The sequence below is a fragment of the Pyrococcus yayanosii CH1 genome, from assembly GCF_000215995.1.
GTDB lineage: Archaea > Methanobacteriota_B > Thermococci > Thermococcales > Thermococcaceae > Pyrococcus > Pyrococcus yayanosii.
This window is the reverse complement of record NC_015680.1, coordinates 57,672-111,019: the sequence shown is the minus strand read 5'-3', so window position 1 is coordinate 111,019 and position 53,348 is coordinate 57,672. Positions and strand designations below refer to the sequence as shown.

Below are 53,348 nucleotides of genomic sequence, written 5' to 3'. Positions count from 1 at the left end.
CTTTAGCTTCCTCTCAACTATCCCCCTCGGCACAACGGCCTCCGCTATGACCGTCTTTCCGCGCCCGAGGATGAAGTTGACGGCGTTAGGCTTCTTATCGACACAGAGGTTTCCGGAGAGGGCGAGATACCTAACGTCTGGGAAGTGTTCCTCGATGACCTTCATTATCTCCTCGCTCGCTATCGTGACCATGTTCATGCCCATGGCATCGCCCGTTTCGAACTCGAAGCGCATGTAGAGGTTCTTGCCCACTATGAAGGGTTTAACATCGCGGAGCTTGCCATGCCGTGTGACCTTCGAAACGGCCTTCTCTTGGAGGTACTCTATGTTAGCCTTAACCCACTCCGCGACCTCCCTAGCCTTCCTGGCATTAGGACACTTGATGAGCGGTGCCCTAGTCATCTTGTCGTCGAGGAGCGTCGTCACAACGCCCCCTGCCTCCGTCAGGGCGGAACAACCCCTGTTAACCGAAGCCACGAGTGCTCCCTCGGTTGTTGCAAGTGGTATGTAGAAGTCGCCCCTCGCATATTCCCCGTTTATCCTGAGAGGCCCAGCTACGCCCATCGGAATCTGGACGACGCCTATCATGTTCTCTATGTTCCTGCCGATGAGCTCATTGGGGTCTATGGAGTAGTGACCTATATGCTCCAGCTTAACGCCAAGCTTCCTCTCAAGGGCCTTCCTCCTTATCTCAGTCGCGAGCCTCCTGTCACCCTCCGTGTATTTCTCCACCTGATGGAGCTTTATCTCCCCCCGGGCGACCTTCTCTATAAGCTCTTCGATGTCCATAGAATCACCCCTTCGAGCCGAAAATCCACTCCTCTGTAATCTGACCTGCCTCCTTGAAGGCCAGAGAAGCATCGCTATGGGGCTTGTAAACGAGAACAGGGATACCGGCGTTTATGGATTCGGGAACGCTGTCATCGAAGGGTATAACACCAAGGACGGGAACACCTATCTCCTCCTCTATGACCTCGACTATCTTGTCTATAACGTCAGCGGCCTCCCTGACCTTGTTTATCACGACACCCACCTTAAGCCCGTAGCGGTCTCCGAGGGCCTTTAGCTTGAGAACCTCGTTCTCAACCATCGTCTCAAACGAATAAATAGGGGATCGCTCTATTTCGACAACGATTATCTGGTAGTTGGCAGCCTCGAAAGTAGGTAGGGTGTCAAATGGGACGCCGGTAGGTGAATCAACGAATATTAGGGGATACTTGTATCGGAGGTTATCGACAAGATCCCTGAGCCTCTGTCCCGAGATGCCAAGTACGTCTTCCAGTCTCGAACTGCCGGGCATAACGTAGACGCCCGTCTCCTTGTGCCTGTAGATGGCCCACTCAGGATCCATGTTCGGGTCCTTGAGGACGCTGTGAACGGTGTATTTGACATTGTCAAGGGCGAAGTGAAGGCCAAGGTTAGGAAGGTATAGGTCTCCATCTATGGCAAGGACCCTGTAATCTTCTTGAGCAAAGTACGTGCTTATGTTTGCTGTTGTCGTTGTCTTTCCAGCACCCCCCCTTCCTGTAACCACAACAACTGCCATATTTGCACGCCCCTGCCCTTTGCCCGTCCTTAAACGGCCATTTTTCACTTTTGTTCAGTTAGGGATATAAGGTTTTTGTCATACCTAAAGGTTTTTAAATTAACATTGGTCTTTCACCGTTTAGACAGCCATCTAACGTGGAGGTTATGACCGACATAAGGAAGAAGCTATGGCAGCTGGCATGGCCGGCGATAATGGGGAACATAAGTCAGACGCTCCTCAACCTAGTTGATACAATGATTGTGGGCCACGTCAGCGCCGTGGCTGTTGGTGCTGTCGGACTAGGGGGGCAGGTCAGCTGGTTCATGTTCCCAGTCATGATAGCCGTTTCAACGGGAACGCTTGCACTCGTGGCTAGGAGAGTCGGAGAGGGCAACATGGGTGAGGCATCTCATGTCGCCGAGCAGAGCATGTGCCTTGCATTCCTACTCGGCATACCCATCATGCTCTTCGGCTGGTTCCTAGGAGACGACGTCCTCAGGATTATGGGGGCCAAGGGAGAGGTTCTTGAGCTCGGATACGCCTATCTGAAGGTTCTCTTCGCTTTCTATCCGATAAGGTTCATGGGGTTCGCCTTCTTCTCCGCCTTGAGGGGGGCCGGAGACACAAAGACTCCTATGAAGCTGAACATCCTGATGAACCTCGTAAACGCAGTCCTCGACTACCTTCTCGTATTCGGCAAGCTTGGATTTCCTAGGCTAGGACCGGTTGGAGCTGCGTGGGCGTCGGGTGTTGGGATAACGAGCGCCTTCATCGTTGGGATGTTCCTGTTCCTCAGGAAGAAGCTAATCCTCAAGCCAGTCCTTGACCTAAGGCTGAGGTTGGATATAATCGGGAAGGTGCTCCACATTGGCATCCCCACGATGGTCGAGAGGGGCCTCTTCAGCTTCTACAACTTTCTCTACATGAGCATAGTTACTCGCTTCGGAAACATAGCTCTCGCAGCCCACCAGATTGGTCTCCGCGTCGAGAGCATAGCTTACATGCCAGCTTTCGGCTTTAGCATAGCCACTTCCTCGCTGGTCGGTCAGAGCCTTGGAGCCAAGAAGCCCGAACAGGCAGAGGCAGTTGTGAGGGAGGCCCTCAAGATGGTGACGCTCTTCATGAGCGTTATGGCTATCGTGCTCATAGCCTTCCCCCATTACCTCGTCCGTCCCTTCCTCAACCCCTCTGACCCCCACTACTCCGATGTGCTCAGGCTGGCCAGCATATACCTTATAATCGTCGGAATCAGTGAAATCCCTCTCGGCTGGACCTTTGTCTTCAGCGGCGCCCTGAGGGGTGCGGGCGACACCAAGAGCCCCATGTACGTAACGGCGGTGAGCAAGCTCCTCTTCAGAATAGTACCCTCCTACCTCCTTGGCTTTGGGTTCGCCTTTATGGGATTCACTTTCGAGGGGCTCGGCGTCATAGCGGCCTGGCTCGCCATGACCCTTGAGACCTTCACAACGGCCCTACTCTTCTGGTGGGTATTCAGGAAGGGCAGATGGAAGACAATCAAAATTTAAGCCGGCTCCTTCTCAGCTCTTCAATAACTTCTATGAGCTCATCTACGTCCCTTACCTCTTCGAGTACCCTCTTCGGAAGGAGAGGAACCTCGCTCACGACCTCGGCCTTGACGTCCTTCAGAATGAAGAGACCCTCGCTTCCAACTACCTTCGTTATCTCGCCGACGAGCCTTGCCCTCCTAACCGTCGAGCCCGTTTTCCTCTCGTCTATCCCCGTGAGGAGCCTTATGTCCTCTTCCTCCTCTTTAGAAACGGCGTTGAAGGGAGCCCTCTTTATTTTCACGACACCCATTCCTATCCTTCTCAACCTCTCGAAGATCTCTTGCTCAAGCTTCGTCTCGGGCCGCGCCTCCAGCTCTACGTCCTCCAGCCTAGCGGCCAAGATATCTATGGGCTTCGCTATGGGCTCGTCGAATACCTCCTCGAGCCTAATAGCCACCTCAAGACTGACGGAGCCCTCTCCCCTCTCATACTTCTGAAGGCTCTTCCTCGATATCCCGACGAGGTTGGCTAACTCCCCAAGGGTGTATCCATGCTCCTCCCTGAGGCGCCTCAGTCTCTCGCCGTCAATCCTCACGTAGAACCCGCCTCTCTCAGCCATTATCAGCGGAGGCTCGTTCTCCACGAAGAGTGAGTATAAGGTCTCGGGGCTCACGGCGTATACTCCAAACCTCTCGTAGACGACGCCCTCCTCCAGTTCAACGTTCTTCGTTCTGAGGCCCACTAGAAGGGGAGAAGCCTTGAAGAGCTTAGCCAGCTTCTTGAGATCCTCGGCCTGCTCTTCAGTGAAGGCATCTATGTTGACGAGGGTTTTTATGAATAAGAGCAGGAGGTATCTACTGGCCACTAAGTCGAAGCATCCGCCCCGGAAGTTGAACCTCGCGGTCCTGAAACCTGTCCTCCTCAGCACGCCCTCCACAATGTTTATTAGCTTCTCTTTCTCCATCATTTCAAATTCCGACATTCCAGCTTATAAAAACTTCCGAAAGGGATGACTATGATAAGGCAGATAGTGCTTCGTGGAAAGAAGGTTTCCCTAGGCATCCTTCTCAAAGAGGACATTCCCAAGGTATGGCTCTGGTACAATGATAGGGACATTAGAAGATTTCTCTCGTCCCCAGACGCCCTCTTCTACTTCGAGGATGAGATGGAGTGGTATGAAAGGGTCAGGCGAGAAAAGGAGCGACATAGAGTGTTCGGAATATTAGAAAACCGGAGCGACGGCCTTGTTGGAATACTGGGACTCCATGGAATCGACTTCAAGAACGGTTACGCCGAGCTGGGATACTTTCTAGCGAAGGAATTCTGGGGAAAAGGATACGCTACGGAGGCCGTTTCCCTAGCCCTTACGTACGCCTTCGAGTGGATAAACCTCAGGAAAGTCATCGCTCGTGTTTACGCTCCAAACAAGGCATCCATCCGAGTGCTCGAAAAGAATGGCTTCATTCTAGTTGGCAGGCTGAGGGAGCACGTCTACGTCCCCGGCCACGGCTTCGTTGACGTACTCTTCTACGAGAGATTCAGAAACATTTAATACAGCCGATGAAGACATCTTAAACATGGACGTCAAGATAGACCTCGGTGGCATGGGGGTCCTTGTCACGGCATCCTCCCAGGGAATAGGACTAAATGTAGCTCGGGAACTTCTAAAGCGGAACGCAAGGGTCGTGATTAGTTCCAGGAGTGAGGAAAACCTTAAGAGAGCCGCCGAGGAGCTGTCCTCATACGGCGAGGTCCACTATGTAAGGGCAGACCTTAAAGAGAAAGGAGACCTAGAGAAGCTCGTCAAGGAGGCCTGGGAGCTCCTTGATGGCGTGGACGCCCTCGTATGGAACGCGGGAAACGTCCGGTGCGAGCCCTGCCTTCCCCACGAGGCGACATACATGGACTGGTTAGAGGCGGCCCTCCTCCATCTCGTCGCCCCCGGCTACCTAACGACGCTCCTCGTCCAGACGTGGCTTGAACGGAAGAGGAAGGGAGTTCTCGTGTACCTGAGCTCATCCTCTGTCCTAGAACCAATGCCTCCTCTTCTCCTTGCCGACGCAACGAGGGCCGGCCTCGTCCAGCTCGCCAAGGGAGTTTCGAGGGTTTATGGCAGGAAGGGTATAAGGGCCTACACGGTTCTGCTGGGGAGCTTCGACACGCCGGGTGCCCGGGAGAACTTGAGGGCGATAGCCGAGGAAAGAGAAGAACCCTTTGAAGCCGTCTGGGAAAGAGAAGTCCTTGGTAGAACGCCCCTTCACAGAACCGGAAGGTGGGAGGAGCTCGGTTCCCTTGTGGCCTTCCTCTTGAGCGGCGAGGCTGAGTACCTCCTCGGTTCGACAATCCTCATTGACGGCGCCATGACTAGAGCTGTGAACCTTTAGGGGGTCTGAAAGTGATTGAGAGGCTAATCAAACCAGCTTTCGTGCTCATCGAGGCTGAAACAGAAATGGAGAGGAGAGAAATTGAGAAAGAGCTCAGGCGGAAGGGCTTTCACATTGCCGAGCTCTTCGGAGAAGGCTACGAGCTTGAGTCCCTTGTCGAGTCCTTCATAGAGATGACGAGCGGAAAGTTCGTCTACCTGATAAAGGCCAGAGATGGAAAAGTTCTTGCCAGAGGTAGCGAGGCCGGCGTTAGGAGTCTTAAGATAGAAAAGGAGTATATAGTAAGGAGCGAGAAGGCCCTCGTGAACCTCATCTTGATGAAGGAGTCGAGGAACAAAAAAGCCCTTAGAACCGCCGTGCTCATAGGCCTGGCAGCCGTGGTAGGACTTCTCCTGAACAGTGGAGAGGACTTTTCCTGGATTTGGATAGGGGGGACAGCCATAGCTGGAAGCGAGCTGATGAAGGCTCTCGAATACCTCCTGCTAGGTTATCGCGAAAAGGAAAAATCAGAGAAGCCCAAGAAGCGCCGGCGCAAGAACAAGAAAGAGGACAAAAAGGAGAACCGCCACCGCAGAGCCTTTAGAGGATTTCGTAAGCCTTCCAAGCCTCCAGAGGAAGAGAAAGGCGAGCAGCCCTCCGGTGGTCATCCCAGCGAGGAACTTAGCTACTGAGCCCACGCTCCTCACGGCGATGAACCCGAAGACGTATGCTCCAAAAGCTACAACAGTCCCTGCAACGCCCCACCCAAGACTCCTAGCCCTGAAGAGCACGGAGAGAGCATAAACATAAACCGCTCCGACGAGAAAACCGCAAAGGGCGTCAAGCATTCTCACTCACCCTTCATCTTCTCCACCACCCTGATATTTTCTATTCTCGTGAACGGGTACTGGCCGTGCTCATCCTTCTCTACAGCCTTCACCATGTCCCAAATCGTGAGCAGGGCTACAGTTACGCCCGTTAAGGCCTCCATCTCGACGCCCGTCTTGTAATGAGCGCGGACCTCGCACGTGACCTCGATGTAGTCCTCACCGAATTCAAATGTCACGTCGATACCAGTCAGCGGTATTGGGTGACAGAGTGGAATCAGCTCGGGCGTCTTCTTTACAGCTAGGATGGCCGCTATCTGGGCCGCAGCGAGGACGTTGCCCTTCTCCACCTTCCCCTCCCTTATTAGCCTTACAGTCTCGGCCCTCAGCCTTATCCGGCCCTTGGCGATAGCCTTCCTTATGACATCGGGCTTGTGACCGACCTCGACCATCTTGACGCCCCGCTCATCGACATGGGTCAGCTTCATAGTATCACCCAGATATTATCTAAGCTACAAGCTTAAAGCTTAATAAGCTGCCATAACGGCCTTAGGTATAGGAAACATAACCCAGTCCAACTCGTTTTTGTGCATATGCACAAAAAGTGGTGATGCCGGGGAGGAAATATATAGGCCGATATGGGTCAGCATAGCAGGGAACGTGGGACTCATATATTCGAGCATAGCCCTCATCTCGGACGGAGTCCACTCCCTGAGCGATGTCATCACAAGCGTCATAGGCTACGCTGGGATAAAGATATCCTCCAGACCCCCCCGACAGGAGCCACCCTTTTGGCCACTCTCGCTTCGAATCCCTGGTGGCGTTCTTAATCGGTGAGGCGCTCCTCATAGCGGCCTATGAGATAGGTCGCGATGCCGTTTACAGGATTATTGAGGGTGGAACAATAGAGGTCAACTCCATAATGCTCGGCGTCACGGTTCTGTCCATCCTCTCCAAGGAGGCCATGTTCCGCTATTCGGTTTACGTTGGCAGGAAACTCAACAGCCAGATACTTATAGCCGATGCCTACCACCACAGGAGCGACGCGCTGAGCAGCGTGGCCGTTCTCGTTGGTCTCGGTGCTCAGAAATTGGGTTTCCAGTACGGGGATGCCATTGCGGGCCTCGTAGTCGCGGTATTCCTTGTTAAGGTCTCTCTGGAGATAATCCGTGAAAACGTTCGCTATCTTCCAGGCCAGGCGCCACCCTTCGAGGTCTGTGAGAGAATAAAGAAGATAGCCTTAAACGTTCCCAACGTCCTCGGCGTCCACGACCTGAGGGCCCACTACGTGGGTAACAAGCTCCATGTCGAGCTCCACGTTGAGGTGCCCCCGGAGCTGAGCCTTAAAGAGGCCCACGATATCAGTGAGGAGGTTAAGAAGAGAATAGGGCAAATCCCCGAGGTGGAGGTCGCCTTTGTCCACGTGGACATAAAGGGGGTTACGAAGTAGCTGACAAATAAGAAAGAGAAAAGGATTAGTGGATTATTGTCCCCTCAAATCGTCTGAAGTGGGGCATATCCCCGTTCTTGGATCGCATGGTGGAAGGCTTCCACTGCTATAGACATAAATATCTCCGTACATACCAGCCAGACTGTACTGGCTGTCCTTATATTGGAACTTGACTTTACTTGAATAGAAAGTTCCGTCCACGTAGTGGTTTTTGTACTCCTCTTTTAGCTGCAGGTTAAGATGAATCAGCGAGAACTCCGCGCTGTCCGTGTTGAACCCAACTCCTATTGCCATCACAAAAGGTGCGATTTCAAGGTTGTTGTAGTTGAGAGTCCCAAGTGCAACCATTGATGCTGAAAAGAGGGGAATCGTGTCGGTAGATGATAAGAAATCCACGTCGAGTTTTGTCAATCCCCCCTGTTGGCTTTCATAGCTTGTTGGCTCCCAGTAGCTGTGGACGAACCACATTGTCCTCCTTCCAATACCTCCATATTGGCTTGGCCACCCGTGCTCCACGAACTTCTGCAGGCTCATGTCCTCTTCATCGGGCTTCCCAAGGATTATGTAGGCAACGTCGTCGAGTTTTTGATAAACGAGACCGTCCCACCAGTAAAGCCTGTATTTTGCCAGCACGACGGTACCCTTGATGCCGGCCCCTATTACAGAAGGATTGGAGAGTTCAGAGCCCCAAATTGTAATGTGAGATTCCGGAATCGTAAGGTCTTCTGTGTTGATACTATAAGAAGTTCCTATTATCTCAGCTTCAGTGGAAGAGCTGCTACCTCCTCTTTGTACGGCCGCGGCTGCAGAGAAGATTAGTTCCAGACTCTGGGTGGTCCTCTGCCGGTACATTGTAGTTATGGTAATCCCGTTTATCTTGCCTGTGTCGCCGGTAACTTGGAACGTGGCGAGGGGTATAATGGTGTTAGATTTTGAGGCTATGACCTGCTCCAGTTTCCATACAAGGCAAACTTGGTAGCATGACCCAGTCCACGGATCGCATTTCGGGTAGCACTGATCATAGTCAAAGCCTGGCGGCCAGTTTTCTGTAGTCGCTGAAATACTGTTGCCCTTAATCTTTTGGGGTTCTATTGATTTGAGCATCTTCTCTATCTGCTTTTTGGTGTAGAGAATTTTAGAGCCCCCTCTGGGTAGCTTCACCCCAATGCTCCTCTTGTCGAGCACTTCTCCTACATTAATCGGCACGGCTTTTATGAAGTACTGCACGTTGTTGTTTTCATCTCGGAGGGTTCCCAAGAGCAGAAGTGATGCCGACACCGCTCTGGAATCGAGCTTGGCACTTTTCAAGTAAGAGCCCCAGAGTTTCATTACTTTAATGAGCTGGCTATAGCTTATTTTTATTTTATCCCGTCCCGAGAAGGTTCCAAGTTCCATCAGAGAACCGTTTGGAAGAAGGATTGATGCCGTAACTATTCCGTATCCCTTCTCCGGAAGCTCAATCTCAAGGCTGGGATGCAGGAGGCTCCTCTTGTATTCAACCTTTGCTCCAAGGTACTCCCTGGAGTCTATTGGGATGTTATACACTGCAGCTCCTGAAGCTATGCTCCCCAAGAATAAAACTACTATCAGTACTATAATAGTTTTTTTCATGGCATCACCTCGATATTACGATTCGGAATCTTTCTTAAAAACTCTTTGATAATATAAAAAGAGGCAGGCCTAATCCGAAAACAATAACTTCCGATTTTAGTACTTCCACTACAACATCAACCCTCTTGTGGTCTACTTGTATCTTTGTGTCCAAGATTAATGTTTCCACTAATCATGACCTGATAGAATGAACCGTTACCTCCCGCAAATCCTCCAAAAACTCCTCCAGATGCTCTTTCTTAACGTGGGGCATCATGACGATTCTGATGTAGCCGCGGTGAGCGCTTATGCCCCAGCCCCGTTTCTTTAGTTCTTCCTCGACCTCCTCAAGGTTCTCCGTTCCAAACGACACAATGTTGAGGAGAGGCTCGCGGATGAGGTAAACTCCGGGGATTTTTTTCAGTTCCCCCGCGAACCACCTGCTCAGCTCCATCGCCTTCCTCACGACCTTCTTGTAGCCTTCGAAGCCGAGGTGCTTTATCATCGCCCAGACGGCTAAAGAGCTCGCTCCAGGCCGGGTTCCGGCCTGCCAGACTTTGCCCCCAGCCAAATATGGTGCGGGGACGCTTATCGCCTCAAGGAATCTCTTTTCCCTGAAGATTATTCCCCCGGCAGGAATGGGGGCCATGCCCATCTTGTGGGGGTCTATGGTTATACTTTTGACACCCTTCAGCCGGAAGTCGAAGAAGGGAGGAGGTAGCCGAGCTCCTTTGCGAAGGGTATCACGAAGCCGCCGAAGGCCGCATCAACGTGGAGAGGAAGGCCATAGTCAAGGGCAAGGTCGCTTAAAGCTGGAATGTCGTCCACCACACCCAGCCCGGTGGTTCCGGCGATGCCGACTATTCCTATGGTGTTGTCCGTGATTTTAGCCTCGACGTCCTTAACGTCGACCGAGTAATCCTTCTTCAGCTTTGCCCAGACGAGTTTAACCTTCAGCATCTCGCTCGCCTTCAGGAAGGAGAAGTGGGCGCTTTCAGGGAGGATGAGCTCTGGCCTTTCGACCTCTGCGATGTTCCGGAAGGTCCTCACCGCCAGAATATAGGCCCCGGTTCCACCCGAAACGATGTGTCCGTAGCCCTTTTGATGCACGTCTTAAAGAACGGCGGTGTTGTCAGAGCCGTCAGCATTGAAACCGTTATGACGCTGGCAAAGAGGGCCTGGTCTAACCACCGGGATCTCTTGAAGGCGAACTCCGAGACGAGGAGCGGAGAGGCAGATGAAGGCGAATATCTTGAGGGTAATAAAGCATCATCATTATGAGCCCGAACTCAGCCAGAACACCAGGCTGTTCCGGCGGCTCATGCTCTTTGCGGTCACGAGGGGAATCCATCCCCTCCTGCTTACCAGCACCGTGGCGATTCCTGCGGCCCTAGCACTGGTTCCGAAAATTATGGGGACGGAGCCTTATCATAGCCTCCCCTCCAAATCTCTGGAAGTGAAGATTATGCCTATTAAAGCACTCATGGGAATCCACGAGTTTCGAGGCATAAAACGCCCGCCGGCCCGATATCCTTCGGGAAGCTGAATTGATGTCGTAAGGCTTGAGAACATTAAGAAGGCTTTTAAACCCCTGATGTAGGAAATAAAGCTCCTAGAGGGAGAGAAATGAAGCTCCACATAGGCATCGATGATACGGACTCGCCAAAGGGGATGTGCACCACCTACATCGGCGCGCTACTCTACCGGGAGCTGTCCCGGTTAGGGGAGCCCCTAGACCTGCCCCGCCTAATCCGGCTAAACCCAAACGTTCCCTACAAGACGCGCGGCAACGGCGCGGTTGCTATGACCTTCGAGGTCGAAGAGGAATTAATCCCAGAGATCAAGGACATCGTGCTCTTCTACGTGAATCAACTCGCGGATTTAGAAGATGAGAACACGAACCCCGGCGTGGTCTTCCTCGAGGGTGAAATTCCAGAGGAGCTGAGGGAGTTCTCCCTTAGGGCCCTTAGGGAGCACGTGACGGTTGAGGAAGCGGAGGAAGCCGCGAGAAGGGCAGGAGCTGAATACTTCAAGTTCAAGCTCGGCCGCGGCATCGTAGGGGCCCTCGCCGCCATCGCATACCCCTTCAAGCACTTTACCTACGAGCTTCTCGCGTACAGGAAGCCTGAGAACTGGGGGACGCCGAGGAAGGTTGACAGAGAGAGCGTCTTCGAGATGGATCGTCTCTTCTACCCCTTCACCTACGACAACGTTGATCCCTACAAGCGGAGTGTCCTCATAGCGCCGCACGGCAAGGATCCCGTTCTAGTCGGCATCAGGGGCATCGATGCTGGCAAGGTCCTTCAGGCCTTTGAGATAGTCCGCTTCGAGGAGCCCGTAGCGCTTTACCAGCTCTACAGGACAAATCAGGGTACGGACGACCACCTAACCTTCAAAAAAATCGGCGAGCTGAAACCCTACGACAGCGCCGTCGTCAGAGGGATAGTTGTCAAGCCCTACTGGGAGAAGGGCCGCCACGTATTCTTCGAGCTGGAGGACGAGACCGGCAGGATAAGGGTGGCGGCCTTCGAGCCCACGAAGAAGTTCAGGAACTTCGTGCGGAAGCTTCTACCGGGGGACGAGATAATCGCCGCCGGTGGAGTGAAAGAGCACGACGGCGTTCTGACGCTCAACCTCGAGAAGTTTTATCCTGTTAAGCTCGCACCCAAAATCGAGTACAGGAAGCCAAAATGCCCCAGTTGCGGAGGCACAATGAAGAGCAAGGGAGATTACCTAAAGTGCAAGAAGTGTGGCCATAGGATGCCCAAGAAGCTCATACCAGTTGAGATGCCACGTGATTTGGAAAAGAAAATCTACGAAGTTCCGCCCGACGCAAGGAAGCATATATCAAGGCCCCTCGTCCTGCCCGGAGGGGAGGATAAGATTCTTGAGGCACTGATAGGGATGCATAAAACGGTCCCTTCCTCTCGCTAAGGGAAAAACCTTTTTATTGGGGGCCAGAATATAACGGCCGGGAGCCATGGCCAAGCTCAGACTCGGCCGCTTTATAAACGTCTCCGATGACATCTTCGTCATAAGGAACCTGATAGGGGCCCTTCTGCAGGGCATTGGGGTAGCCTACCTCGTCCCTGTGCTCATATTATGGTTCTATCCGGAGGAGATAGACTTCGCCCCCTATTATATCGGGCCCGGCGTTGGTAGCATACTTCTTGGAAGCCTCCTTTCCTGGCACATCGAGAAGGTCGAGGACGTGAACCTGAGGCAGGCCATGATTGCATCAGCTTTCGTCTGGCTCTTCGCTTCCTTCGTCAGCGTCCTACCCTTCATGAAGATAGCTAAGATGAGCTTCGTGGACTCCTACTTCGAGACGATGAGCGCATGGACGGGCACGGGCCTTACCATGATGAGCAACCTTGAGAGCAAACCTCACATTCTCCTCTTCTGGAGGGCCTGGATGCAGTGGCTCGGCGGCATAGGCATAATACTCGTGGCCCTCACGATACTCATCCGGCCGGGTGTGGCCGCCGCCCGCCTCTACAGGGCCGAGGCTAGGAGCGAGCGCATACTTCCCAACCTTGCCAATACCGCGAAGATAATCGTTAAGATATACGCCGTCCTGACGCTCGTCGGCGCTTACCTCTACTACCTGAACGGAATGTCCCCCTTTGACGCGCTCCTGCACTCCATGACGGGCCTTGGAACGGGTGGTATGAGCACCCACGATCTCAGCATAGGCTACTTCAATTCTCTCGCCATAGAGACGATCACAATATTCCTGATGATACTTGGCGCAACTAACTTCACCGTCCACTATAGGGTTTTCAAGAACCGCTCCCTCAAGGAGTTCTTCAAGGACATCCAGGTCAAGTACATGTTCTACTTCCTCGGCATGATAATACCGGCCATGGTTTACTCCCTTTATCGGTTTGGAAATCTAAATCCCATAACCGCCCTGAGGGAAGCCATATTTCACGCCGTCTCAGCTATCACGTGCACAGGCTTTAGCATAGATGACCTTTCCTCCTATCCTGAGGTTGCAAAGGTTCTCATCGGCCTGCTGATGGTGATAGGCGGAGGTGCAGGAAGCACGGCGGGTGGGATAAAGCTTATCAGGATCGTCATAACTTTTCAGAGCCTCAAATGGACGATACAGCAGGCAATACTGCCAAAGGGGGCCGTAATAAAGAGGAGAGTTGCCGACTACGAATTCTCGGAGGAGGAAGTTCAGGAGGTGCTCAGCTTCACCATGACATACTTCGCTTTCCTCGTCCTCGGAACCCTTTATATAATGCTCAGGTTGGGAGAAGGATTTGCCAACTCCTTCTTTGAAACTGCCTCGGCTATAGGCAACGTCGGTCTCAGCGTGGGAATAACCTCCCCCGCACTTCCCGTGGATGTCAAGATCCTCCTTATAGTTCTCATGTGGATTGGTAGACTTGAGATATTCTCGACGCTCGTGTTCGTGGTGGGCCTAGCCATGATCCTGCCAAGGGTGTTCAAGAGATGATAATCGAGGTCGAAAACGTGAGCTTCCGCTATGCCCACAGCCCCGAGCCCTCCCTTCGGGGCATCAGTATGGCCGTGAGAAAGGGGGAGTTCGTCGGGATAGTGGGACCGAGTGGGAGCGGAAAGTCAACCTTCTGCCTGACTCTCAACGGGATAATCCCCCACTCGATTAAGGGAGAGTTCAGGGGGAACGTCTACGTGGACGGCCTCAATACTCGAGAGCACAGCGTCGCCACCTTATCGACGAGAGTCGGCCTCGTTCTCCAGAACCCCGACGCCCAGCTTTTCAACATGACGGTGGAGGATGAGGTTGCTTTTGCCCTCGAGAATCTCGGGATTGAAAGGGAGGAAATGGAGAGGAGGATAAGATGGACTCTCAAGCTCGTGGGACTCTGGGCCAAAAGGCACGAATTTCCACCGAACCTCAGTGGGGGGGAGAAGCAGAGGCTCGCCATCGCCAGCGTGCTTGTTATGAAGCCGAAGGTTCTCGTCCTCGATGAGCCAACGGCCCAGCTTGACCCTCTTGGGAGGAAGGAAGTCCTCAGTCTTATTGCCTTACTCAATAGGGAGGAGAAGATTACGGTCATCCTCGTGGAACACAACACGGAATACCTTCTCGAGTACGCCGACAGAATAATTGTCTTCGATAATGGGAGGATTCTTATGGAGGGTAAGCCAGAAGAGGTCTTCGAAAATGTTGAAGTACTGGAAAATATTGGAGTGAGGATACCGGCAAGGATTAAAATTAGTTATGAGCTTAAGAGGATGGGGCTAACAGATAAAATTATCTTCGATAGAGAGAGAATTGTGGAGGTGTTGAGATGGGCATATCAGCGGAGAAAATCCTAAAGATAAGTGGGATATACCTCACGCTATTCCTCCTAATGATAATAATCGCCGGAGCTGTGGGAATGAAAATCAGTAGAATATACGCAAATGAGGCTGTTGATTATATAAAAGTCACGAATCAAAATTTCTATCGGGAATTAGTTGAGAACGCAAGCAAAGAGAACATATCTCCAGAAGAGTATTACTATAGGCTCCTGCTATCAAGGGTTAGCAAAAGCAATAACATAATCTTAGTTGGCCTCGGAATGCTAAGGAGATCCAAGTTGTACCTTAAGAACACACCAAATTTAGATCTAAGTAGGGCTATTCTAGTAAGCTTGGGCATAATGGCAGGATCTTTTTGCATTGCATTGCTAATAGGAACTTTCCTAGGTCTTAAATTCCTTAGGAGCAAAGCTATAGGTGTCATGGCTAGATTCTTTACCGGAGTACCCTCATGGTGGGTGGGGGTTGTACTAATACTCATTTTTGTGACAAAACTTAAGATCCTCTCAATCTCTGATATTGCGATAAGTGCACCTTCATTAACAAGATATGTTCTGCCTGTGACAACGCTAGTCCTCATTTACGTATGGGAGATAGCCAACTTCGTTTCATACGAAGCTCCAAAGGAATTGACTATGCCTTACACGCTAGCGGATAGAGCCAAAGGATTACCAGAAAGAATAGTGCGGAAGCACGTATTGAGAAACATTGCAATAACACTTAGTTCCTTCAGCTTCCAAAAGTTTGGAGAGCTGTTTACAGATTTTGTGGCAATTGACGTGCTTTTTGGACTTGGAGGACTTGGATCGCTTCTAAAGCAGAGTTTTGTTAGGGAAATAGTGCCCCCCTATGGAGTAATAGTTCGGTTTAATTATCACTTGTTTTTCGTCGTTACGTTAACTATAATGACAATTCTATTCTTAATTTCCATACTGCTGGAGACGATAAGAGGCATCCTAGATCCCAGGGTGAGTTAAAATGGGCAGTAGAAGGTTAGGCCTTGGTATCTTAGCACTCTTCACGATATTCGTCGTGTTTTCTAATCTATCAGTCAAGAGTGAAGACATCAGAAACTGGAATAACGGAAATTACTGAGTTGACAATCCAAAATCCGCGTATCCCAACTGGCTATGTTACCTTTATGACAAAACAAGAGACCTAAAGTTGGAAGGAATTAGAGAAGTTAGATACGTGCATAAATACACCGACTGGCCTAACGACGTTGTTTTTTATGACGTTCCAAAGGGCAGCTTGATAACCATAATAAGGCCAGATGGGAAAAAAGTAACTTTCAAAGTTCCATCTAAGAAAGAAAGACTCTCATTGAACATTTATGCAAAGCATGCAATAGTTTCCCAGCTTGATATTCCACCTGAAAAAGCAGTTCTAAAAACGGCAACTTTCTTGCTCTTCTCTACCGAAGATTTTGATGTCTTGAAGGGCGAATACATATTCAGAATTGAGGTCGACCAACATATAAGGTTAGAGATTAAAGGGAATTGTTACGGGCTCCTTGGCACTGACAGATATGGGAGGGATATGTGGGTAGGCTTCGTTGCTGGGATGAACAACACGATAATTCTCTCCCTCCTTATAAGCGGACTAACGTTAATTTTCGGAATAACACTAGGCATTATATCAGCTTACATTAGGGGGATGGACTTAATTCTTGAAGTTCTAGCCGCGATTCCAATGCCACCCTTCTTTGTAGTCCTTGTTTGGCTAGTCTCGACACAGGGGATCGGATACAACGTCAACGTTTCAACTTTGGATTTTGTCTTAATTTTCACAATACTAACGTTTGGAAGGTTTGCAAAGTCAATAAAAATGATCACCCTTAAGGAAAAGGCGATGGAGTACACAAGGGCTGGCTTAGCTTTAGGGGCAAGTGAAGCCTGGATCATTAGAAAGTACATCATCAAACCTGTTCTTGAATTTTCGGCGAGGCATGTAACTTTTATTATAGCAAGAACTATATCCCAGATTTCAATTTTGGGATTCTTTGGTCTTTCACCCGGAGTGAACTGGGGTAGCTATTTGATAGAAGTTATGAGGGAAGGCGTGCTGTACGGAAGTAACTGGTGGTGGATACTCGCCCCCGTCATCGCGATGGGACTACTAAGCCTAGGACTCGCGCTTCTTTCGGAGAATTTGCCGGAATCATAAAGAAGTTAAAGCTTCTCCACACTGAATTAGTCGGTGAAAGAACTATGAATGTGTTTTCAAACACCCTAGAATTATTCGAAAAGTATAAACCAACGCCCCTCGTTAAGCTGAGAGCTCTGAGGGGGGATGTATTTTGCGAAGCTTGAGTTCTTCAATCCCTTCAGCAGGAGCATAAAAGACAGGCCAGTTTTCAACATGATGAAGGATATCAGAAAGAGAACGAGGCTCTATGAGGCCAGCTCTGGCAATGTTGGAATCGCGATGGCAGCCCTTTCGGCGGTTCTTGGCCACAGGTTTAAAGCCTACCTACCGAAGCCGACACCGAAGGCCACGGAGGTCCTCATAAGGATCTTTGGCGCCGAAATAGTCAGGACGGACTTCGAGACCATAGACAGGGCCTTCGTCGAGTTCGTAAAGGAGGAGGCGGCGAGGGAAGGTGCAGTAAATCTAAACCAATTTGAGAACGACGCGAACTTCGAGGCTCACTATTACGGAACTGCAAAGGAGCTCGAGGAGCAGTTGAAAAGCATAGGGAAAGAGGCCGACGCCATAGTAGCTGGCATAGGGACGTCCGGACATATAGCGGCCCTCTCCAAGTACTTCAGGGAGCGCTACGGGACGAGGATTATCGGCGTTGTCCCGGCAGAGGGAGAGAGTATACCGGGAATAAAGAGGCTCGAAACGGGCCCCAAGTGGATATCGGAGGTTGAGATTGACGAGGTCGTCGAGGTTACTGCCAAGGAGGCCTTTGAGGGCGTCGTAAAAGTGGCTAGGGGAGACGGCCTGCTCATAGGGATGAGCTCTGGGGCAGTTGTGAAGGCCTACGAGATGACGAGGCCGGAGGGAACGGTGGTCCTGATATTCCCGGACGACGGCTTCAAGTACGTGGAACTTTTTGAGAAGTTTCTAGGAGGAGCTCAAGGTAGGAGCGTCTCTCCAGTTTTGTGACGCCGAGCTCCTCCAATATTTTCCTCAACTTCTTCACGGCATCCCCTATTTCCTCCTGGCTCTTAACGAGTGTCTCTATCTCCACGAACTTCCCAAGGCCCTCGACCTCGTCGAGTGTTATCGTTATCCCCTTCTCCACGTAGTACTTTTCTCTCGTCTTCACGACCGTCAGCACCTCGCGGAAGCCCAGGGCTTCAAGGAGTTGCGAATACTTGTCCACATCGTCTATCTGAACCTCAATTTCAAGCCTGGTCTTGGAGGTGAGTTCTATCTTTGGACCCTTGTAGGTTAGAAAGGCCTCAAAGTGTCCATTGAACCGCTTTATCCTTATCCTCAGGGCCTCGTCAGTCTTGGAGAAGTCCTTGCAGGGGTGCTGATAGTAGATGTCCTCGTGGACTTCTCGACGCATAAATTCGAACCTCTCCCTCACCCGCTCGAATATTTCATCGTCGGCGTAACCCTTAAGCTCGACCTCAAACATGGCCCATCGAGAGCCTTTTCTTCAGAAGGCTTAAACACCTTTCGCAGTAGAGCCAGCCCTTGGCGTCCGTGTCCAGTATGGAGTTCGAGAAGTGCATGACGCATCTCGGATTCGGACAATGGCCGAGGTCGAAGACGTGACCCAGCTCATGCATTGCCTCCTTAACGGCCCTCTCGATGAAGAGCTTTTCGTCGGGAGCAAGGCCGTAGAATTCGGGCCGAAGGCGTGGAAGGGCAATGACGGCGGCCCTTAAAGATGAATTGGCGAGACCGAAGATGAAGTTGAGCCCTGGCTCATAGAGGTCGAGGTCGACCACGCCAAGGATGGCCGAGCAGTAGGAGCAGAGCCGAGACAGCTCGGGCAGGAAGCCCCTCCCGAGGAACTGACCCCGGAAGGGGTCGTAGAAGCGGAGGAATGTGTCCACAGGAATTCCCGGGTGAACCTCGACCTTGATGCCAAAAGGGGAGTAGAAGGAGGAGACACGGGCCGCGATCTCTTTGGCGACGGCCCGCGTCCCTCCAATTGGGACGACGAGTATCATAACCATCACGGCGTCAGGTCCATGGGCCTGAGCTCCTCGAGGAGAGCCTTCGCGAGCTTTATCGTGTTATCGACGTCCCTCGCGTCGGCCAGCTCGACCTGGGAGTGCATGTAGCGGATGGGTATGCTGAGCACGGCGATGGCAACACCCTCCCTGTTTATCTGCATGACGTTGGCATCCGTGCCGGTGGGCCTTGGGCTAGGCTCCACCTGAAGAGGTATGTCGTGCTTCTTGGCAACTTCATCAGCGAAGGCCCTAAGCTTCGGGTTTATGTTCGGGCCCACGTCCATGACGGGTCCCTTACCCAGCTCCGGTACTATCTTCCCCTTATCGCCCGGCTGCTTCGCGAAGGTGACGTCCATAGCTATGCCTATCTCCGGGTTGATAGCATAGGAGGCCACGCGGGCTCCCCTCAGCCCAACCTCCTCCTGAACGCTCGCCACAAAATATATGTCAGCCTCGTGCTCCCCGAGGCTCCTAGCGGTCTCAATCATGGCGTAGAGGCAGATGCGGTCGTCGAGATAGGGCGTAGCAAAGCGGTGCTCGCTCAGCCGTGTGAAAGCGGGGGCAAACTCACCAACGGTTCCAATGCGGAAGCCCATCTCTTCAGCCTCTTCCTTGCTCCCAGCGCCAATATCCACCACTATCGCGTCCCAGTCAACAGACTTGTTCCTCTCCTCGGGCTTTCTGAGGTGAGGTGGCACAACACCAACGACTCCGTAGCGCTCTCCCTTTTCTGTGAAGAAGCGTATGCGCTGGGCGACTAGCGTCTGAGGGAGGACGCCGCCTACCGGGACGATGTGGAGGTAGCCGTCTTTGTCTATGTGGTTCACCATGACGCCTATCTTGTCCATATGCGCGGAAACCATGACCTTTGGAGAAGATCCCTTGAACCTTGCGATTACGTTACCTAGCTTGTCCACCTTGACCTCGTCCGCAACCTCCTTGAGGATGTCAACCACCAGGTCCCTTATGCCGAGGTGCTCGTAGCCTGAAACTCCAGGAGCCTCTATAACCCGTTGCATAAGGGCCCAGTCCACCATGGGAACCACCTCCGCCGCACATCTTTCGGCACGCTCCCTTTAAATCTATCTCAGGGACAAAAGTATAAAAACCGGCGGACCCTAAAACTCGGGGGGATTGACTATGGATTACCACAGGAGGCATCCCTATCACGCCAGCATCAAGAAGAAGAGGAACTTAGAATATGAGGAATACGCCTACGTCCTCGATTACCTTCCTAACGGCTACCCCGACCTGACCACGGGACAGTACCTCGGAAAGCCCGTGGCTCAGGTTATAGGAGAGAAGGCTTTCACTCTCCTCGAGGTAACTCCTAAGACGGACCTGATGCTCTATGAGAGGGTGTTCGTCGGCAGGGGGAACAGGGACAAGATCCTCGTGATAAACAAGAAGCTGGGCTACGATGAGCTGACGGACACCGCAAAAGCCGAGCTCCCCTACGTGCTTGAGGAAATCGTGAAGAACAACGAGGAGAGATTCGTGAAGTTCTTCAACGTGGCCCCTCCCATCACCAACAGGCTCCACAGCCTGGAGCTACTTCCCGGGATAGGGAAGAAGCACATGTGGGAGATCATCGAGGAGAGGGAGAAGAAGCCCTTCGAGAGCTTCGAGGATCTGAAGCACAGAATTAAGGGGCTCCCGGATCCTGTGAAGATGATAGCAAAGAGGATACTCGATGAGCTCCAAGGAAAGGATCGCTACCGCCTCTTCGTCGGCCACAACAGGATATTCCGTGGATAGACATGAAGGAGCGGCTTTTCTATCTTCTTTCCAAATACGGCCTCAGGCCCAACGAGGATCTAGGCCAGAACTTCCTCATAGTTGAGGACGTCATAGAGAGAAGCGTCGAGAGGGCGGCCATAGGAGAAAGAGATACAGTCCTCGAAGTCGGCCCTGGCCTTGGGTTTCTCACAGAGAAGTTGGCGGAGAAGGCCGGCAAGGTCTACGCCATCGAGAGGGATGCCCGGCTAGTGGAGATACTGAGGAAGGAGTATGACTGGAAGAACGTTGAGGTAATAAAGGGTGATGCCCTCAAGGTGGAGTGGCCTCCCTTCAACAAGGTTGTCTCGAACCTTCCCTACCAGATATCTTCCCCCTTCACCTTCCGGCTCCTAAGGCATGAGTTCGAAGTGGCCGTCCTCATGTATCAGCTGGAGTTCGCCCTAAGGATGGTGGCAAAGCCCGGTGATAAGAACTACTCCCGCCTCTCCCTGATGGTCCAAGCCCTTGCAGAGGCCGAGATAGCAGAGAGGGTTGGGAGGGGAGCCTTCTATCCGAGGCCCAAGGTTGACTCGGCCGTGGTTGTAATCAGACCAAAGCCCCCGAGTGAGCGAGTCGAGCTCGACGAGAACCTCGTGAAGGCCCTTTTCCAGCACAGGAGAAAGGTAGTAGCAAAAGCCCTTAGGGAGTCTATTCACATGCTGGGCCTGACGAAGGGAGATGCGAAGGAGTTGAAAGCGACTTTGAGGACAATTCCCCACGCCGAGAAGAGAGTCTTCCAACTAACGCCCGAGAACGTGAAGGAAATAGAAGAGTATTTGAAGGCAGAGGGAATTCTCAGAAGACGGTGAGCTTGTCCTCGAGTATCATCTTCTGGATCTTGGTTATGTTGGCGAGCCACTCGTCCGCTATGGCATAGGCGTCTCTCTCCATCTCTCTGACGCTGTGACCCTCCTTCGGGATTATCTGGATGCTGGCCACCAGAGGCTGGTCAATGGGCTTGCCTATCTGGCTGAGAATCCTGACGTAGACCTCCTCGACGGGCAGAGCCTCCGCGACGTCCCTGGCTATGAGCATGGCGAGGAGGTTGTATATCTTTCCGACGTGGCTGACAGGGTTCTTACCTGCGGCGGCCTCCATGCTCATGTGCCTGTTGGGCGTGATTAGGCCGTTCACGCGGTTCCCCCTGCCCACGCTTCCATCATCGCCAGCCTCGGCACTGGTTCCGGTAACGGTTATGTAGTAAATGTCCTTCTCAGGATCGTCAGCCGTGTTCACGTAGATGTTCACCTTCCTGCTCGTTATCTCCTTCGCGAGCTCCTTAACGGCCTCGTAGATGCCCTCCTTGACTTCCATGTACTCGTTCGGATTGGCAACCTCGCTGTCAACTATCGCGGCGGCTATCGTTAAGTCTATCTCATCCCCCCTTCTAAGGCCCATCACCTTTATGTCCTCACCAACGGCGGGCCATTCCTTCTTGAACTTCTCGCCGTTGAGCAACCTTTCCGCTTCCAGCACGAGCCTCTCAGTCTCGCTGAGCGGGGCATAGCCTACGCCGAAAGATGTATCGTTCGCTAGCGGAATTGGATTTTCTTTGGCCTTGTTGAAGACGCTCACGAGGTCAACACTTCCCTGGCCTATGCGCGAATCGATGACAACGTGGTTCTCAACATCAAGGTGCCTTATGGTCTTTCTAAGGTAATCCTTGGCGGCCTTTATCGCTACTTCGTGGACTGGGAACATCTCCTTGTCAACGAGCTCGACGGCCCTACCGGAGAGGAGGATGTACATGGGCTTTATGACCTCACCGCCACCGAACCTCGGGTATGCCCTTCCTCCAACGACCTCGACCTGGTCGGTGTTGTGGTGGAGTATTATCCCGTAGCGCTTGATGTACTCCCTGCACAGTGCCCTGCTTACGGCTTCAGCTATGCCATCCGCTATGCTGTCGGGGTGGCCAATGCCCTTTCTCTCGACGAGCTCCACCTTCTGCTTCTCGACCGGGGTTCTTACAAGCTCCTCAACGATTATATTCCTAGCCATGAGCATCACCTCCTTATGATTTGCACGGTGCACTTAGGTGCCCATCTTATATATTTTTCGGCATATAAACGGGGACACTCTTATAACTTGTGGTTATCTCCCACAACCATTATTAAGCCGAGCGAGGAGATAATCCGAGGGGATAGAAATGACGATAGTGGACGTCCGGATACTCGTGGAGGGGGCAAGCGACGTTGAGGTCATCAGTAAGGCCCTCCAAGGATTGGCCTTGGGTAGCGAGTACAACATAACGATATCCTCCATAATTCCAACGACCAACGTCGATATAGCAAAGAGCGCGGCCGCAGGGGCTGACCTGCTGATAATAGCAACTGATGCCGACAGGGTTGGGAGGGAGCTCGCCGAGAGGCTCTTCCAAGAGCTCAGCGATATGGTCGGCCACATAGAGAGGATGAAGCTCCCCCTCGGCCACGACCTTGAACATGTGGACGTCGAGCTCGTCAGAAAGGAGCTCAAGAATGCCCTCGTCAGGGCCGGCCTGAAGGCGCTCCAGCTCCTTCCTGACTACATGGCCCTTAGGAGGGACTTCCTCGACCTTAAGGGCAAGTACGAGGAGCTCCAGAAGGAGAAGGAAAACTTGGAGAAGGAGCTCGAGGACCTGAAGAAGAAGTACGAGGAGCTTCAGGCTGAATACGCGAGGCTGAGGGAGGAGAATGAGAACCTAAACCAGATAATAAAGAGGAAGGTGAACATATTCAAGCTCGAAGAGAAATGGAAGGAGCTCTTCCCCGAGGCTGAGCTACCTGATGAATCAATCATAGCGGAGGCCGTCAAGAAGCTTGGATTTGCTGGGAAAGTGATAGCGGGCCAAGGATACATTTACTCAGAGGATGAGGGTCTCGTTGAGGAGCTCCTCAGGACGGTTTACCTAAGTATGATTATAGCGAAGACCAAGGCCAAGGAGGAGCAAGAGGAAGAGGAGAGGCCCGAGGTTGAAGAGGAGGTTGTCGAGTGAGCCTCGAGGAGTTCTCTACCTTCCTCGAGCTGGAGGGCAAGAGTGAACACACTGTCCGCATGTACACCTACTACGTGGCAAGGTTCCTCGAGGAGGAGGGTGAGCTGAGCTCCCGCTCGGCATTGCGATTTCTCGCCAAGCTCAGGAAGAAGGGCTACTCCATGAGGAGTATAAACTTAGTCGTTCAAGCCCTGAAGGCCTACTTTCGGTTCGAGGGGCTGGAGGAGGAGGCTGAGAAACTGAAGAGTCCCAAGGTTCCAAGGACCCTGCCGAAGAGCCTTACCGTCGAGGAGGTCAGGCGCCTTCTTTCCGTAATTCCTCCCACAAAGCGAAGAGACAGGCTGATAGTTCTCCTCCTGTACGGTGCAGGTCTGCGAGTAAGTGAGCTCTGCAACCTGAAGAAATCCGACATCGACTTCGAGCGCTCCCTCATCATCGTCCGAGGCGGCAAGGGCGGAAAGGACAGGGTGGTTCCAATATCAAAGGTCCTCCTAGAGGGGATAAGGGCCTACCTCGAATCGAGGAACGATGACAGCGAATATCTGCTCGTGGAGGAGAGGAGGAAGAGAAAGGACAGGCTGTCGCCGAAGACAGTCTGGTACCTGCTGAAGAAGTACGGGGAGAGGGCCGGCGTTGAGGTCACGCCACACAGGCTTAGGCACAGCTTCGCGACACACATGCTCGAGCGGGGTGTCGACATAAGGGTGATTCAGGAGCTGCTCGGCCACTCAAACCTCGCGACGACACAGATATACACGAAGGTCACCGTCAGGCATCTAAGAGAGGCTCAGGAGAGGGCTAGGCTCATAGAGGAGCTGGGGGTAGGTTGATGCTGATAAGGGCCTTCGTTCCGGCTCACATAACCGCTTTCTTCGTGCCCGTCATAGAGGAGGACCCTCTGAAGAGCGGCTCCCTCGGAGCGGGAATAAACCTCGACAAGGGAACGAACGTATTCCTGAGTGTAGAGGAGGGCCATGAGGGTAACATTCACGTGACCTTCAACGGTGAGCCCGTGAAAAGGGAAGAGGCCGTAATAACCTACTGGGTGGCGGAGCGGCTTCTGCCCCAAGACTTTATCGGCGAGATTGAGATATGGCAGTATTTTGACTTCCCTAACGGCCACGGCTTTGCTAACAGCGCCGGCGGAGCCCTCGGGACGGCCCTAACCCTTGCGTACCGCTTCGGCCGAACCCTCCTTCAGGCCGCGAGGACGGCTCACGAAGCTGAGGTGAGGCACGGGGGAGGTCTTGGCGACGTCGTGGCACAGCTACACGGCGGCATCGAGATGAGGGTGAAAGCTGGAGGGCCGGGGGTGGCGGTTGTGGATAACATACTGGTCGAGGGATACAGGGTACTCGCGATCCCCCTTGGCAGAATGGGCACAAAGGAAGTGCTTGAAGGAGACGTTATCGAGGCCATAAGGCGGGCCGGTGAAGAAGCTTTGGAGAAGCTCCTGAGAGAGCCGACGGCGGAGAACATGATGAGGCTTGCCAGGGAGTTCGCCGAAGGAACGGGCCTGCTTGAGGGTGAGCTTCTGGAGGTCGCCCGCGAGATAGACCGGGTTCTTAGCCTTCCGAGCTCCATGGTGATGCTGGGGAAGAGCCTCTTCGCCCTAGTTAGGGAAAACGAGGTGAAGAATGTTAAAGCCCTCATGATGGACCTCAACCTTCCCTACGAGCTCTGCGGAATATACTGGGGAAGACCCGTGGTAGGAAGGTGGATTGGGGGTGAGTAAGTGAAGGACGTATTCTTCTGGCTCACCCTGGCCTTCGTATTCATTTCAGCCTACCTTAGCTTCAGGGGTATGAGGAAAGAGGCCATCCTCACAGCCGGGATTGCCGGTGGTTCCGCCCTCGCCTTCGCACTCTTCGAGAGATTTCCGTGGCCCGTGGCCTTTGGGCTCGGATTCTTCGCCACAGTGGTATTTGAGTGGGCCAGGCGGAGAAGCTAACGAGCCATGGCACGAACGACCTCCTCGAAAGGAGCATCCGTCTTGACGGCCGTCGGGGAGAAGTGAGTCCTTGAAGCATTGTAACCCAACTCCCTGAGCCTCTCTATGATCTCCCCCACCTTCCTCGGCTGGATGCCGAGCCTCCTCCCGAGGGCATGGGTGTCGTAGAAGAGGGGAACGTCGAGTTCTTCCCTAAGGATGGCCAGGAGCTTGAGGGCCCTCTTCTTCTCGGCTAGTTCCATTCCCTCCGCAAGCTTCATCATCTCCTCCACAAGCTCCTCGCTCTTCAGAGGACCGAGCCAGACCGGACCGTAAGCGCTCGGCTTCGTCGGGAGGAAGCCCCTCTCAACATCAAACCTACCCGTCCTCTCGTCGAAGTAAACATAGCCGAGCTGCTCAAGGCTCTCATCACCTTTCTTGGCACCATCTCTGAGCCTGATAAAGGCCCTGAAGTAGTGGTCTTTGTAATAAGCCAAGAGCACCTCTATCCCGAGATCATACTTGGCGGCATACCTCGCTATCACGCCAACGAGTATCCTCGTGCCTACCTCATGGCAGAGCTCTCCCCTGAGGGGGACGGCAAGGTACTTCCTAATGCAGGCCTTCGGATGGGCCCCGCAGAGTGGAGCAGCATCGGTTGCCGTAACCCCAAGGATGCCCTTACGCTTGACGGCCCTCAGGGCAGTGTCAAGGAACTCCATGGGAGAGCCGAAGGGGTCGAGGTCTATGAAGTGGAAGTAGCGGTGTTTCTCTGCCATCAGCCTGTTAGCGTCGCCCCTGTTCACAACGATTAGCTTATCGGCTTGAAGATAGGCCCTCTCTCCCTTGACGATGGGCTCCTCGCCGAAGTTGAGGGCCACATTCCTTCTCATAAGTGCGTAGGCCTCCTCGCTTATGTCATTGAGCCAGACCTCCTTTGCGGGAGTCTCAAGGGCGAAGCGGAGGCCTCTTATGCCAGTGGCGGCAAGAGCATCGAGAACCTTTCCCGGCTTGAGGAGGTTGAGCAGGAGAACTGCCACGTCCCTGTTGAGGGCCATCCGAGGGTTGTAGAAGACTGGAGCATTGTATATGCTTTCCGCCTTCGGAACGAGAACCCTTGCCTTACCCTCCTTAACCTCTACTAGCTCCATGCTCCCACCAGAAAAGAAAGGGATCAAAGAATCTCGACGTAGTCACCGAGGGCCTGGCCAGGGAGTCCCTTCTCGAACCTGACCCTAACGGCCCCCTTCGTTCCGTGAACCCTCGTTATCTTGCCCTTCAGGATCTTTCCGCTCGGGCTCTTCCATATCACGAGCCTTCCAATGAGCTTGGCCGCCTCCTCCCTGCTGTTGATGTCAAGGGGCTTGATTATCATGTGGTAGTTGTGCTGATTCTCCTTGCTCCTCCTGTAGCTGAGCACGACAGCCTTCATCCTCATCCTCCCTCACCGGGCCTCACTTCTTCGGCCAGCTTTTAAAGATTATCCATGACCACCGCCAGTGAAAACAACGCTTAAGAGCCCGAAGCCCAAGAAACAGTTGGAGGTAGGGCCATGAAGGTCAAGGTTGGGATAAACGGCTACGGAACGATAGGAAAGCGCGTCGCTTACGCCGTCACAAGGCAGGATGATATGGAGCTCATCGGAGTAACCAAGACGAAGCCCGATTTCGAGGCCTACAGGGCAGAGGAGCTCGGCATCCCGGTCTATGCGGCGAGCGAGGAGTTCCTCCCGCGCTTTGAAAAGGCTGGCTTCGAGGTAGCAGGAACGCTGAACGACCTCCTAGAGAAGGTAGACGTCATAATCGATGCCACTCCCGGCGGAATGGGGGCCAAGAACAAGCCCATCTACGAAAAGGCTGGCGTCAAAGCGATTTTCCAGGGCGGTGAGAAGGCGGACGTCGCCCAGGTCTCCTTCGTTGCCCAGGCCAACTACGAGAAGGCTCTCGGCAAGGACTATGTCCGCGTGGTTTCGTGCAACACGACGGGTCTCGTTAGAACCCTCAGTGCTATACAAGACTACATAGATTACGTTTATGCCGTGATGATTCGCCGTGCAGCAGACCCGAACGACATAAAGAGGGGGCCGATAAACGCCATAAAGCCAAGCGTTACCGTGCCATCGCACCATGGGCCAGATGTCCAAACGGTTATCCCGATAAACATTGAAACGAGTGCCTTCGTCGTGCCGACCACGATAATGCATGTACACAGCGTCATGGTCGAGCTCAAGAAGCCCCTTGAGGCCAAGGATGTAATTGAGATTTTCGAGAACACTACAAGGGTTATCCTCTTCGAGAAGGAGAAGGGCTTCGAGAGCACGGCCCAGCTCATAGAGTTCGCCCGCGACCTGCACAGGGAGTGGAACAACCTCTACGAGATAGCCGTCTGGAAGGAGAGCATAAGCGTGAGAGGAAACAGACTCTTTTACATCCAGGCTGTCCACCAGGAGAGTGATGTAGTGCCTGAGAACATCGATGCGATAAGGGCCATGTTCGAGATGGCGGATAAATGGGAGAGCATAAAAAAGACGAACGAGAGCCTTGGAATTTTGAAGTGAGACTCCTTCTTTCCTTCTTTGCTTTAAACGAGGGAGGCAACTGAGTACAGGAGAACCAGCAGGAAGATCGCACCGGCGAAGTAAGCGACGCCATGGGGAACCCTCACGCATTCACTCTTTACCCTGAGGTACATTGCCACAGGCAGAATCCCGGCGTAGAGGAGACCACCGAAGGTCCCGGCGAGCCATAGAGCCCTGACAAAGCTCTTCAAACCCGCAAAGTATACCAGTAAGGGCGGAACCACCGTAAGGAGCCAGGCGGTTCTCTTGTCGAGCTTGAAGGCCTCGCGGAGGTTGTCCATTTGAGCAAGGGCTATCCCGATGTAGCTTGTGCTTATCGCTGCAAGCGGGAGAATTAAGCCAACGAATCTGCCAAGGCTTCCGTAGTATTCTTCAAGGGCAGAAGTTGCCAGTTCAGGTGTCTTACCGCCAAGGGCACCGACGAATGCGAGGACGAAGAGTGCATAGAAGACCATGGGCACGAGATAGCCAATTAGAACGGCCTTCTTCGTCTCCTCAGAATCTCCAAGCCCCCTGTACATCTCAGGAACTACCATGTGGCTAACATAGGCGAAGATAGCGACTCCCACCCCCGAGATGACTGCGGATGGTGAGCCAATGCCCAAATTATCGACGTTAACCCTTGGAAGCATCAGGACGACTGCTACAGCCAGGGCACCAAGCAGGAGAAAATTTAGCGCTAATTCGGCCTCTCCCGAAGCTTTAAGACCCATAAGCACTATCCAGCTCATGGCAAGCCAGAAGATAGTTGCACAGATCGCTTTGTCAAGGCCAAGAAGAGAGGATAAAATATCACCACTCCCAGCGACGTAAGCTATGAGGGCACCGTAGCTCAACACGGAGATGCTGGCGAGCATAAGCCAGCCGCCCGCCCTTCCAAGCGTCTCGCGAGCGAGGGATGTAAGCGTCCCGCCTCTCTGAACGGCCAGCTCAAGGACGAAAAGGGCCGTGATGAGCGTGAGTATACCGACGGCGATGACAACCATTATTCCCGCGAAGCCAGTATCCTTGAGAGCGTAAGGAAGACCAAGTACACCAGCCCCTATCTGGGTTCCGATTAGTATGGCACTCGCCTCTGCCAGGGTCAACCTCTTCATGGCCACCACCAGAGCGTGAAGAATCCTTCATGAATTTAAGGGTTGCTCCAGAAAAGATGTCCAGCGGTGATATCGAAAAAAGCGGCAAGGACTTAAGTGAACATTAAGGTCCAAGTTTTTTGAGATCCCGTTTTAACGTAGAGCCAGATGAGAAGCCTGATGGAGAGCTTGTGATAGTCCTCCCTCGCTTTGGGACATTTTTCTTTTTCAAGCCTCGCCCTTTAGGACGGGGAGGAGGTCAGCTCGGCGCCGTTCACCCTAAGCGGGGCTAGCATACCCTCAAAGCGGATTTTGCAACCACGACATCGCCTAAATCAGTGACTACCTTATCATCACGCTCAAGAATCCTGTTCGGGAGGCGGCATATTAAGTGAACCCTCACAACATCAATAGCTTCACCAAAAGGCCTAAATATTTTATTGGGAGAATATCCAGGGAGAGGGAGGACGAGATGGGAAAAAAGGAGGAATTCCTAGATCAGCTCATCGAGCTTATCAATACCGCCATAAGGGAGCTTGAAGAGGAGGGACTTAGCCCAGACATATTGCTGGCCGGGAGCGAGTTTCTCAAATATTCCCTGGATATTATTGAGGGACTGAGTCTCTCCGTTTACGAGATAAAGGAGCTGGGAAACGATGCCATCATTGCGGATTCAAAGTACATCGGGCAGCTCAAAAAGGCCTCAAGGAGGATATCAATAGAACCCTTACTTCAAGAAGAAGAGTGGGAAGAAATCCTGAAGAACCTGCCCGAGATTGAAGATTAACTCACTTACATTATGCCAGCAAGCCTTCTTTTGAGGGCATACCCCAAGCCCCCGCCCACTATTATACCAGTCGTTGCCTGGACTATGTCGTTATACAGCTCGATCGTAGCACCAGCTACCCCATAAAGCAGGTAAGCGACACCGACATAACCTATGACCATGACGGAACTACCAGCAATAGTCGCCACCAGTATCCTCGAATAGTTAGCCTCGCCCTTTGCCAGGTACCCGACAACCAGACCCTCGACTCCCTTTATCATTAGGGTGAAGATGGACCAGTGGGCGTAGCCACTGAAGATGTCCGCGAGGGCAGAACCCACGCCGCCGGCGAAGGCACCAACTAGGGGGCCGAACAAAATGGCGGCAAGCATAACCATCGTGTCGCCGAAATTGAGGTATCCCTGCGAGGCTGGTATGTTTATCTGGATGAACATCGTAACGACGGCCACGAGGGCCGTCATGACACCCGAGATTGCGAGGACAAATGGCGTCTTGAACTTCTCCTTGTTGAAGAGGATGTAAGTTACGTAAACCACAACTATTATCCCCACGATCGCTTTAAAGTAGTTCGCGTACGCTATCAACGTCTCCTCCTTCATGCCCACCACCATTCCCTGGTATGGTCTACCTTTAATAAAACTCTCGGTGAGGATTATGAGGGAGCGCGAAATCATTGAGCTCTTCCTGAAGGAGGTGGAGCTCCAAGGCGACCTGCCGCTAGGGGACGATGCAGGAGCAATAAAGCTCGGAAATGCTTGGATAGTCGTTACAAGCGATATGCTCGTGTGGGGCACGGACGTTCCTCCTATAATGACCCCGGAGCAAGCCGGAATGAAGGTCGTCATCATGAACCTGAGCGACGTCGCTGCAATGGGGGCAAAGCCCCTGGGCTTCTTCTTCTCACTGGGCATTCCACGTGATATTGGGGAAGACGTTCTAAGGGGAATAGCAAAGGGTATTGGAAGGGCGGCTAACCTCTACAGAGTTCCTGTCCTGAGTGGGGACACTAATGAGGGAAGAGAGCTAGTAATAGACGGAGGAGCCCTCGGTCTGACAGAACGGCCCCTTTTGAGGAGTGGGGCACGACCCGGCGACCTCGTGTGCGTTACGGGGGATTTAGGAAGGGCCCTTGCGGGTTTGCTAACGTGGAAAAAAGGACTCAATATATCTCCCTCAATCAGGAGATCCCTCTACGAGAAGCTACTTGAACCAACGGCCAGGGTGGAGGAGGGAATCGAGCTGGGGAAGGTGGCAAATGCGGCCATAGATGTCAGCGACGGTCTAAGCAAGGAGCTCCACATCCTTGCCGAGATGAGCGGCGTTAGGATAGTTGTGGAGGAGGACCGCATACCTATAGGGGAGGGCGTACAAGAGGTTGCGGAGTTGCTCGGCTTTGACCCCATTGAGTTGGCCCTCACGAGTGGAGAGGAGTTCGAGCTCGTATTCACGGTAAGTCCAGAAAGGGTCTATGAACTTAGCTTCGACTTCTCAATCATTGGAAGGGTGGATGCGGGAAAGGGTGTTTACATAGAGCGTGGAGGGAGAAAGGAGAGGATGCCGCTCTTTGGATGGGAGCACTTCGCGGAGGGACTGCTGTGATTAGCATTGAGGCCTTTAGCCTTGCGAATAGGAAAATCCTAATAGCCGTTCTCTGGGAGGAAAAGATCGAGGGAATAACTTTTTCCCTCGATGGAAAGGAATTCCTCAAAGAAAGGATTACAAGGCTTCGTGAATTCCTCCTTAGGAGGGGCGCTTCAATATCCCTTAGACTAGAAACCTCCAATTACCCTGAACTCGTTTTCAAGATTCTCGTCGGCGAGGTAGAAAACAGGGAAGCTCTCAAAGAGCTGAGTTTCGCAACATCAACACCCTTTGAGAGGCGCGTTTACATCTGGCTTGCGAAAAACGTTAAAAGGGGAAACATCATAACCTACGGCGAGGTTGCGAGGGCCCTTCGCACCTCAGCAAGGGCCATCGGAGGGGCCATGAGACGCAACCCTTACCCGATAGTCATTCCCTGCCACAGGGTGGTTGCCAAGGAGGATCTCGGCCACTACACGCCAAAGCCCGAGTATAAAAGGTTTTTGCTGGAGGTGGAAGGATGGATAGGCTGAAAATATACATCGCAGCATTCATCGCCATCATTTTGGGAATAGCAGGCCTGATAGTGTGGAAGTGGGGCTTCTGGATGCTCGTGAGAATAATCCTTGGGCTCGGCTTCCTTTTCCTCACGCTGATGCTCGCCTTCTTCCTAGCCCTAACTCTCTACGCAGAGAGCTGGAAGTACGCCGCCATGCTATTGCCCATAACCGCAGTGTCCGCTTATGCCACATATCTCTCCATAACTTGGCAGAGACTCAAGATAGTGGGGGCCGTTATAGCCTTCTTCGTAGCCGCGGTAGCTTTCGGCATATGGTACATCAGCGAGCCCGACCTAAGCATAGCAGACCGCTTCCGCTCTGCCGAGAAGCTGGAGAGGATGGGACGCTACAAGCAGGCGGCAAGGAAGTACGAGAAGGCTGGGAATTATCTAAAGGCGGCAGAGATGTATCTCAAGCTGGGATGGCTAGAGAGCGCAGCCTGGGCCTACGAGAAGGCTGGTCAGTATGCCAAGGCGGCTGAGCTCTACGAGCAGCTCTACGAGAAGGAGAAGGACACCTACTACCTCAAGGAGGCCCACGAGTACTGGAAGAAGGCCGGGAACATGGAGAGGGCCGCCAAAGCATTAGAACGCTACGCCGAGGAAGAACCATGGTTCTGGGAGGACGTAGCTAAGCTTTATGAAGAACTCGGCAACGAGGAGAGAGCCAGGGGAGCCTGGGAGAAGGCTCTTGAATACTACATGAAGGAAGCCAAGGAAGAAGGAGTCTTCTGGGAGGATGTAGGCAATATAGCGCGCAAACTTGGTAGAGAGGAGCTCGCCAGGGAGGCTTATCAGAAATTCCTAGAGTACTGCCTCAAAGAGGTTGAGGAAGATCCGATGTGGTGGAAGCACGTTGCCGAAGCTTACGAATACCTCGGCGAAAAGGAGAAGGCGGAGGATGCAAGGAAGAAGTACGAGGAATACAGGGAAAAGATAATGAAAGCCAACGAAGAGACGTCAAAGTTCCCAAAGTGATGCTTTCTCTTTCACTTTATCTATATCCTCTGGCGCGGTTGGTTCCCACGAGGCACAAACACAACTCAGTCCAAGTTTCTCAAGAGGCTTTCATGTTGTACGTGCATGTAACAGGTAGTACCGTATCCTGGAAAGGCGGTCCTGCCATTGTGTAAACTTCATCCCCAATGGAATATACAAGTTTTGGCTGAATAAATAGACTCCTAACTTTGCCATTTATCTCGAGAGTTATGACAAAATATCTTGACTCTTCGGGAGGTATTAGTTTGCTTGACATTAATTTTGACTTAGCTATTTCGTAGGGAGTTGAAGTATTATAGACTTCTATGTTGACTATTTTGACTAACTTAGAAGGTATGCCAAAGCTTACATTGATAAGCCTCATCGTAACATTAAATGGATTATATAATCCAAAACTATATTTTACTTCTCTCGTCCCCTCTTTGAATTCTATACTTTCTAACGAGAACGCTGTTATATTTGGCTTGAGTTTCTGCTCCTCATTTACAGTTTCAAATGTCCAGTTCCCAAGATTCAACCGTATCCTTTGTTTGCGACCATTTTGTATCCAGTATAAGTCCCCGCTTACATCTAAGTATTTGTAATTTCCAGGAGCTGAAAGGTTTAGCTGTGAAAAATTTATTGGCAGGATAATTCCGAGATATCCATGGTAAAACACGGGAATGTCCTCGCCATTATACGACACCGACAGAAAGGAACCGCCAAAATTCATGGTTACAGAGATGGCTACCGACTGATTCACGACGCTTTTTGGATAACACCAGTACAGCATCACTTGGGCTACTGTATCATTCGGAGTTCCATATATATAGCCAACATATGGCAGTATAAAATCACTTGGACTTGGTGGTGTAACCTCACTTTTCGTTTCTGAAGCCCGATAAGCATTATTGCTGGTCTTGATAAGCTGCTGAGGTGGAGTATTGTTCTCAAATTGGAGAACAACATTACCAGAATTCCCATTTATTAATAGTGACAAGATAAAAAAGGAAAGCATGAAAATGAAAATCCCTCCTATAATAAATTTTTTCATCAATATCACCTCCTTTAGGTCAAGGGATGCAGTACGAACGACATTCAGGGGCAGCATTCATTTTTACATATGCAGATGCTGTTTCACCCAATTCCTCATGTCCATCAGGATACACTATGTGTTTTCTCTGGACTATTTCCTTTATAGGCTCTACATACCTCCATTCAAGAACGGCATCTTTACCATGGCATGTAACACTGCATGTCGTGCTTTCACAATACGTTGCTCCAATTGTCGCTCCTAGTTCCGCTTCTATTAACTCAATTCCTACCTTAACACTGCCAGACACTGAAACAGACATGCAATGTTCAACCGTCTTTGAAACACTGCATGTGGCATCTTGGCTTTTGCAATGATTTATGGCGGCGATTTGCCATGGGCCATAGTTGATAGTGTACAATGTAATCCTCTCTATTGTCCAGTATTCAGTCTTCACTCCAGGGGTTATCCTTTCAGGCAAAACAATGTTCTTTTCTACTGTTATTGCACTAACATTAGTTGCTGTCATTACTACCAAGAGCAATCCAATTAGGGCACTCCCTATTTTTTTCTTTTCCATTTTGGCATCCCCCATACTAGTTGCAGTATTAATTGCTACTAACATATAACATACTTATAAATTTTTCTCTAGCAGAATTTAGTTTGTAATTTTTCAGGATCTTGATTACTATTGCTCTTAATTAACTCTTTTCAATTTACCAATCCAACTTTCCATAGAGGATAAGCTTAAATATAAGCGTGGTAATAATAGCAGTCATGGTTATAAACCTAAGCCACCATTTTCTTATTGCCCCCGTACGCGAGGGCCTGGCTGAGCTGTGAGGTCAGGTGCGACGCGGGGGCAACAGCCCGGCCTAAGCGAGGTCCCCCTGGGAGGGCCTTCCGCGTCACGGAGCACGATGACCGGGGGTAACCCTGGTCGGGCACAGGCCCGTCTGGGTTAGCCCGCCCAAAGAAGCCGAGGGCGTTGATGGGGGCGGGTGTTACGGGCGGGCCACAGAAAGCCTAAAAACTCTTCTGGTGACTCCTTCTGGGATGGGAATGATACGCTTCGTCCTCGACACGAGCATCTTCGTTAACCCAGATGTAAGGAGTAAATTTGGAGCCACGCCAACGGAGGCTATGAAGACGTTTCTGAGGTACGCGGAGAAGCTCTTCGGAAAGGTGGAGTTCTACATGCCTCCCGGCATATACAGGGAAATCATGAACTTCGTTGATGAGCAAGAAGTCTCGCCGGACGTCGAGCTCTATATAATAAAGAAGCCGCCCAATGTCCACGACATCAAGATCCCCGCCTTCGTCGTCTACGAGCTCATAGAGGACATAAGGAGGAGGGTCGATAAGGGCCTGCGGGTGGCGGAAAAGGCCGTTAGAGAGAGCGTCATCGACACGGAAAACGTTGACAAGATAATCCAGAAACTGAGGAGGAACTACAGAAAAGCCCTAAGGGAGGGCATAGTAGACAGCAAGGAAGACTTCGAACTGATACTTCTGGCAAAGGAGCTCGACGCAATTCTCGTGTCCGCGGACGTGGGCGTCCTGACCTGGGCCGAGAAGATGGGCATAAAGTGGGTTGACGCTGGAAAGTTCAGGGAGCTTTTAGAAGAACTCGTGGAGAAATTCGAGAAATGAAATTTCAAGATGAAAAGGAGAGGGCTTCAAGGCTTCTCGAGAACGATCTCGATGGTCGAGGTGTTGGTTGTCCTACCGTCAGCGGTCGGGAGCTCCTCGGTGCCGATCTTGATGTCCTTGACGCTGACCTCCGGGAGGAACCTGTTCCTGACGATCTCGGCAACGTCAACAGCCCTGCTGATGGCCCTCCCACGAGCCTTTATAACGACCTCCTTAGCACCCTCGTTGAACTGGGTTATAACGGCCAGCACGTAGTTCATAACGGGCTTCTTTCCGATGTAAACGACGTGCTCCTCAGCCATCTCTTGCCACCTCCTGGACTTTTGTCATCCCGTTCCTCGTCGTGTTCAAGTTAAATACTTTTCGGTTTCGATTGGTCTAGTGAGGAACAAGAGAAAGGATTAAGAGGGTCAGCCCCTAGCCTGCTTGAACTGCTCCTGTATGCGCTTGTAGTACTCCATGGTCTCCTTGCTCACACTGGGTCCAATCTTCTTTAGGGCCTCCTCGAAGTCCTTCATCGTGACCTTCGCAACCTTCCTTATCTCCTCCGCCTTCATGCCCTCCTTGATGATTCCCTTCTCCAAGGCCTTCCTCATTGCTATCATTGCCGCTTCTCTACAGACCGCAGCTATGTCGGCTCCTGTGTAGCCCTCTGTCCTCTTGGCCAGCTCTTCGAGGTTGACGTCTTTGGCTAGTGGCATGTTCCTCGTGTGAACCCTGAATATCTCCAGCCTAGCCCTCTCATCAGGCGCGGGCACAAGTATCAGCCTGTCGAACCTACCAGGCCTCAACAAAGCAGGGTCTATTATGTCCGGCCTGTTGGTTGCGGCTATAACTACTACACCACTGTTCTCCACTATTCCGTCCATCTCCGTCAGCAGCTGGTTGATTATTCTATCTGTTACCCTGTTCACATCTGTTCCTCTTCTCGGGGCTATTGCATCGATTTCATCTATGAATATCACCGTCGGTGCTGCCTGTCTAGCCTTCCTGAAGATCTCCCTGATGTTCTTCTCGCTCTCACCGACCCACTTGCTAAGTATCTCAGGACCCCTGACGGCTATGAAGTTTGCTTGGCTTTCTGTTGCGACGGCTTTGGCTAGGAGCGTCTTACCAGTTCCCGGCGGGCCATAAAGGAGAATGCCCTTCGGCGGAGTAATGCCAAAAGCCCGAAACGCTTCTGAATGCTTAAGCGGCCACTCTACTGCTTCCCTTAGCTCTTGTTTGACTTCCTCTAGGCCGCCTATGTCGTCCCAGCGGACGTTTGGGACTTCAATGAGCACTTCCCTCAGCGCACTCGGCTCAACCATCTTCAACGCCTCATAGAAATCCTTCCTTGTCACCTTCAACTCCTCAAGAACCTCCCTCGGAATAGTCTCGGCCTCAAAGTCAATCTTGCCCTCTTTTATGAGCCTCCTGAGAGCGGCCATAGCTGCTTCTCTCGCGAGGGCGGCTAAATCAGCCCCGACGAAGCCGTGGGTCACTTCGGCAAGCTCGTCGAGCAACCTGTCAATTAGGCGGGCCTTAACCTCATCGTAGAGCTCTGTACTGACCTCCTTAAGGACCTTCTTGACTTCCTCCTCGTCCCTAGCACCAATAACCTTCCCAATGGCTTTCTCTACGATGCCCCTGAACTTCTCCTCTTTCCTGAGCTCTTCAAGAATCTCAAATACCTCGCCTTTCCTGAAGTCGGGTTCTATGGGCATTCCTCTGGTGTGGATTTGGAGTATTTCTTTTCTGCCTTGTTTGTCTGGTACTCCAACTTCGATTTCCCTGTCAAACCTCCCCGGCCTCCTCAAGGCAGGATCAATAGCATCAGGCCTATTAGTAGCAGCAATAACAATAACCTTACCCCTACTCTTAAGACCATCCATAAGGGTTAAGAGCTGCGAGACCACTCTCTTCTCGACTTCCCCGTGCGTCTCCTCGCGCTTAGGAGCAATGGCGTCGATCTCATCAATGAAGATTATCGCTGGAGCGTTTTCTTCAGCCTCTTTGAACACTTGCCTAAGTCTTTCCTCGCTTTCACCATAGTACTTGCTCATGATTTCCGGCCCATTAATGGCAATAAAGTGTGCATTAGCCTCGTTCGCCACAGCCTTAGCGAGCAAAGTTTTACCCGTCCCAGGCGGCCCATAAAGAAGAACACCCTTAGGAGGCTCAATACCAAGCTTCTCGAAGAGCTCAGGATGCTTAAGCGGGAGCTCTATCATTTCCCTGATCTTCTGTATGACGTCCTTCAGTCCACCGATGTCCTCGTAGGTCACCCCCGTGGTCATTGCCTTGGCAACTTCCTTAACAGGCTTCTCGCTTATGGAGAAATCAGTGTACTCCGCTATCTGTACTACTCCACTGGGCTGTGTGGCTGTGACGATAAAGGTTAACTCTTGCCCAAGAACTCCTATTTTGATGTAGTCGCCCCTGACGACTGGCCTACCTATTAGCCTCTCGTGGAGCCACTCAACGAAGTCTGGACCAAAGCGAATAGGCTCCGTGGGCGCGAGAACGACCTTCTTGGCCTCCCTGACCTCTGCCTTCCTGACCGTAACCTCATCGCCCAGACCAACGCCGGCGTTCTTTCGTATGGTTCCGTCCATCCTAATTATGCCAAGGCCTTCGTCCTCCGGATAGGCCGGCCAAACGATGGCGGCGGTGTTCTTGGTTCCAATTATCTCGACGATGTCGCCAGGCTCAACGCCTATCTCTCGCATCGACTTCCTGTCTATCCTGACTATCCCCCTGCCAACATCCCTCTGATAAGCGGAAGCAACTTTCAGCTTAATTTCCTTCTTATCGGCCATCTTTTCCCACCTCCAAGTTTTAGTTACTAATGGTAACTAAAAAGAAAAGGGTTTATAAACTTTCGGTTCACTCGACCTTAACTTCGAAGCCCTCTTCCTCCCTCTTGGTCGGGTGCTTCTTCGGTATCCTTATCTCGAGGACACCGTTGTTATACTTCGCTCTTGCCTTCTCTGGGATGACCTCCTCTGGAAGCCTTATTACCCTCCTGTAGCCACTGTAGTAGCGCTCGACTCTTATGGCGCCTTCGCGTTCGAGCTCCTTCTCTCTCCTAACCTGAGCCTCGATGTAAACGGTGTTCTCAGTGACCCTAACCTTGATGTCCTCCTTCCTCACGCCCGGAAGCTCCACTGTTATGACGAACTCGTTACCGTTGTCGAAGATGTCAACGAAGGGCTCTCTCCACACTTCTTCAATCCTGGTCTCGTAGGCCTCGGGCTCGCCCCAGCGCCTGTAAGTCCAGAATCTTGGCCCCCTGAATATCTCCTCGAATATGCTGTCTATCTCTTCCTGTATCTCTCTCATTATGTCAAACGGATCCCAGATATTCCATCTCCTCCTCCTTATCGTCATGCTCCCTCACCCCCTCTCGCTCCTGGTTTTGGTTACCAGTAGTTATTAAAACCTTACTTCTTTATAAACTTTTCGCCTCTCCAAGAATTTTTAAGTTCAAGGACCAACTCGTAAGGGTGGGCTCCATGGATGTCGTCTGCATGGGCAATCTCAACTACGACATCACCTTCATCCTCGACCGCTTCCCCGAGTTCCACGAGAAGGTAAATGCTAGAAGTGCTTACTTTGGGCTAGGAGGCTCGGCCGGGAACACGGCCACGTGGCTCGCCCACCTAGGATTAAGGGTCGGCTTCATCGGAGCCGTGGGAAACGATGACTTTGGCAGGCTTCACATCGAGTTCTTTAGGCGCATTGGCGTGGACACCTCCAGGGTAAGGGTCGTAGAGGTGCCTACCGGGATAGCCGTGATGCTGATACACGGTGAGGACAAAAGGATAGTGAAGTTCCCTGGTGCCAACGTCTTCAAAGAGCTCGATGAGGCATATATAGCCCAGGCGAGGCACCTTCACCTGTCCTCAAACCCAGTAGAGCTCGTGAGAAGGGCAGTTGCCATAGCCAAGAGACACGGATTGACCGTTTCCTTCGATCCGGGCGAGATGGAGGTGCCAGAAGATGTGGAAGCCAAGCTGGACTACCTGATAATGAACGAGGACGAGTTCAGGAGGAAGTATGGAGGACTTGGAGCCGTGAAAGACGTGAAGGCGAAGAACGTCGTGGTGACGCTGAACGGCGGAGGGGCTCTCGTTAGGGACTCTGCCGGTAGAGTATTCGAGGTTAAGGGGCTCTCTGCCAGGGTCGTCGACTCTACTGGTGCAGGGGATGCCTTCGACGCGGGCCTCGTTTACGGCATCGTTAAGGGCTGGTCGCTTGAGAATGCTACAAAGCTAGGAATGCTCTTGGCATACCTAACCGTTCAGAAGGTGGGAGCTAGGAGTGCTGTAATACCACTCGAAGATGTCAAGAGGATCGCTGAGAGGCTGAGTCTTGGGATATTTGGTGAAACTTAGACTCACACTCTTCGACGTTTGCCTGCGGGTTATAGTGGGGAGGCGGTGATGATTGAGGGAAGTCATTGAGGAGGTAGAGAAGAGGATTAGGAGACTCGAGGCTCAGGCTGAGATAGCCGAGGAGCTTCTCTACAGGATGGAGGAGAGCGGAATCCTCCGCAAATATAGGATTCTAAAAAGGAAGGGCATGAGTCTCTACACATTCTTTATGCCCTTATGGACTATTGCAGGCCTTATGATGCTCTTCATCCTCCGCTGGAGGTATCCCGAGGTGCTCGGAAGGATTAACTTAACCCCCTACCTCGTGCTCGTGGCCATGGTCTCCCTCCTGCCCCTCCTCGCGGCCCTCCTTGAGAGAGAAGGAGAGGATCCTGTAGCGGAGCTTGAGGGGAAAGCCAGGAACGCCCGGAAGGTTATCAGGGATTTCTACAATCCTTTAAAGAAGGGTCTCGAGGAGGGGAACGAGGAGGTGCTCAGGGGACTGGCCGACAGGCTCCTCGATGATCCTACCTTGGCTCAAGCCATAGAGGCTGTCCACGAGGGCGATGCAAAGCTAATGGCCTACGCCCTCTACCTCTACCTCAACAGGAAGGCTGTTTCGGAGGAGGAGCTCCAGAAAGCTATTATCCTCCTTGGCAGAGGGCCTTTGGCAATGCTCCTTGAAAAAGCCCGGAAAGAACGAGAGGGGGATGGGAGAATATGAGGTTCGAGGTGCTGACTAAGGATGACATGAATGAACTCTCAAGGCTCCTTAGCAAGGCAGGAATAATGAACAGGACTAGGGAAGAGCTCGGGTGGGAGCTCTCCCATACGGTTGTCATCAGAGGCAAGTTCGGTGAGTTAAGGAAGATAGACATTGAACCCGTCAGGCAAAGGCTTGGAGAAATTGAAGCTACCTTCAGGAGCCTGATTAAAGAGATAAAAGAAGGGAAGGAAATCGAAGAACTACTCGACGACACGAATGATGCTAAGGTCGAAGTCTTCTCGGCGCTTGTGGAGGCAGGCTTCCTTGATATAGGAGAATGTGTAAAGCTGAAGAAGGAGCCCGCTCTAGAAGAGTTAAAGATCGAGCTCAGGTTCCCCATGGAAGATGTCATAGAGTACGTAGAGGATCTTGAAAAGCACGGGGCAAAGCTTGTCACGGAAATAGCTCTCATTAAGAGGTACTACGTGGAGGTCATGGAGATAGAGGAGGAGGCCATTGCCAAGGCTATAGAAATCGCTGGGGAATATGCAACGGAAGAGTCCCTAGTAGAGGCCATGTTCTCGGGCCTCGCTAAGTCCGCCCTTGCCAAGAGGATGCTCGAGCTCGTGGAAGATATTAGGAGAAAGGACGAGCTCATAGAGATTATGATGGAGCAAGAACCCATAATCCTGAGGGGCAAGGATGTCGAGCTGGCCGTGTACTACGAGGAGGATGCCATTGAAGACCTGCTGAAAGAACTCCAGACCCTCGGATACCTAAAGGTGAAGGGGAACAGGGTGTGGCCCTATTAAGACTTCGGAAGATGGGGCAGGAGCCAGCTCAGGAACCCGTCCAGGCTCCTAGTTTGGATATAAACGGTCCCAGTACCGCGGAACTCCATGACGAGGCCCTCACCACTGAAGAGCACGCTCTTCAGTCCACCAATACTTTTTACGGTGAAGTCAAGGCCCTCTGTAAAAGCCACCATGTGGCCCGTGTCCACGACGAACCTCTCACCCTTCAGGTGCACCGGCCTTATGGCACCATAGCTAGCCAAGAATACAATCCCTCTCCCACTGAGCTCGAGGAGAAAAAGGCTCTCTCTTCCAAGGAACGTTTTTGCGCCGCCGAACTTGATGTCTATCTGTATGTCCTCGGAGCCCGCGAGGAAGGCTCCAGACTGAGCATAGATGGTCCCATTAATCTCAAGGGCCTCTATATCCCCAGGATATCCAGGGGCAAAACCGACGACGCCCGGACCGTCTTCTGCCCTGAAGACATTGATGAAGAAGCTCTCTCCTCCGAGGACACTCCTCTTGAGGGCCCCGAGGAGCCCTCCCCTCGCCTTGGTCTCCACCCTCACAGTAGGACTCATATAGACCATCGCCCCAGCTTCGGCCTGAACTGCTTCTCCTGGCTGCAGCTCAACCTCGAGAAAGGAGAAACTGGGCCTGTGCTCTATCCTATACTTCATTAAGAACCACCAAAAAATTACAATCCTCAAAGTTTAAAAACGTTTTGATGGGAAGGGAAAATTAGGCCTGCACTTTCTCCCCCGTGAGCCTCTCGTAGAGTTCCCTGTAGGCCTCTATAAGATCGCCCTTGTCAAAACGGAAGACATCCTTGTCGAGGCTCCTCTTCGTTTCCGCGTCCCAAAAGCGACAGGTGTCCGGGCTTATCTCATCCGCGAGAACTATCTCACCCTTCTTGTTCTTTCCAAACTCGAGCTTGAAATCCACAAGGATTATGCCCCTCTCCGCGAAGAACTTCCTGAGAATCTCGTTCACCCTGAGAGCTATGCGCTCCATCTCCTTCAGCTCCTCTTCGCTCAGCCCGAGGACCTTTGCGTGGTAGTGATTTATCATGGGGTCATGAAGCTCATCGCTCTTGTAGTAGAGCTCAACTATGGGCTCTGGGAGCTCATAGCCCTCTGGAAGTGGAAGCCTCTTCCTGAGGCTACCGGCAACCACGTTCCTCACGACAACTTCGAGGGGATACATCTGGAGCCTCTCGACGATTAGCTTGTTATCCCCAGCCACTCCTATGAAGTGAGTCTTTATGCCGTGCTCCTCTAGAAGCTTGAAGAGCTTCGCACTTATCTGGGCATTCAGCCAACCCTTGCCTCTGAACTGGGCTTTCTTAACGCCATCAAAGGCCGTAGCATCGTCCTTAAATTCCATAATGGCCTTATCATCATCAATTGGGATGACCTTCTTGGCCTTGCCTTCATAAACCTCCATTGTATTCACCATATTTATGTAAAAATCCCAACGTTTTTAAGTGTTTTTAGACATGAAAATGGCAAAAGTAGGACAAAGCTTTTAAGCCAGGTCAACCAACCAAAGGCGTCAAAGGGGACAGAGGGTCGGCAGAATGAGGGAGAAGTGCGGAATATTCGCGGCCCTCACGGACGAAGCACCCAAAAAGGCGTACTACGCTCTCTTAGCCCTCCAGCACAGGGGTCAGGAGGGAGCTGGGATAAGCTTCTGGAATGGGAGCCTTAGGACGGTGAAAGGTCACGGACTCGTCCCGGAAGTATTCCGTGAGGATTCCCTAGATGGCCTGGACGCTCAGGCTGCCATAGGGCACGTCCGCTATTCCACTTCCGGCTCCCTCAGCGAAGTTCAGCCTCTTGAAATTGAGTGTTGCGGTCGAACCCTTGCCCTCGCCCACAACGGCACTCTCACTAACTTCCTTCCCCTGCGGAGGAAATACGAGGGAATGGGTGTTAAGTTCAGACATTCCCTGGACTCCGAGCTTCTCGGTGTATCCTTTCTCTGGCACCTTAAGGAAGAGGGAGATGAGTTCGAAGCCATGAGGAGAGTCTTCGAGGAAGTTAAAGGGGCCTACTCCATCGTGATACTCCTCGAAGGGGAGCTAATCGTCGCAAGGGATCCCGTGGGCTTCAGACCTCTGGCCTACGGATGGGGGGGCGGCCACTACTTCGCCTCGGAGGATTCCGCACTCAAGATGTTTGGCCTTGAAACAAGGGACATAAGGCCAGGAGAAGTCTTCCTCGTCTCAGAGGGTGGCGTTGAGAGTAGGATACTCGTTAAAGAAGAGCATAGGCACTGCGTCTTCGAGTACATATACTTCGCGAGGCCTGACAGCACCCTCGATGGGGTAAGCGTCTACCTAGCCCGCTACAGGATGGGGCGCGAGCTCGCCAAGGAAAGTCCAGCGAAAGGAGACGTTGTCATAGCGGTTCCCGATTCCGGGAGGACGGCTGCCCTCGGCTTCGCCCACGAGAGTGGCATACCCTACATGGAGGGCCTTATAAAGAACCGCTACGTCGGGAGGACCTTCATAATGCCCAGCCAAGCCTACAGGGAGCTCAAGGTCAAGCTCAAGCTCAGCCCGGTCAGAGAGGTGCTCGAGGGTAAAAGAGTAATACTCGTGGATGATTCGATAGTCAGGGGGACGACGATGAGACAAATAATCGCCATGCTCCGGAGGGCTGGGGCCAGGGAGGTTCACGTTAGAATAGCCTCTCCTCCGATAAGGTATCCGTGCTACATGGGGATAGACATTCCAACGAGGCACGAGCTGATAGCTGCCTGGAGAAGCCTTGAGGATATTAGGAAGGAAATTGGAGCAGACAGCTTGGCCTACCTGAGCATAGAAGGATTGAAAAAGGCCGTGGGAACGGAAAAGCTCTGCATGGCCTGTCTGACGGGAGAGTATCCGGAGTGGGCCTTTAAGTTTTGAGCTAAGGTTATGGATAAATCCTGTTCGGCGTCCTCGGGAAGAGGGTAGCCCAGCGGATGTGGTCGAGCTTGAGGATCCAAGCCACGAGCCTCTCGAGACCGAGGCCAAAGCCGCTGTGTGGAACGGAGCCATACTTCCTGAGATCTAAGTACCATTCGTAGTCCTTTGGATCCATGCCCTCCTCGATTATTCTCTGCCTCAGCTTCTCCCAGTCCTCTTCCCTCTGCGAGCCCCCTATTATCTCGCCGTATCCCTCTGGAGCTAGCATGTCCGCCGCCAAGACCTTCCTTGGATCCTCGGGATCCTCCTTCATGTAGAATGCCTTTATGTGCTTGGGGTAACCGTAGACGAAGAAGGGCCTGTCGAACTCCTGGGTCAAAATGCGCTCCTCGTCGGCACCCATGTCGTCGCCCCATTCAATGTTCACGCCCTTTGACTGGAGTATCTCTATCGCCTCGTCGTAGCTTATGCGTGGGAAGGGTGGCTCAGTGTTCTTAAGGGTGGTGAGATCGTCCCTGAAGGTCTCTATCTCCTTCCTCCTCAGCTCCAAAGTCCGCTGCACCATGTAGCTGACGAGTTCCTCTTCAACCTTCATTATGTCCCAAAGGTCCATCCACGCCGCCTCAAGCTCGAGGTGCCAGAACTCCGTTAAATGCCTTCTCGTCCTACTCTTCTCTGCCCTAAAGCTCGGCGTTAGCGACCAGACCTTTTCGAGGCCGAATATAGCGGCCTCCAAGTAGAGCTGAGCGGACTGGCTTAGGTAGGCATAGCGATCGAAGTATTTGAGCTTGAAGAGTGTTGCCCCACCCTCAACCGCTCCAGTAACGAGTATCGGCGGAAAGACCTCATACCAGCCGTCCTGGAGGAGCCACTCTCTGGCTGCTTGCATCAGCGTTGCCTTGACCTTCATTATCGCCGCAACCTTAGGGGAGCGGAGGTGGAGGTGCCTAAGGTCCAGGAGAAGTTCGGGGCTCGCCTGCTCAGGGTTCTCTGGAATCGGAAACTCGCTGACGGCTTGAATTATCTGGAGCCTCTCCACGTGGACCTCAGCCCCACCTGGGGCCCTCTCGTCGGCCTTCACTATCCCTTCAACTATGACGCTGGACTCCCTGCCAAGCTTCTTCGCCGTGTTAAAGGTCTCCTCATCTACGACGCCCCTCGCAACAACTGTCTGCACTATTCCTGTGGAGTCCCTTATCCACAGGAAGACCTTCTTGCCGACCCTCATGTTTGTGTAAACCCATCCGGCCAGCCTGACTTTCTTTCCATCCATATCGGGCTTAACCTCAGCGCAGTAGACCTTCTCTATCATGACCCATCACCATGAGAAGTGACTCTCATCGCCCGACGTTTCCGCTCTAGATATATAAGTTCTTCGGTGAGCCCCTGACCTCCCTTGAACTTAATTCAGTTTAACATATTATAAATTGTCAAAATGACGGGTCGGCGAAGGGCGTGTTCATCACCCATCGGCAAAGCAAAAGCTCGTCATCCCCTGTCGGCCCGACCGGAACCCCCGCTTCACGATTCCGCGGAGAGGGCGGGAGTCGGGCCACTGCATTGTTAGGCCCAGCGCCTGAAAAACCTTTTGAGGGCCGGAAGCTTAAAAAGTTCCCCAGATTATTCACCTCCGGTGGTTTTTATGAAAAGGAAGGGGATACTAATAATTCTTGACGGACTAGGCGACAGGCCGATAAAGGAGTTCGGCGGGAAGACGCCTCTCGAATACGCGAACACTCCCAACATGGATGAGCTTGCCCGAATTGGAATTCTGGGACAGCAGGATCCTATTAGGCCCGGTCAGCCCGCCGGGAGCGACACGGCTCACCTCAGCATCTTCGGCCACAATCCATACGAGACCTACAGGGGGAGAGGGTACTTCGAAGCCCTGGGAGTTGGCCTTGACCTTGACGAGGACGACCTCGCCTTTCGCGTCAACTTCGCGACCATCGAAAACGGGATAATCGTTGACCGCAGGGCGGGAAGGATAAGTACTGAGGAAGCTCACGAGCTTGCCAAGGCAATACAGGAGAACGTTAAACTGCCCGTGGAGTTCGTATTTAAGGGGGCCACAGGGCACAGGGCCGTTTTAGTGCTCAAAGGAATGGCCAAGGGATATCGCGTAGGGGAGAACGATCCGCACATCGAAGGAAAGCCTCCTCACACCTTCTCGTGGAAGGACGAAGAGAGCAGGAGGGTGGCAGAAATACTTGAGGAGTTCGTGAGGCAGTCTCACAAGGTTCTTGAGAAGCACTCAATAAACGAGAAGCGCAGGAAGGAGGGCAAGCCGGTAGCTAATTACCTGCTCATCAGGGGTGCCGGCACCTACCCGAACATCCCGATGAAGTTCACAGAGCAGTGGAAAGTTAAGGCTGGAGCCGTTGTTGCGGTTGCCCTTGTCAAGGGCGTCGCGAAGGCTATAGGATTCGACGTCTACACTCCAGAGGGAGCCACCGGGGAATACAACACCGATGCGATAGCCAAAGCCAAGAAGGTCATCGAGCTGCTCAAAGACTACGACTTCGTGTTCCTGCACTTCAAGCCTATCGATGCGGCAGGCCATGACAATAACCCGAGGCTTAAGGTCGAGATGATAGAGAAGGCCGACAGGATGATAGGCTACATAGTCGAGCACGTTAACCTCGATGAGGTCGTCATAGCGATAACTGGCGATCACTCGACGCCGTGCGAGGTCAAGAATCACAGCGGCGACCCGGTTCCGCTCCTGATTGCCGGAGGGGGTGTTAGAACGGACCACGCTCAGAGCTTCGGAGAAAGGGAGGCAATGAGAGGTGGCCTTGGCAGAATAAAGGGCCACGACATAGTTCCAATAATGATGGATCTAATGAACAGGAGCGAGAAGTTTGGGGCTTAGGTTGGTCGCTCTTCGTTTCTTTTTTTCACCTCGAGGCAGAGGGACATCGAGAGAAGGGTCATGAAAATCCTGTCAGCCAGTGCCAGCCTTTTGCTCCCGAGATCAACAATCAGGTAAACGATCCCCATGGCAATCGCTAGATATGAAGCGATTTCTCCCCGGGAGATCATTACATCCATCATGCGTATAGTGGGCTTTTAGCCTAAAAGAGTTCTAGACCGAAAACTTTATAAATCCTGCCCGCATATGTAACATTGAAGTTACACATGGAGGAGGTTGAAAACATGAGAAAGATATGGTTTGGAATTGGGCTAATTGCCCTGTTGATAGGAATGTCCTTGGGAGCGGTCTCAGCGTGGCGCGGTCAGCCAGGGCCAAACCCATACACCTCACATGGCGCCGTTCAGACGGCCCCAATGCTTAACAGAACGCTTACGAGCTACTACTCCGACCTCAGCCAGGAGGAGATAGACAGCCTACTGTACATGGTGGAGAAGGAGAAACTAGAGAGGGACGTTTACATCAAACTCTACGAGAAGTGGGGGCTTCCGGTGTTCCAGAACATAGCCAACAGCGAACAGAGGCACATGGACGCGGTTCTTTCGCTGATAGAGAAATACAATCTAACCGCTCCGGAAACTCTCGACCAGGTTGGAGTCTTCCAGAACGAGGAGCTTCAGGCCCTCTACGACCAGCTTGTTGAGAGGGGGAGCCAGAGCGTCGTTGATGCCCTCAAGGTTGGCGCGCTGATAGAGGAGACCGAAATAAAGGACCTAGAGGGCTGGATAGCTCAGACCGACAACGAGGACATCAAGCAGGTTTACGAGAACATCATGAAGGGCTCAGAGAACCACCTAAGGGCCTTCGCCGGCCAGCTTGAGGGGCTTGAAGTGAGCTACACCGCCCAAGTGCTACCCGGGGAGCAAGTGGATGAGATACTTACATCAGTTCCTGACCACGGGGCTGGAATGAAGGGGGCCGCCGTAGGTATGATGGGTACCTGCCACTGCGAGGCTAGAATCCAGAGCGGAATCGTCGATGGAATCGCCAACATGTTCAGACACGCCTGGGGCTGGATAAGGGGCTTTGCCAAGAGGATTGGAATGCCCCTTTGATGTGTTTCCCTTTCTAACTTTCTTTCCGGGAGGCGAACCGTTGGAGATGGTGAGTTCTCGCTCGACGAGTACGGCAACTACGTAGGCGGCATCAGTCTCCATAACCAGTGACTCAGCAACGGGAACTGCAACGTATTCCAGACGTCTCAACCATACTACCAAGACCTGAGTCAGGACGAAATTGACGCCCTCTGCATGCACGAGGAGCGAACAGACCCACATGGACATAGTCCTCTCGCCCTCAAGGCGGTCTTCGAGAGCCTAATGAAAGGCTTCAGAGAACCATCTCAGGGCCTTCACAAGGCTACTGGAGAACAGATACAACGTAACCCCATTCAAGGTAGTGGACCGCTGAGGCAGGAAACCTTTTTATCCTTGTCCTTTTCATCTTTTATTCGGTGTTTCAATTACACAAAGTCAAGAGTCACAGGGTCAAGAGTGATAGCCATGGTACAGACGATCGAGGAGCTCGTGAGGGTGGGCGAGGCCCTCGGCAATCCCGTGAGGGTTAGGATACTCAAGATGCTCTGCGAAAAGGAGTGGTATGTTTACGAACTCGCCAAAGAACTTGGAATATCGCGACAGCTCCTCTATCTTCATCTCAAGAAGCTCGAAAAAGCCGGACTGGTGGAGAGTGAGCTCCGCCTCGAACCCAATGACCCGAGGGCGAAGAAGTACTATCGTGCGAAGCAGTTCAGGATAGTCATCGACAACGAGTTGTTGAAGAACCTGGAGGGATGAAAAATGCCGTGGGGAGGGGGGTACATGTCAACGCCAAGTGGATGGATAAGCATAATCCTTAGTTTGATAGTTCTTGTGGTACTCATATTCGCGTTCTATCAGGTGAATAAGGTCCTGAACGAGTTCAAGGTTGAGATTGAGAGGCTCAAGAACGTGCTTGAAGAAACTAGGAAAAACACGGAAGAGGTAAAGAGAAAGCTGGAAGAAGTTTAACCGGAAAGCAGCTCCAGCTCCTTCCTATATATCTTCCAGTTGGCCGCAATGTGGAGTATTATCAGGAACATCATGAGGAGCCCGTACCTTGCCCTAAGCTTCAGGAAATCGAGCTGATTCATCCCCAGGAAAGTGCCCTGCCTTGCTGAGATGAACGTCCCCACGGTTATGAATATCACGCCCAAGAACGCAATCATCAGCACCGTAGTGAGGGCCGCCTTTATCCTGAGCTTTTTTCTAAGTTTTGGGTCGTTCTTTGCCTCTTCAATGGCCTTTGAAATCGGATCCATTGTATCACCCTACAGATGAAAAGCACTTGAAGTTCAAAAACTTTCACTTCCTAGGCTTGTCCACTCATCTAAGCGTTAAGACGCAAACCTTAATAAGTTCGGAAACCTATGGCCTTTAGGTGTCCACAATGAAAGACCTAAAGGTTATCGGCGATGACAAGGTTACGGCCATAGGGATAGGCACGTGGGGTATAGGGGGCTATGAAAGCCCCGACTACTCACGAGATCGCGAAAGCATCGCCGTTCTGAAGTACGGCCTCGAGCTCGGGATTAATCTTATCGACACGGCGGAATTTTATGGGGCAGGCCACAGCGAGGAGCTCGTGGGTGAGGCAATAAAAGAGTTCGAAAGAGATGACGTCTTCATCATCAGCAAGGTCTGGCCGAGTCACTTTGGCTATGAGAGTGCAAAGAAGGCCGCGAGGGCGAGTGTTAGAAGGTTAGGAACCTATATAGACCTCTACCTTCTCCACTGGCCGGGAGATAGCTTCGAGAGAATAAAGAAAACGCTCTGGGCCCTCGAAGACCTCGTGGACGAGGGGCTCATTCGCTACATTGGGGTCAGCAACTTTGACTTAAATCTCCTCATGCGCTCCCAAGAAGTCATGAGGAAGTATGAAATAGTCGCCAACGAGGTAAAGTACTCGATAAGGGACAGGTGGCCCGAAACTACCGGCCTCCTTGATTACATGAAGCGTGAGGGCATGGCCCTTATCGCTTACACGCCGCTTGAAAAGGGATCCCTCGCGAGAAACGAATGCCTGGCTAAGATTGGGAGAAGGTACGGTAAGACGGCTTCCCAGGTAGCTCTGAACTACCTCATCTGGGAAGAAAACGTTATAGCCATTCCGAAGGCCAGCAGGAAGGGGCACATCGAAGAGAACGCTGGTGCAATGGGGTGGCGCCTTAGCGAGGAGGATAGAGAAAAGGCCAAAAGATGCGTTTGATTTGCAAGCGCCTTTAGTACTGCTCCCGCATTGTCCTTATGACGGGGTCGTGGATTAGGGTAGATGTAATGCTGTCCACGGTGCGGAAGAATTCATCCTTTCCCTTTTCTAGCTCGAGGCTCTCGGCTCTTATAACCTTCCACTCTCTTCCCAAAATCCACTTCCCGAGGATAATCTTCTCCCTGCCGTTCTTCTTCGCGTCTATCCTTACGAGGCCGTAGGGGATGTCAGCCGTCCACCAGTTCGCCTTAAACGTGACCTTCCACCCGGCGTTCTCTACAGCCTTTGCGATCCTTTCCATCGTCTCAGAGGGACCAAGGGGCGTCTTGAAGATTATCACGAGCCAGAACGTATCACTCTCGATGTTATCCTTTATGACCCCCTCAATCATATTCCCACCCCCTTCGTTATCGCCCCGAACAGGAAACTAACAACCGCTATGAATGTAGCCAGCTTGAGGGCCCTTTGGGCCCTCCCCGCCACCTCGGGCCTAGGTTCCTTGAGCATATCAATACTTGCCTTGAGTATCATCCCATCCACAAGGATCATCGGAAGATAGCCAAGCCCTATTCCGGCCCTAATTGGAAGAAGGGACGCAAGGACTGTTAAGAAACCGAAGAGAGATGCTATCTCGGCTGCTTTTTTGGGGCTAGAAACTATGGGCAGGGTCCTCGCTCCGAGTCGCTTATCGCCTTCCACGTCCTCAATGTCCTTCATTATCTCGCGGGCGACGTTAACGAGGAAGGCACAGATTGCCAGGTAGCCTGCTAGACCTATCCTCCCAACGCCCAAGGCTCCATATATAGGGGTCGCACCCGTCAATAGGGCGACGGCCACGTTGCCAACGAAGGGAAGGGGTTTGAGCTTCCACGCGTAGATGAAGGTTAGGGTGTAGGCAGAGAAAGCGAAGATAAACGCCTTAAAGCCGAGGAAGTATGCAAAGGATAGGCCGAGGGCGTAGAGGAGGAGGGAGTAGTAGAGGGCAAGCCTCCTTGAGAGGGCTCCCCGAGGTAGGGGCCTGTTCGGCCTGTTTATCATGTCGATTTCGTAGTCGAAGTAATCATTTACTGTATTTCCACCGGCACAACCGAGGAAGACCACGAGGAACACGATGAGAAGTCTGTCTATGGGAGGAACGCCTTCATAGGCGACGAGGGCCCCCAGAACACCCACTAAACCTGCGAGAAGGCAGTTGTGTGGCCTAATTATCTCCAGCAGGGCTCTCGTCTCCATTAGCTTCCCCTGAGGAAGTCCCCGGAGGGGTTTAAAAAGCTTGACCATATGGAGAAAGGTTTATAAAGGGCCCGGTCCATCCGAGGACAGCAAAAGACAAAAGCTCCAATTCTCGGAGGTGTGGGGAGTTGGCAGAGGCTGTTGAGATGAAGTTCGAGATACCCGTGTGCACGTCGTGCGGAAGGGAGATAACGCCCAGGGAGCACGCTACTCACTTCGTCTGTCCCAACTGCGGCGAAGCGATAATATGGCGGTGTGAGTCCTGCCGCGTGCTCGCCAAGCCTTACAAGTGCCCTAAGTGCGGATGGGAGGGACCGTGAATGAGCGACTTCAACGTCGTTGGAGTTATTAAGGTTATGCCAACCGACCCGGAGGTCAACCTCGACGAGCTCGAGGAGAAGCTAAAGGCAGTGATACCGGAGAAGTATGGCCTCGCGAAGGTTGAGCGAGAGCCAATCGCATTTGGCCTCGTGGCCCTGAAGTTCTACGTCCTTGGGAAGGACGAGGAGGGCTACTCCTTCGACGAGGTCGCCGAGCTCTTCAGAAAAGTTGAGAACGTCGAGAGCGCCGAGGTCGAGACCGTTTCAAGGATTTGAGTTAGAGGCCAAAGGTCAGCTTCGGCCTCTTCCACTCGTCGAGGATAAGCCTCAGCTCCTCGTTCTTTACCTTTGAATAGAGCTCCTCGAAGCGCTTCTTTGCCTCTTCGTCGCCCTCCCGCCACCGTGCCAGCTCCCCGATGGCTCTGAAGAAGTCGGCAGTGTCGTCCTCGAAGGCCTCGGCTAGTAATCCAACATTCTCGTATACGTCCCCGTATGCCCCCTCGTCCAGAAGGTCCTCCAAGAAGTCCACCAGCGTGTCAAAGACCAGACTGAAGAGCTCCTCCTTTTCATTCGTCTTCAACAGAGCATCTCTCAGCGCTGTGAACGCGGCCCTGTAGTTCTTCCTCCCGGCGTGTATCTCGGCCTCAACCAGCCTCGCGTTAACCTCTATCTCGTCGTTCCTCGGATTTCTCAGAACCTCCCTTATGAGAGCCTCAGCCTCGTCGTAGTGGCCCAGCTCGTAGTGGAAGTGGGCCAAGTCTATAAGGCTCGTCAGCAGATTAACCTCGTCCCCAAGCCTCTCGAATATATCCCTTGCCCTTTCCATAAGGGCAACGGCCTTCTCGACCTCGCCGAGCTCGTCATGGCTCACCGCTAGGTGGGCAAGCGTTAGGGCTGTCTCTCTCTCGTTACCAATCTCCTCCTCAAGCTTGAGGAGTTGTTCGTAAACCTCTATGGCCTTTTCCGGCATGCCGAAGTGCTCATAGGCATCGGCCAGGTAATATAGGGCCACAGCATATTCATCAGGATCGTCCTTCTTCCGCTTCGCTATGCGTTTGTAAATCTCGATGCCCTTCTCCGTCTCGCCCAAGTGGGAGTAGACATGGGCAACCTCATAAGCGAGATCGTAAGGGTCGTCGCATTCGACAAGGACATCCCCAAGTCTTTTAAGCTCTCCTCTAAGGGTCTCTTCGTCCTCTATC

At 52.3% G+C, this 53,348-nt stretch carries 61 protein-coding genes and 3 pseudogenes (2 of these 64 cut by a window edge); 36 read left to right on the top strand and 28 right to left on the bottom strand.

All coding sequences use genetic code 11. The annotated features are described in order from the left end of the window. Both hmgA and PYCH_RS00550 read right to left on the bottom strand, forming a co-directional pair. A protein-coding gene (gene hmgA, locus PYCH_RS00555) for a hydroxymethylglutaryl-CoA reductase (NADPH) (protein WP_013904885.1) crosses the window boundary here: on the bottom strand, positions 1–789 show its 5' portion. The gene continues 438 nt to the left of window position 1, outside the view; 789 of the gene's 1,227 nt are visible here — the first part of the coding sequence; it begins with the start codon at positions 787–789; its stop codon lies beyond the left edge, outside the window. Positions 790–793: 4 nt separating this feature from the next. Beyond that, positions 794–1,546, bottom strand: a complete 753-nt coding sequence (locus PYCH_RS00550) for a MinD/ParA family ATP-binding protein (RefSeq protein WP_013904884.1) — start codon at positions 1,544–1,546, stop codon at positions 794–796. A gap of 146 nt (positions 1,547–1,692) precedes the next feature. Here PYCH_RS00550 and PYCH_RS00545 point away from each other — a divergent pair, with 146 nt between their 5' ends. After that, positions 1,693–3,054, top strand: coding sequence for an MATE family efflux transporter (locus PYCH_RS00545; RefSeq protein WP_013904883.1), 1,362 nt, complete (start codon positions 1,693–1,695; stop codon positions 3,052–3,054). Here the strand turns inward: PYCH_RS00545 and PYCH_RS00540 are convergent. Then, on the bottom strand, positions 3,044–4,003 hold the full coding sequence (locus PYCH_RS00540) for a transcriptional regulator (protein WP_013904882.1): 960 nt from the start codon (positions 4,001–4,003) through the stop codon (positions 3,044–3,046). The genes PYCH_RS00545 and PYCH_RS00540 overlap by 11 nt on opposite strands. Before the next feature lie 48 nt (positions 4,004–4,051). Here PYCH_RS00540 and PYCH_RS00535 point away from each other — a divergent pair, with 48 nt between their 5' ends. From PYCH_RS00535 to PYCH_RS09920, 4 genes are read left to right on the top strand one after another with little or no spacing between them, the layout of a single operon-like run. Next, on the top strand, positions 4,052–4,588 hold the full coding sequence (locus tag PYCH_RS00535) for a GNAT family N-acetyltransferase (protein WP_013904881.1): 537 nt from the start codon (positions 4,052–4,054) through the stop codon (positions 4,586–4,588). A 52-nt stretch (positions 4,589–4,640) separates the two neighbouring features. After that, positions 4,641–5,420 (top strand): SDR family oxidoreductase, encoded by a 780-nt coding sequence (locus PYCH_RS00530; RefSeq protein WP_048058323.1) that lies wholly within the window; start codon positions 4,641–4,643, stop codon positions 5,418–5,420. Between the two features lie 11 nt (positions 5,421–5,431). Then, the gene (locus PYCH_RS00525) at positions 5,432–6,091 is read left to right on the top strand and encodes a hypothetical protein (protein ID WP_013904879.1); all 660 of its coding nucleotides are present in this window, start codon (positions 5,432–5,434) and stop codon (positions 6,089–6,091) included. Continuing rightward, positions 6,060–6,203, top strand: a complete 144-nt coding sequence (locus PYCH_RS09920) for a hypothetical protein (protein ID WP_013904878.1) — start codon at positions 6,060–6,062, stop codon at positions 6,201–6,203. Before PYCH_RS00525 ends, PYCH_RS09920 begins: the two co-directional genes overlap by 32 nt. A gap of 46 nt (positions 6,204–6,249) precedes the next feature. On the opposite strand, the gene moaC is transcribed toward PYCH_RS09920, so the two are convergent. Continuing rightward, positions 6,250–6,714 carry a cyclic pyranopterin monophosphate synthase MoaC gene (moaC, locus tag PYCH_RS00520; protein ID WP_013904877.1) on the bottom strand — a complete coding sequence of 155 codons (465 nt, stop codon included), beginning with the start codon at positions 6,712–6,714 and terminating at the stop codon, positions 6,250–6,252. Between the two features lie 103 nt (positions 6,715–6,817). Here moaC and PYCH_RS00515 point away from each other — a divergent pair. Next, positions 6,818–7,676: pseudogene (locus PYCH_RS00515) on the top strand (cation diffusion facilitator family transporter). Between the two features lie 33 nt (positions 7,677–7,709). On the opposite strand, the gene PYCH_RS00510 reads toward PYCH_RS00515, so the two are convergent. After that, the gene (locus PYCH_RS00510; protein WP_013904875.1) at positions 7,710–9,287 is read right to left on the bottom strand and encodes a hypothetical protein; all 1,578 of its coding nucleotides are present in this window, start codon (positions 9,285–9,287) and stop codon (positions 7,710–7,712) included. A gap of 172 nt (positions 9,288–9,459) precedes the next feature. Beyond that, positions 9,460–10,370 (bottom strand): annotated as a pseudogene (mfnA, locus tag PYCH_RS00505) (tyrosine decarboxylase MfnA); the annotation flags it as partial. Positions 10,371–10,503: 133 nt separating this feature from the next. On the opposite strand from mfnA, the gene PYCH_RS00500 reads away from it, so the two are divergent. The 7 genes from PYCH_RS00500 to PYCH_RS00470 all read left to right on the top strand — a co-directional run bounded on the left by PYCH_RS00500 (position 10,504) and on the right by PYCH_RS00470 (position 17,681). Beyond that, entirely contained in the window at positions 10,504–10,812 is a 309-nt protein-coding gene (locus PYCH_RS00500; protein ID WP_048058129.1) for a hypothetical protein, read from the top strand. A gap of 80 nt (positions 10,813–10,892) precedes the next feature. Next, positions 10,893–12,200 (top strand): tRNA(Ile2) 2-agmatinylcytidine synthetase TiaS, encoded by a 1,308-nt coding sequence (gene tiaS, locus PYCH_RS00495; RefSeq protein WP_013904873.1) that lies wholly within the window; start codon positions 10,893–10,895, stop codon positions 12,198–12,200. Between the two features lie 46 nt (positions 12,201–12,246). After that, a complete protein-coding gene (locus tag PYCH_RS00490) occupies positions 12,247–13,734 on the top strand; it encodes a TrkH family potassium uptake protein (RefSeq protein ID WP_013904872.1) in 1,488 nt (495 codons plus the stop codon). After that, the gene (locus tag PYCH_RS00485; protein WP_013904871.1) at positions 13,731–14,582 is read left to right on the top strand and encodes an energy-coupling factor ABC transporter ATP-binding protein; all 852 of its coding nucleotides are present in this window, start codon (positions 13,731–13,733) and stop codon (positions 14,580–14,582) included. The genes PYCH_RS00490 and PYCH_RS00485 overlap by 4 nt, the downstream gene beginning before the upstream one ends. Then, positions 14,555–15,544, top strand: coding sequence for an ABC transporter permease subunit (locus tag PYCH_RS00480; RefSeq protein ID WP_013904870.1), 990 nt, complete (start codon positions 14,555–14,557; stop codon positions 15,542–15,544). Before PYCH_RS00485 ends, PYCH_RS00480 begins: the two co-directional genes overlap by 28 nt. A 187-nt stretch (positions 15,545–15,731) precedes the next feature. Next, positions 15,732–16,733 (top strand): ABC transporter permease subunit, encoded by a 1,002-nt coding sequence (locus tag PYCH_RS00475; protein WP_237698673.1) that lies wholly within the window; start codon positions 15,732–15,734, stop codon positions 16,731–16,733. Positions 16,734–16,859: 126 nt separating this feature from the next. Next, positions 16,860–17,681, top strand: coding sequence for a pyridoxal-phosphate dependent enzyme (locus tag PYCH_RS00470; protein WP_013904869.1), 822 nt, complete (start codon positions 16,860–16,862; stop codon positions 17,679–17,681). Here PYCH_RS00470 and cyaB read toward each other — a convergent pair. The 3 genes from cyaB to PYCH_RS00455 are packed head-to-tail and all read right to left on the bottom strand — an operon-like array spanning position 17,611 to position 19,746. After that, positions 17,611–18,162 (bottom strand): class IV adenylate cyclase, encoded by a 552-nt coding sequence (gene cyaB / locus PYCH_RS00465; protein WP_048058128.1) that lies wholly within the window; start codon positions 18,160–18,162, stop codon positions 17,611–17,613. The two genes, PYCH_RS00470 and cyaB, sit on opposite strands and share 71 nt — an antisense overlap. Then, a complete protein-coding gene (locus PYCH_RS00460) occupies positions 18,155–18,703 on the bottom strand; it encodes an archaemetzincin family Zn-dependent metalloprotease (protein WP_013904868.1) in 549 nt (182 codons plus the stop codon). The genes cyaB and PYCH_RS00460 overlap by 8 nt, the downstream gene beginning before the upstream one ends. Before the next feature lie 5 nt (positions 18,704–18,708). After that, positions 18,709–19,746, bottom strand: a complete 1,038-nt coding sequence (locus PYCH_RS00455) for a lysyl aminopeptidase (protein ID WP_013904867.1) — start codon at positions 19,744–19,746, stop codon at positions 18,709–18,711. A gap of 103 nt (positions 19,747–19,849) precedes the next feature. On the opposite strand from PYCH_RS00455, the gene PYCH_RS00450 reads away from it, so the two are divergent. After that, a complete protein-coding gene (locus PYCH_RS00450; protein WP_013904866.1) occupies positions 19,850–20,467 on the top strand; it encodes a DUF655 domain-containing protein in 618 nt (205 codons plus the stop codon). Between the two features lie 2 nt (positions 20,468–20,469). Next, entirely contained in the window at positions 20,470–21,297 is an 828-nt protein-coding gene (gene rsmA / locus PYCH_RS00445; RefSeq protein ID WP_013904865.1) for a 16S rRNA (adenine(1518)-N(6)/adenine(1519)-N(6))-dimethyltransferase RsmA, read from the top strand. Here the strand turns inward: rsmA and PYCH_RS00440 are convergent. Then, positions 21,284–22,489, bottom strand: a complete 1,206-nt coding sequence (locus PYCH_RS00440) for a methionine adenosyltransferase (RefSeq protein ID WP_013904864.1) — start codon at positions 22,487–22,489, stop codon at positions 21,284–21,286. The two genes, rsmA and PYCH_RS00440, sit on opposite strands and share 14 nt — an antisense overlap. Before the next feature lie 148 nt (positions 22,490–22,637). Between PYCH_RS00440 and PYCH_RS00435 the strand changes: the two genes are divergently transcribed. The 4 genes from PYCH_RS00435 to PYCH_RS00420 are packed head-to-tail and all read left to right on the top strand — an operon-like array spanning position 22,638 to position 25,416. Continuing rightward, positions 22,638–23,465, top strand: a complete 828-nt coding sequence (locus PYCH_RS00435) for a toprim domain-containing protein (RefSeq protein WP_013904863.1) — start codon at positions 22,638–22,640, stop codon at positions 23,463–23,465. Continuing rightward, a complete protein-coding gene (xerA, locus tag PYCH_RS00430; protein WP_013904862.1) occupies positions 23,462–24,295 on the top strand; it encodes a site-specific tyrosine recombinase/integron integrase in 834 nt (277 codons plus the stop codon). Before PYCH_RS00435 ends, xerA begins: the two co-directional genes overlap by 4 nt. After that, complete coding sequence (locus tag PYCH_RS00425) at positions 24,295–25,200, top strand: pantoate kinase (RefSeq protein ID WP_048058127.1); 906 nt, start codon at positions 24,295–24,297, stop codon at positions 25,198–25,200. Before xerA ends, PYCH_RS00425 begins: the two co-directional genes overlap by 1 nt. Beyond that, a complete protein-coding gene (locus tag PYCH_RS00420) occupies positions 25,201–25,416 on the top strand; it encodes a hypothetical protein (RefSeq protein ID WP_013904860.1) in 216 nt (71 codons plus the stop codon). It begins immediately after the preceding gene. Here PYCH_RS00420 and PYCH_RS00415 read toward each other — a convergent pair. Next, positions 25,413–26,546: a tRNA (guanine(10)-N(2))-dimethyltransferase gene (locus tag PYCH_RS00415; protein WP_013904859.1), complete on the bottom strand. Its 1,134-nt coding sequence runs from the start codon at positions 26,544–26,546 to the stop codon at positions 25,413–25,415. The two genes, PYCH_RS00420 and PYCH_RS00415, sit on opposite strands and share 4 nt — an antisense overlap. 23 nt (positions 26,547–26,569) lie before the next feature. Further along, positions 26,570–26,833: a 50S ribosomal protein L35ae gene (locus PYCH_RS00410; protein WP_048058126.1), complete on the bottom strand. Its 264-nt coding sequence runs from the start codon at positions 26,831–26,833 to the stop codon at positions 26,570–26,572. 114 nt (positions 26,834–26,947) lie between these two features. Here PYCH_RS00410 and PYCH_RS00405 point away from each other — a divergent pair, with 114 nt between their 5' ends. Continuing rightward, positions 26,948–27,952 carry a phosphorylating glyceraldehyde-3-phosphate dehydrogenase gene (locus PYCH_RS00405; protein WP_013904857.1) on the top strand — a complete coding sequence of 335 codons (1,005 nt, stop codon included), beginning with the start codon at positions 26,948–26,950 and terminating at the stop codon, positions 27,950–27,952. 23 nt (positions 27,953–27,975) lie between these two features. Here PYCH_RS00405 and PYCH_RS00400 read toward each other — a convergent pair whose 3' ends face one another. Beyond that, complete coding sequence (locus tag PYCH_RS00400; RefSeq protein WP_013904856.1) at positions 27,976–29,070, bottom strand: aromatic amino acid transport family protein; 1,095 nt, start codon at positions 29,068–29,070, stop codon at positions 27,976–27,978. Positions 29,071–29,309: 239 nt separating this feature from the next. Further along, positions 29,310–29,452: pseudogene (locus tag PYCH_RS10355) on the bottom strand (DUF402 domain-containing protein); the annotation flags it as partial. A 69-nt stretch (positions 29,453–29,521) separates the two neighbouring features. On the opposite strand from PYCH_RS10355, the gene PYCH_RS00395 reads away from it, so the two are divergent. Further along, a complete protein-coding gene (locus PYCH_RS00395; protein WP_048058322.1) occupies positions 29,522–29,836 on the top strand; it encodes a family 4B encapsulin nanocompartment shell protein in 315 nt (104 codons plus the stop codon). Between the two features lie 5 nt (positions 29,837–29,841). Here PYCH_RS00395 and PYCH_RS00390 read toward each other — a convergent pair whose 3' ends face one another. Then, positions 29,842–30,435 carry an ECF transporter S component gene (locus PYCH_RS00390; protein ID WP_048058125.1) on the bottom strand — a complete coding sequence of 198 codons (594 nt, stop codon included), beginning with the start codon at positions 30,433–30,435 and terminating at the stop codon, positions 29,842–29,844. A 55-nt stretch (positions 30,436–30,490) separates the two neighbouring features. On the opposite strand from PYCH_RS00390, the gene PYCH_RS00385 reads away from it, so the two are divergent. From PYCH_RS00385 to PYCH_RS00375, 3 genes are read left to right on the top strand one after another with little or no spacing between them, the layout of a single operon-like run. Further along, on the top strand, positions 30,491–31,435 hold the full coding sequence (locus PYCH_RS00385; protein ID WP_013904853.1) for a thiamine-phosphate kinase: 945 nt from the start codon (positions 30,491–30,493) through the stop codon (positions 31,433–31,435). Next, positions 31,432–31,950, top strand: a complete 519-nt coding sequence (gene otg / locus PYCH_RS00380; protein WP_013904852.1) for a methylated-DNA--protein-cysteine methyltransferase — start codon at positions 31,432–31,434, stop codon at positions 31,948–31,950. Before PYCH_RS00385 ends, otg begins: the two co-directional genes overlap by 4 nt. Beyond that, positions 31,938–32,954 (top strand): tetratricopeptide repeat protein, encoded by a 1,017-nt coding sequence (locus PYCH_RS00375; protein ID WP_013904851.1) that lies wholly within the window; start codon positions 31,938–31,940, stop codon positions 32,952–32,954. The genes otg and PYCH_RS00375 overlap by 13 nt, the downstream gene beginning before the upstream one ends. A 79-nt stretch (positions 32,955–33,033) precedes the next feature. On the opposite strand, the gene PYCH_RS00370 is transcribed toward PYCH_RS00375, so the two are convergent. Together PYCH_RS00370 and PYCH_RS00365 are read right to left on the bottom strand one after the other, a co-directional pair. Further along, positions 33,034–34,008 carry a hypothetical protein gene (locus tag PYCH_RS00370; RefSeq protein ID WP_013904850.1) on the bottom strand — a complete coding sequence of 325 codons (975 nt, stop codon included), beginning with the start codon at positions 34,006–34,008 and terminating at the stop codon, positions 33,034–33,036. Positions 34,009–34,027: 19 nt separating this feature from the next. After that, on the bottom strand, positions 34,028–34,612 hold the full coding sequence (locus PYCH_RS00365; protein WP_237698672.1) for a hypothetical protein: 585 nt from the start codon (positions 34,610–34,612) through the stop codon (positions 34,028–34,030). A gap of 437 nt (positions 34,613–35,049) precedes the next feature. Here PYCH_RS00365 and PYCH_RS00360 point away from each other — a divergent pair, with 437 nt between their 5' ends. Beyond that, positions 35,050–35,640, top strand: a complete 591-nt coding sequence (locus PYCH_RS00360; RefSeq protein WP_048058321.1) for an RNA ligase partner protein — start codon at positions 35,050–35,052, stop codon at positions 35,638–35,640. Between the two features lie 26 nt (positions 35,641–35,666). Here the strand turns inward: PYCH_RS00360 and albA are convergent, their stop codons facing one another. From albA to PYCH_RS00345, 3 genes are all read right to left on the bottom strand, one after another. After that, entirely contained in the window at positions 35,667–35,942 is a 276-nt protein-coding gene (gene albA / locus PYCH_RS00355; RefSeq protein WP_013904848.1) for a DNA-binding protein Alba, read from the bottom strand. Between the two features lie 108 nt (positions 35,943–36,050). After that, positions 36,051–38,441, bottom strand: a complete 2,391-nt coding sequence (locus PYCH_RS00350; protein WP_013904847.1) for a CDC48 family AAA ATPase — start codon at positions 38,439–38,441, stop codon at positions 36,051–36,053. 67 nt (positions 38,442–38,508) lie between these two features. Further along, entirely contained in the window at positions 38,509–39,012 is a 504-nt protein-coding gene (locus PYCH_RS00345) for an Hsp20/alpha crystallin family protein (protein WP_013904846.1), read from the bottom strand. A 125-nt stretch (positions 39,013–39,137) separates the two neighbouring features. Between PYCH_RS00345 and PYCH_RS00340 the strand changes: the two genes are divergently transcribed. The 3 genes from PYCH_RS00340 to PYCH_RS00330 are packed head-to-tail and all read left to right on the top strand — an operon-like array spanning position 39,138 to position 41,516. Then, complete coding sequence (locus PYCH_RS00340; protein WP_013904845.1) at positions 39,138–40,019, top strand: ADP-dependent ribose-1-phosphate kinase; 882 nt, start codon at positions 39,138–39,140, stop codon at positions 40,017–40,019. A gap of 52 nt (positions 40,020–40,071) precedes the next feature. Then, positions 40,072–40,722 (top strand): hypothetical protein, encoded by a 651-nt coding sequence (locus PYCH_RS00335; RefSeq protein WP_013904844.1) that lies wholly within the window; start codon positions 40,072–40,074, stop codon positions 40,720–40,722. Continuing rightward, the gene (locus PYCH_RS00330) at positions 40,719–41,516 is read left to right on the top strand and encodes a hypothetical protein (protein ID WP_013904843.1); all 798 of its coding nucleotides are present in this window, start codon (positions 40,719–40,721) and stop codon (positions 41,514–41,516) included. The genes PYCH_RS00335 and PYCH_RS00330 overlap by 4 nt, the downstream gene beginning before the upstream one ends. Here the strand turns inward: PYCH_RS00330 and PYCH_RS00325 are convergent. Next, on the bottom strand, positions 41,513–42,178 hold the full coding sequence (locus PYCH_RS00325; protein WP_013904842.1) for a TIGR00266 family protein: 666 nt from the start codon (positions 42,176–42,178) through the stop codon (positions 41,513–41,515). The two genes, PYCH_RS00330 and PYCH_RS00325, sit on opposite strands and share 4 nt — an antisense overlap. A 61-nt stretch (positions 42,179–42,239) precedes the next feature. Further along, positions 42,240–42,944, bottom strand: a complete 705-nt coding sequence (gene purC / locus PYCH_RS00320) for a phosphoribosylaminoimidazolesuccinocarboxamide synthase (protein ID WP_013904841.1) — start codon at positions 42,942–42,944, stop codon at positions 42,240–42,242. Positions 42,945–43,077: 133 nt separating this feature from the next. Here purC and purF point away from each other — a divergent pair, with 133 nt between their 5' ends. Beyond that, positions 43,078–44,412 carry an amidophosphoribosyltransferase gene (gene purF / locus PYCH_RS00315; protein WP_013904840.1) on the top strand — a complete coding sequence of 445 codons (1,335 nt, stop codon included), beginning with the start codon at positions 43,078–43,080 and terminating at the stop codon, positions 44,410–44,412. Positions 44,413–44,419: 7 nt separating this feature from the next. Here the strand turns inward: purF and asnS are convergent, their stop codons facing one another. After that, positions 44,420–45,724: an asparagine--tRNA ligase gene (gene asnS / locus PYCH_RS00310; protein WP_013904839.1), complete on the bottom strand. Its 1,305-nt coding sequence runs from the start codon at positions 45,722–45,724 to the stop codon at positions 44,420–44,422. A 330-nt stretch (positions 45,725–46,054) separates the two neighbouring features. Between asnS and PYCH_RS00305 the strand changes: the two genes are divergently transcribed. Continuing rightward, positions 46,055–47,287 (top strand): 2,3-bisphosphoglycerate-independent phosphoglycerate mutase, encoded by a 1,233-nt coding sequence (locus PYCH_RS00305; RefSeq protein ID WP_013904838.1) that lies wholly within the window; start codon positions 46,055–46,057, stop codon positions 47,285–47,287. On the opposite strand, the gene PYCH_RS09720 is transcribed toward PYCH_RS00305, so the two are convergent. Then, on the bottom strand, positions 47,284–47,466 hold the full coding sequence (locus PYCH_RS09720; protein WP_148236174.1) for a hypothetical protein: 183 nt from the start codon (positions 47,464–47,466) through the stop codon (positions 47,284–47,286). The two genes, PYCH_RS00305 and PYCH_RS09720, sit on opposite strands and share 4 nt — an antisense overlap. A gap of 105 nt (positions 47,467–47,571) precedes the next feature. Between PYCH_RS09720 and PYCH_RS00300 the strand changes: the two genes are divergently transcribed. From PYCH_RS00300 to PYCH_RS00290, 3 genes are all read left to right on the top strand, one after another. Beyond that, on the top strand, positions 47,572–48,402 hold the full coding sequence (locus PYCH_RS00300; RefSeq protein ID WP_048058320.1) for a DUF2202 domain-containing protein: 831 nt from the start codon (positions 47,572–47,574) through the stop codon (positions 48,400–48,402). Positions 48,403–48,849: 447 nt separating this feature from the next. Next, positions 48,850–49,143 carry an ArsR/SmtB family transcription factor gene (locus PYCH_RS00295; RefSeq protein WP_048058123.1) on the top strand — a complete coding sequence of 98 codons (294 nt, stop codon included), beginning with the start codon at positions 48,850–48,852 and terminating at the stop codon, positions 49,141–49,143. Positions 49,144–49,167: 24 nt separating this feature from the next. Next, positions 49,168–49,356, top strand: coding sequence for a hypothetical protein (locus tag PYCH_RS00290; RefSeq protein ID WP_013904834.1), 189 nt, complete (start codon positions 49,168–49,170; stop codon positions 49,354–49,356). Here the strand turns inward: PYCH_RS00290 and PYCH_RS00285 are convergent. Further along, the gene (locus PYCH_RS00285; protein ID WP_013904833.1) at positions 49,353–49,646 is read right to left on the bottom strand and encodes a hypothetical protein; all 294 of its coding nucleotides are present in this window, start codon (positions 49,644–49,646) and stop codon (positions 49,353–49,355) included. The two genes, PYCH_RS00290 and PYCH_RS00285, sit on opposite strands and share 4 nt — an antisense overlap. A 128-nt stretch (positions 49,647–49,774) precedes the next feature. Between PYCH_RS00285 and PYCH_RS00280 the strand changes: the two genes are divergently transcribed. Beyond that, on the top strand, positions 49,775–50,593 hold the full coding sequence (locus PYCH_RS00280; protein ID WP_013904832.1) for an aldo/keto reductase: 819 nt from the start codon (positions 49,775–49,777) through the stop codon (positions 50,591–50,593). A gap of 13 nt (positions 50,594–50,606) precedes the next feature. Here PYCH_RS00280 and PYCH_RS00275 read toward each other — a convergent pair whose 3' ends face one another. Together PYCH_RS00275 and PYCH_RS00270 are read right to left on the bottom strand one after the other, a co-directional pair. After that, complete coding sequence (locus PYCH_RS00275) at positions 50,607–50,984, bottom strand: hypothetical protein (RefSeq protein WP_013904831.1); 378 nt, start codon at positions 50,982–50,984, stop codon at positions 50,607–50,609. Beyond that, entirely contained in the window at positions 50,981–51,826 is an 846-nt protein-coding gene (locus PYCH_RS00270) for a geranylgeranylglycerol-phosphate geranylgeranyltransferase (RefSeq protein WP_048058122.1), read from the bottom strand. The genes PYCH_RS00275 and PYCH_RS00270 overlap by 4 nt, the downstream gene beginning before the upstream one ends. 146 nt (positions 51,827–51,972) lie before the next feature. Here PYCH_RS00270 and PYCH_RS00265 point away from each other — a divergent pair, with 146 nt between their 5' ends. Both PYCH_RS00265 and PYCH_RS00260 read left to right on the top strand, forming a co-directional pair. Beyond that, entirely contained in the window at positions 51,973–52,146 is a 174-nt protein-coding gene (locus tag PYCH_RS00265; protein WP_048058319.1) for a zinc finger domain-containing protein, read from the top strand. Further along, positions 52,147–52,422 carry an elongation factor 1-beta gene (locus PYCH_RS00260; RefSeq protein ID WP_013904829.1) on the top strand — a complete coding sequence of 92 codons (276 nt, stop codon included), beginning with the start codon at positions 52,147–52,149 and terminating at the stop codon, positions 52,420–52,422. Position 52,423: 1 nt separating this feature from the next. Here the strand turns inward: PYCH_RS00260 and PYCH_RS00255 are convergent, their stop codons facing one another. After that, positions 52,424–53,348 carry the 3' portion of a tetratricopeptide repeat protein gene (locus PYCH_RS00255; RefSeq protein ID WP_013904828.1) on the bottom strand. The gene runs 89 nt beyond the window's last position, so only the last 925 of its 1,014 coding nucleotides appear in the window; the start codon falls outside the window, past its right edge — the gene reads right to left on this strand; its stop codon occupies positions 52,424–52,426.

Bases quoted from the DNA above. Each gene is read 5' to 3' on its own strand.
- PYCH_RS00340 (WP_013904845.1), top strand. From the start codon at position 39,138: ATGGATGTCGTCTGCATGGGCAATCTCAACTACGACATCACCTTCATC.
- PYCH_RS00385 (WP_013904853.1), top strand. From the start codon at position 30,491: ATGAGGGAGCGCGAAATCATTGAGCTCTTCCTGAAGGAGGTGGAGCTC.
- PYCH_RS09720 (WP_148236174.1), bottom strand. From the start codon at position 47,466: ATGGATGTAATGATCTCCCGGGGAGAAATCGCTTCATATCTAGCGATT.
- PYCH_RS00480 (WP_013904870.1), top strand. From the start codon at position 14,555: ATGGGCATATCAGCGGAGAAAATCCTAAAGATAAGTGGGATATACCTC.
- PYCH_RS00545 (WP_013904883.1), top strand. From the start codon at position 1,693: ATGACCGACATAAGGAAGAAGCTATGGCAGCTGGCATGGCCGGCGATA.
- PYCH_RS00535 (WP_013904881.1), top strand. From the start codon at position 4,052: ATGATAAGGCAGATAGTGCTTCGTGGAAAGAAGGTTTCCCTAGGCATC.
- PYCH_RS00460 (WP_013904868.1), bottom strand. From the start codon at position 18,703: ATGATACTCGTCGTCCCAATTGGAGGGACGCGGGCCGTCGCCAAAGAG.
- PYCH_RS00455 (WP_013904867.1), bottom strand. From the start codon at position 19,746: ATGGTGGACTGGGCCCTTATGCAACGGGTTATAGAGGCTCCTGGAGTT.
- PYCH_RS00285 (WP_013904833.1), bottom strand. From the start codon at position 49,646: ATGGATCCGATTTCAAAGGCCATTGAAGAGGCAAAGAACGACCCAAAA.
- PYCH_RS00305 (WP_013904838.1), top strand. From the start codon at position 46,055: ATGAAAAGGAAGGGGATACTAATAATTCTTGACGGACTAGGCGACAGG.
- tiaS (WP_013904873.1), top strand. From the start codon at position 10,893: ATGAAGCTCCACATAGGCATCGATGATACGGACTCGCCAAAGGGGATG.
- PYCH_RS00540 (WP_013904882.1), bottom strand. From the start codon at position 4,003: ATGATGGAGAAAGAGAAGCTAATAAACATTGTGGAGGGCGTGCTGAGG.
- PYCH_RS00435 (WP_013904863.1), top strand. From the start codon at position 22,638: ATGACGATAGTGGACGTCCGGATACTCGTGGAGGGGGCAAGCGACGTT.
- PYCH_RS00415 (WP_013904859.1), bottom strand. From the start codon at position 26,546: ATGGAGCTAGTAGAGGTTAAGGAGGGTAAGGCAAGGGTTCTCGTTCCG.
- rsmA (WP_013904865.1), top strand. From the start codon at position 20,470: ATGAAGGAGCGGCTTTTCTATCTTCTTTCCAAATACGGCCTCAGGCCC.
- PYCH_RS00275 (WP_013904831.1), bottom strand. From the start codon at position 50,984: ATGATTGAGGGGGTCATAAAGGATAACATCGAGAGTGATACGTTCTGG.
- PYCH_RS00490 (WP_013904872.1), top strand. From the start codon at position 12,247: ATGGCCAAGCTCAGACTCGGCCGCTTTATAAACGTCTCCGATGACATC.
- PYCH_RS00470 (WP_013904869.1), top strand. From the start codon at position 16,860: ATGTATTTTGCGAAGCTTGAGTTCTTCAATCCCTTCAGCAGGAGCATA.
- PYCH_RS00345 (WP_013904846.1), bottom strand. From the start codon at position 39,012: ATGACGATAAGGAGGAGGAGATGGAATATCTGGGATCCGTTTGACATA.
- PYCH_RS00450 (WP_013904866.1), top strand. From the start codon at position 19,850: ATGGATTACCACAGGAGGCATCCCTATCACGCCAGCATCAAGAAGAAG.
- PYCH_RS00325 (WP_013904842.1), bottom strand. From the start codon at position 42,178: ATGAAGTATAGGATAGAGCACAGGCCCAGTTTCTCCTTTCTCGAGGTT.
- PYCH_RS00440 (WP_013904864.1), bottom strand. From the start codon at position 22,489: ATGGCTAGGAATATAATCGTTGAGGAGCTTGTAAGAACCCCGGTCGAG.
- PYCH_RS00485 (WP_013904871.1), top strand. From the start codon at position 13,731: ATGATAATCGAGGTCGAAAACGTGAGCTTCCGCTATGCCCACAGCCCC.
- PYCH_RS00510 (WP_013904875.1), bottom strand. From the start codon at position 9,287: ATGAAAAAAACTATTATAGTACTGATAGTAGTTTTATTCTTGGGGAGC.
- PYCH_RS00260 (WP_013904829.1), top strand. From the start codon at position 52,147: ATGAGCGACTTCAACGTCGTTGGAGTTATTAAGGTTATGCCAACCGAC.
- PYCH_RS00265 (WP_048058319.1), top strand. From the start codon at position 51,973: ATGAAGTTCGAGATACCCGTGTGCACGTCGTGCGGAAGGGAGATAACG.
- PYCH_RS00530 (WP_048058323.1), top strand. From the start codon at position 4,641: ATGGGGGTCCTTGTCACGGCATCCTCCCAGGGAATAGGACTAAATGTA.
- PYCH_RS00300 (WP_048058320.1), top strand. From the start codon at position 47,572: ATGAGAAAGATATGGTTTGGAATTGGGCTAATTGCCCTGTTGATAGGA.
- PYCH_RS00270 (WP_048058122.1), bottom strand. From the start codon at position 51,826: ATGGAGACGAGAGCCCTGCTGGAGATAATTAGGCCACACAACTGCCTT.
- PYCH_RS00330 (WP_013904843.1), top strand. From the start codon at position 40,719: ATGAGGTTCGAGGTGCTGACTAAGGATGACATGAATGAACTCTCAAGG.
- PYCH_RS00405 (WP_013904857.1), top strand. From the start codon at position 26,948: ATGAAGGTCAAGGTTGGGATAAACGGCTACGGAACGATAGGAAAGCGC.
- purF (WP_013904840.1), top strand. From the start codon at position 43,078: ATGAGGGAGAAGTGCGGAATATTCGCGGCCCTCACGGACGAAGCACCC.
- PYCH_RS00280 (WP_013904832.1), top strand. From the start codon at position 49,775: ATGAAAGACCTAAAGGTTATCGGCGATGACAAGGTTACGGCCATAGGG.
- PYCH_RS00295 (WP_048058123.1), top strand. From the start codon at position 48,850: ATGGTACAGACGATCGAGGAGCTCGTGAGGGTGGGCGAGGCCCTCGGC.
- PYCH_RS00375 (WP_013904851.1), top strand. From the start codon at position 31,938: ATGGATAGGCTGAAAATATACATCGCAGCATTCATCGCCATCATTTTG.
- PYCH_RS00365 (WP_237698672.1), bottom strand. From the start codon at position 34,612: ATGTTAGTAGCAATTAATACTGCAACTAGTATGGGGGATGCCAAAATG.
- PYCH_RS00500 (WP_048058129.1), top strand. From the start codon at position 10,504: ATGAAGGCGAATATCTTGAGGGTAATAAAGCATCATCATTATGAGCCC.
- PYCH_RS00425 (WP_048058127.1), top strand. From the start codon at position 24,295: ATGCTGATAAGGGCCTTCGTTCCGGCTCACATAACCGCTTTCTTCGTG.
- purC (WP_013904841.1), bottom strand. From the start codon at position 42,944: ATGGAGGTTTATGAAGGCAAGGCCAAGAAGGTCATCCCAATTGATGAT.
- PYCH_RS00395 (WP_048058322.1), top strand. From the start codon at position 29,522: ATGGGAAAAAAGGAGGAATTCCTAGATCAGCTCATCGAGCTTATCAAT.
- PYCH_RS00400 (WP_013904856.1), bottom strand. From the start codon at position 29,070: ATGAAGAGGTTGACCCTGGCAGAGGCGAGTGCCATACTAATCGGAACC.
- PYCH_RS00390 (WP_048058125.1), bottom strand. From the start codon at position 30,435: ATGAAGGAGGAGACGTTGATAGCGTACGCGAACTACTTTAAAGCGATC.
- PYCH_RS00550 (WP_013904884.1), bottom strand. From the start codon at position 1,546: ATGGCAGTTGTTGTGGTTACAGGAAGGGGGGGTGCTGGAAAGACAACG.
- asnS (WP_013904839.1), bottom strand. From the start codon at position 45,724: ATGATAGAGAAGGTCTACTGCGCTGAGGTTAAGCCCGATATGGATGGA.
- PYCH_RS00360 (WP_048058321.1), top strand. From the start codon at position 35,050: ATGATACGCTTCGTCCTCGACACGAGCATCTTCGTTAACCCAGATGTA.
- cyaB (WP_048058128.1), bottom strand. From the start codon at position 18,162: ATGTTTGAGGTCGAGCTTAAGGGTTACGCCGACGATGAAATATTCGAG.
- PYCH_RS00370 (WP_013904850.1), bottom strand. From the start codon at position 34,008: ATGAAAAAATTTATTATAGGAGGGATTTTCATTTTCATGCTTTCCTTT.
- PYCH_RS00350 (WP_013904847.1), bottom strand. From the start codon at position 38,441: ATGGCCGATAAGAAGGAAATTAAGCTGAAAGTTGCTTCCGCTTATCAG.
- moaC (WP_013904877.1), bottom strand. From the start codon at position 6,714: ATGAAGCTGACCCATGTCGATGAGCGGGGCGTCAAGATGGTCGAGGTC.
- PYCH_RS00410 (WP_048058126.1), bottom strand. From the start codon at position 26,833: ATGAGGATGAAGGCTGTCGTGCTCAGCTACAGGAGGAGCAAGGAGAAT.
- PYCH_RS00290 (WP_013904834.1), top strand. From the start codon at position 49,168: ATGTCAACGCCAAGTGGATGGATAAGCATAATCCTTAGTTTGATAGTT.
- albA (WP_013904848.1), bottom strand. From the start codon at position 35,942: ATGGCTGAGGAGCACGTCGTTTACATCGGAAAGAAGCCCGTTATGAAC.